58 protein-coding genes, 2 tRNA genes and 5 pseudogenes (1 of these 65 running past the window's edge) are annotated in these 57671 nt (G+C 38.7%); 35 read left to right on the top strand and 30 right to left on the bottom strand.

Annotation, left to right across the window (positions count from 1 at the left end; all coding sequences use genetic code 11):
- On the top strand, positions 1-524 hold the 3' portion of the coding sequence (locus A9J31_RS10300) for a LysE/ArgO family amino acid transporter (RefSeq protein ID WP_067765205.1). It extends 88 nt beyond the left edge of the window; 524 of the gene's 612 nt are visible here — the last part of the coding sequence; its start codon lies off the left edge, out of view; the stop codon is at positions 522-524.
- A 99-nt stretch (positions 525-623) separates the two neighbouring features.
- Here the strand turns inward: A9J31_RS10300 and A9J31_RS10295 are convergent, their stop codons facing one another.
- Positions 624-1070 carry a peroxiredoxin gene (locus tag A9J31_RS10295; RefSeq protein WP_067765202.1) on the bottom strand — a complete coding sequence of 149 codons (447 nt, stop codon included), beginning with the start codon at positions 1068-1070 and terminating at the stop codon, positions 624-626.
- A gap of 87 nt (positions 1071-1157) precedes the next feature.
- On the opposite strand from A9J31_RS10295, the gene A9J31_RS10290 reads away from it, so the two are divergent.
- Positions 1158-1607 carry a hypothetical protein gene (locus tag A9J31_RS10290; RefSeq protein WP_067765199.1) on the top strand — a complete coding sequence of 150 codons (450 nt, stop codon included), beginning with the start codon at positions 1158-1160 and terminating at the stop codon, positions 1605-1607.
- Between the two features lie 65 nt (positions 1608-1672).
- Here A9J31_RS10290 and A9J31_RS10285 read toward each other — a convergent pair whose 3' ends face one another.
- The 4 genes from A9J31_RS10285 to dapD all read right to left on the bottom strand — a co-directional run bounded on the left by A9J31_RS10285 (position 1673) and on the right by dapD (position 4416).
- The gene (locus A9J31_RS10285) at positions 1673-2059 is read right to left on the bottom strand and encodes a hypothetical protein (protein ID WP_067765197.1); all 387 of its coding nucleotides are present in this window, start codon (positions 2057-2059) and stop codon (positions 1673-1675) included.
- 13 nt (positions 2060-2072) lie between these two features.
- The gene (queC, locus tag A9J31_RS10280) at positions 2073-2744 is read right to left on the bottom strand and encodes a 7-cyano-7-deazaguanine synthase QueC (RefSeq protein ID WP_067765194.1); all 672 of its coding nucleotides are present in this window, start codon (positions 2742-2744) and stop codon (positions 2073-2075) included.
- Between the two features lie 26 nt (positions 2745-2770).
- Entirely contained in the window at positions 2771-3481 is a 711-nt protein-coding gene (queE, locus tag A9J31_RS10275) for a 7-carboxy-7-deazaguanine synthase QueE (protein ID WP_067765191.1), read from the bottom strand.
- Positions 3482-3594: 113 nt separating this feature from the next.
- Entirely contained in the window at positions 3595-4416 is an 822-nt protein-coding gene (dapD, locus tag A9J31_RS10270; protein ID WP_067765188.1) for a 2,3,4,5-tetrahydropyridine-2,6-dicarboxylate N-succinyltransferase, read from the bottom strand.
- Between the two features lie 373 nt (positions 4417-4789).
- On the opposite strand from dapD, the gene carO reads away from it, so the two are divergent.
- Positions 4790-5497 (top strand): ornithine uptake porin CarO, encoded by a 708-nt coding sequence (gene carO / locus A9J31_RS10265; RefSeq protein WP_067765186.1) that lies wholly within the window; start codon positions 4790-4792, stop codon positions 5495-5497.
- A 75-nt stretch (positions 5498-5572) separates the two neighbouring features.
- On the opposite strand, the gene A9J31_RS10260 is transcribed toward carO, so the two are convergent.
- The 8 genes from A9J31_RS10260 to A9J31_RS10225 all read right to left on the bottom strand — a co-directional run bounded on the left by A9J31_RS10260 (position 5573) and on the right by A9J31_RS10225 (position 13636).
- Complete coding sequence (locus A9J31_RS10260; RefSeq protein WP_067765184.1) at positions 5573-6796, bottom strand: hypothetical protein; 1224 nt, start codon at positions 6794-6796, stop codon at positions 5573-5575.
- A gap of 148 nt (positions 6797-6944) precedes the next feature.
- Positions 6945-7868 (bottom strand): CysB family HTH-type transcriptional regulator, encoded by a 924-nt coding sequence (locus A9J31_RS10255; protein WP_067765182.1) that lies wholly within the window; start codon positions 7866-7868, stop codon positions 6945-6947.
- Positions 7869-7922: 54 nt separating this feature from the next.
- The gene (locus A9J31_RS10250; RefSeq protein WP_067765180.1) at positions 7923-8984 is read right to left on the bottom strand and encodes a sulfate/molybdate ABC transporter ATP-binding protein; all 1062 of its coding nucleotides are present in this window, start codon (positions 8982-8984) and stop codon (positions 7923-7925) included.
- Between the two features lie 11 nt (positions 8985-8995).
- Positions 8996-9883 carry a sulfate ABC transporter permease subunit CysW gene (gene cysW, locus A9J31_RS10245; protein WP_067765178.1) on the bottom strand — a complete coding sequence of 296 codons (888 nt, stop codon included), beginning with the start codon at positions 9881-9883 and terminating at the stop codon, positions 8996-8998.
- Entirely contained in the window at positions 9880-10713 is an 834-nt protein-coding gene (gene cysT / locus A9J31_RS10240) for a sulfate ABC transporter permease subunit CysT (RefSeq protein ID WP_067765176.1), read from the bottom strand. The genes cysW and cysT overlap by 4 nt, the downstream gene beginning before the upstream one ends.
- An 86-nt stretch (positions 10714-10799) precedes the next feature.
- The gene (locus A9J31_RS10235) at positions 10800-11405 is read right to left on the bottom strand and encodes an RBBP9/YdeN family alpha/beta hydrolase (RefSeq protein WP_067765174.1); all 606 of its coding nucleotides are present in this window, start codon (positions 11403-11405) and stop codon (positions 10800-10802) included.
- A gap of 33 nt (positions 11406-11438) precedes the next feature.
- Complete coding sequence (locus tag A9J31_RS10230) at positions 11439-12452, bottom strand: sulfate ABC transporter substrate-binding protein (RefSeq protein ID WP_067765169.1); 1014 nt, start codon at positions 12450-12452, stop codon at positions 11439-11441.
- Between the two features lie 176 nt (positions 12453-12628).
- Entirely contained in the window at positions 12629-13636 is a 1008-nt protein-coding gene (locus A9J31_RS10225) for a sulfate ABC transporter substrate-binding protein (RefSeq protein ID WP_067765167.1), read from the bottom strand.
- A 160-nt stretch (positions 13637-13796) separates the two neighbouring features.
- On the opposite strand from A9J31_RS10225, the gene pabC reads away from it, so the two are divergent.
- The 6 genes from pabC (at position 13797) to A9J31_RS10195 (ending at position 18801) form a co-directional block, all read left to right on the top strand.
- Positions 13797-14606: an aminodeoxychorismate lyase gene (gene pabC / locus A9J31_RS10220; RefSeq protein WP_067765165.1), complete on the top strand. Its 810-nt coding sequence runs from the start codon at positions 13797-13799 to the stop codon at positions 14604-14606.
- 91 nt (positions 14607-14697) lie between these two features.
- Positions 14698-15660, top strand: a complete 963-nt coding sequence (gene mltG / locus A9J31_RS10215) for an endolytic transglycosylase MltG (RefSeq protein WP_245668227.1) — start codon at positions 14698-14700, stop codon at positions 15658-15660.
- A gap of 9 nt (positions 15661-15669) precedes the next feature.
- Positions 15670-16275, top strand: coding sequence for a dTMP kinase (gene tmk / locus A9J31_RS10210; RefSeq protein WP_067765161.1), 606 nt, complete (start codon positions 15670-15672; stop codon positions 16273-16275).
- A 67-nt stretch (positions 16276-16342) separates the two neighbouring features.
- Positions 16343-16762, top strand: coding sequence for a PaaI family thioesterase (locus tag A9J31_RS10205; RefSeq protein WP_067765746.1), 420 nt, complete (start codon positions 16343-16345; stop codon positions 16760-16762).
- Positions 16763-16957: 195 nt separating this feature from the next.
- A complete protein-coding gene (locus A9J31_RS10200; protein ID WP_067765158.1) occupies positions 16958-17923 on the top strand; it encodes a hypothetical protein in 966 nt (321 codons plus the stop codon).
- A gap of 11 nt (positions 17924-17934) precedes the next feature.
- Positions 17935-18801 (top strand): arginase family protein, encoded by an 867-nt coding sequence (locus A9J31_RS10195; protein ID WP_067765156.1) that lies wholly within the window; start codon positions 17935-17937, stop codon positions 18799-18801.
- Positions 18802-18854: 53 nt separating this feature from the next.
- Here the strand turns inward: A9J31_RS10195 and nadB are convergent, their stop codons facing one another.
- Positions 18855-20501 (bottom strand): L-aspartate oxidase, encoded by a 1647-nt coding sequence (gene nadB, locus A9J31_RS10190; protein WP_067765154.1) that lies wholly within the window; start codon positions 20499-20501, stop codon positions 18855-18857.
- A 227-nt stretch (positions 20502-20728) separates the two neighbouring features.
- Here nadB and A9J31_RS10185 point away from each other — a divergent pair, with 227 nt between their 5' ends.
- The 12 genes from A9J31_RS10185 (at position 20729) to A9J31_RS10130 (ending at position 30965) form a co-directional block, all read left to right on the top strand.
- Positions 20729-22111: a Do family serine endopeptidase gene (locus tag A9J31_RS10185; RefSeq protein WP_067765743.1), complete on the top strand. Its 1383-nt coding sequence runs from the start codon at positions 20729-20731 to the stop codon at positions 22109-22111.
- 120 nt (positions 22112-22231) lie between these two features.
- Positions 22232-22699, top strand: coding sequence for an acyl-CoA thioesterase (locus A9J31_RS10180; RefSeq protein WP_067765152.1), 468 nt, complete (start codon positions 22232-22234; stop codon positions 22697-22699).
- Positions 22700-22877: 178 nt separating this feature from the next.
- On the top strand, positions 22878-24695 hold the full coding sequence (lepA, locus tag A9J31_RS10175) for a translation elongation factor 4 (RefSeq protein WP_067765150.1): 1818 nt from the start codon (positions 22878-22880) through the stop codon (positions 24693-24695).
- A 21-nt stretch (positions 24696-24716) separates the two neighbouring features.
- Positions 24717-25544, top strand: coding sequence for a signal peptidase I (lepB, locus tag A9J31_RS10170; RefSeq protein ID WP_067765148.1), 828 nt, complete (start codon positions 24717-24719; stop codon positions 25542-25544).
- A 20-nt stretch (positions 25545-25564) separates the two neighbouring features.
- Entirely contained in the window at positions 25565-25936 is a 372-nt protein-coding gene (locus tag A9J31_RS10165; RefSeq protein ID WP_067765145.1) for a DUF4845 domain-containing protein, read from the top strand.
- Positions 25908-26606: a ribonuclease III gene (gene rnc / locus A9J31_RS10160; RefSeq protein WP_067765142.1), complete on the top strand. Its 699-nt coding sequence runs from the start codon at positions 25908-25910 to the stop codon at positions 26604-26606. Before A9J31_RS10165 ends, rnc begins: the two co-directional genes overlap by 29 nt.
- The gene (era, locus tag A9J31_RS10155) at positions 26606-27634 is read left to right on the top strand and encodes a GTPase Era (RefSeq protein ID WP_067765139.1); all 1029 of its coding nucleotides are present in this window, start codon (positions 26606-26608) and stop codon (positions 27632-27634) included. The genes rnc and era overlap by 1 nt, the downstream gene beginning before the upstream one ends.
- Before the next feature lie 32 nt (positions 27635-27666).
- Positions 27667-27867, top strand: a complete 201-nt coding sequence (locus A9J31_RS10150) for an NF038104 family lipoprotein (protein WP_067765136.1) — start codon at positions 27667-27669, stop codon at positions 27865-27867.
- A gap of 8 nt (positions 27868-27875) precedes the next feature.
- Positions 27876-28592 carry a DNA repair protein RecO gene (gene recO, locus A9J31_RS10145; RefSeq protein ID WP_171256693.1) on the top strand — a complete coding sequence of 239 codons (717 nt, stop codon included), beginning with the start codon at positions 27876-27878 and terminating at the stop codon, positions 28590-28592.
- 9 nt (positions 28593-28601) lie between these two features.
- Positions 28602-29327, top strand: coding sequence for a pyridoxine 5'-phosphate synthase (gene pdxJ, locus A9J31_RS10140; protein WP_067765130.1), 726 nt, complete (start codon positions 28602-28604; stop codon positions 29325-29327).
- 14 nt (positions 29328-29341) lie between these two features.
- On the top strand, positions 29342-29995 hold the full coding sequence (locus A9J31_RS10135; protein ID WP_067765127.1) for a MiaE family protein: 654 nt from the start codon (positions 29342-29344) through the stop codon (positions 29993-29995).
- 145 nt (positions 29996-30140) lie between these two features.
- Complete coding sequence (locus tag A9J31_RS10130) at positions 30141-30965, top strand: DUF4198 domain-containing protein (RefSeq protein WP_067765124.1); 825 nt, start codon at positions 30141-30143, stop codon at positions 30963-30965.
- Positions 30966-31009: 44 nt separating this feature from the next.
- Here A9J31_RS10130 and A9J31_RS10125 read toward each other — a convergent pair whose 3' ends face one another.
- Positions 31010-32083, bottom strand: coding sequence for a hypothetical protein (locus tag A9J31_RS10125; RefSeq protein ID WP_067765120.1), 1074 nt, complete (start codon positions 32081-32083; stop codon positions 31010-31012).
- 107 nt (positions 32084-32190) lie between these two features.
- Positions 32191-32266, bottom strand: a tRNA-Asn gene (locus A9J31_RS10120).
- Positions 32267-32517: 251 nt separating this feature from the next.
- On the opposite strand from A9J31_RS10120, the gene A9J31_RS10115 reads away from it, so the two are divergent.
- Positions 32518-32976: a hypothetical protein gene (locus A9J31_RS10115; RefSeq protein WP_067765117.1), complete on the top strand. Its 459-nt coding sequence runs from the start codon at positions 32518-32520 to the stop codon at positions 32974-32976.
- Between the two features lie 60 nt (positions 32977-33036).
- Here the strand turns inward: A9J31_RS10115 and A9J31_RS10110 are convergent, their stop codons facing one another.
- From A9J31_RS10110 to map, 3 genes are all read right to left on the bottom strand, one after another.
- Complete coding sequence (locus A9J31_RS10110) at positions 33037-33471, bottom strand: PaaI family thioesterase (RefSeq protein WP_067765114.1); 435 nt, start codon at positions 33469-33471, stop codon at positions 33037-33039.
- A 326-nt stretch (positions 33472-33797) separates the two neighbouring features.
- Positions 33798-35024, bottom strand: coding sequence for a pyridoxal phosphate-dependent aminotransferase (locus A9J31_RS10105; protein WP_067765111.1), 1227 nt, complete (start codon positions 35022-35024; stop codon positions 33798-33800).
- Between the two features lie 272 nt (positions 35025-35296).
- Positions 35297-36124, bottom strand: a complete 828-nt coding sequence (map, locus tag A9J31_RS10100) for a type I methionyl aminopeptidase (RefSeq protein ID WP_067765108.1) — start codon at positions 36122-36124, stop codon at positions 35297-35299.
- 207 nt (positions 36125-36331) lie between these two features.
- Here map and rpsB point away from each other — a divergent pair, with 207 nt between their 5' ends.
- The 6 genes and pseudogenes from rpsB (at position 36332) to A9J31_RS10070 (ending at position 40967) form a co-directional block, all read left to right on the top strand.
- The gene (gene rpsB, locus A9J31_RS10095) at positions 36332-37081 is read left to right on the top strand and encodes a 30S ribosomal protein S2 (protein ID WP_067765106.1); all 750 of its coding nucleotides are present in this window, start codon (positions 36332-36334) and stop codon (positions 37079-37081) included.
- A 141-nt stretch (positions 37082-37222) separates the two neighbouring features.
- Complete coding sequence (gene tsf / locus A9J31_RS10090; protein WP_067765103.1) at positions 37223-38098, top strand: translation elongation factor Ts; 876 nt, start codon at positions 37223-37225, stop codon at positions 38096-38098.
- Positions 38099-38275: 177 nt separating this feature from the next.
- The gene (locus A9J31_RS10085) at positions 38276-38782 is read left to right on the top strand and encodes a DUF3465 domain-containing protein (protein WP_067765099.1); all 507 of its coding nucleotides are present in this window, start codon (positions 38276-38278) and stop codon (positions 38780-38782) included.
- 161 nt (positions 38783-38943) lie between these two features.
- Positions 38944-39774: pseudogene (locus A9J31_RS10080) on the top strand (AraC family transcriptional regulator).
- Between the two features lie 237 nt (positions 39775-40011).
- Positions 40012-40653: an AzlC family ABC transporter permease gene (locus A9J31_RS10075; RefSeq protein WP_245668225.1), complete on the top strand. Its 642-nt coding sequence runs from the start codon at positions 40012-40014 to the stop codon at positions 40651-40653.
- Positions 40650-40967, top strand: a complete 318-nt coding sequence (locus tag A9J31_RS10070; RefSeq protein WP_067765093.1) for an AzlD domain-containing protein — start codon at positions 40650-40652, stop codon at positions 40965-40967. The genes A9J31_RS10075 and A9J31_RS10070 overlap by 4 nt, the downstream gene beginning before the upstream one ends.
- A gap of 92 nt (positions 40968-41059) precedes the next feature.
- Here the strand turns inward: A9J31_RS10070 and A9J31_RS10065 are convergent, their stop codons facing one another.
- From A9J31_RS10065 to A9J31_RS10030, 8 genes are all read right to left on the bottom strand, one after another.
- Positions 41060-41515 (bottom strand): Mpo1 family 2-hydroxy fatty acid dioxygenase, encoded by a 456-nt coding sequence (locus A9J31_RS10065; protein WP_067765090.1) that lies wholly within the window; start codon positions 41513-41515, stop codon positions 41060-41062.
- A gap of 168 nt (positions 41516-41683) precedes the next feature.
- Positions 41684-42298: a septal ring lytic transglycosylase RlpA family protein gene (locus tag A9J31_RS10060; RefSeq protein ID WP_067765087.1), complete on the bottom strand. Its 615-nt coding sequence runs from the start codon at positions 42296-42298 to the stop codon at positions 41684-41686.
- Positions 42299-42585: 287 nt separating this feature from the next.
- Complete coding sequence (gene mltB / locus A9J31_RS10055; protein WP_067765084.1) at positions 42586-43587, bottom strand: lytic murein transglycosylase B; 1002 nt, start codon at positions 43585-43587, stop codon at positions 42586-42588.
- A gap of 22 nt (positions 43588-43609) precedes the next feature.
- Entirely contained in the window at positions 43610-44752 is a 1143-nt protein-coding gene (rodA, locus tag A9J31_RS10050) for a rod shape-determining protein RodA (protein ID WP_067765081.1), read from the bottom strand.
- A gap of 124 nt (positions 44753-44876) precedes the next feature.
- Positions 44877-45527 carry a hypothetical protein gene (locus A9J31_RS10045; protein ID WP_067765078.1) on the bottom strand — a complete coding sequence of 217 codons (651 nt, stop codon included), beginning with the start codon at positions 45525-45527 and terminating at the stop codon, positions 44877-44879.
- Between the two features lie 17 nt (positions 45528-45544).
- A complete protein-coding gene (gene queF, locus A9J31_RS10040) occupies positions 45545-46360 on the bottom strand; it encodes an NADPH-dependent 7-cyano-7-deazaguanine reductase QueF (protein ID WP_067765075.1) in 816 nt (271 codons plus the stop codon).
- Complete coding sequence (locus tag A9J31_RS10035) at positions 46360-47133, bottom strand: ABC transporter permease (RefSeq protein ID WP_067765072.1); 774 nt, start codon at positions 47131-47133, stop codon at positions 46360-46362. The genes queF and A9J31_RS10035 overlap by 1 nt, the downstream gene beginning before the upstream one ends.
- Complete coding sequence (locus A9J31_RS10030) at positions 47130-48065, bottom strand: ABC transporter ATP-binding protein (protein WP_067765069.1); 936 nt, start codon at positions 48063-48065, stop codon at positions 47130-47132. The genes A9J31_RS10035 and A9J31_RS10030 overlap by 4 nt, the downstream gene beginning before the upstream one ends.
- A 187-nt stretch (positions 48066-48252) precedes the next feature.
- Between A9J31_RS10030 and A9J31_RS10025 the strand changes: the two genes are divergently transcribed.
- The 4 genes and pseudogenes from A9J31_RS10025 (at position 48253) to A9J31_RS10010 (ending at position 52144) form a co-directional block, all read left to right on the top strand.
- Positions 48253-48328, top strand: a tRNA-Arg gene (locus tag A9J31_RS10025).
- A gap of 165 nt (positions 48329-48493) precedes the next feature.
- Positions 48494-49726 carry a tyrosine-type recombinase/integrase gene (locus A9J31_RS10020; RefSeq protein ID WP_067765741.1) on the top strand — a complete coding sequence of 411 codons (1233 nt, stop codon included), beginning with the start codon at positions 48494-48496 and terminating at the stop codon, positions 49724-49726.
- 218 nt (positions 49727-49944) lie between these two features.
- A pseudogene (locus A9J31_RS10015) lies at positions 49945-50877 on the top strand (IS5 family transposase).
- A 301-nt stretch (positions 50878-51178) separates the two neighbouring features.
- Complete coding sequence (locus A9J31_RS10010) at positions 51179-52144, top strand: SphA family protein (RefSeq protein WP_067765066.1); 966 nt, start codon at positions 51179-51181, stop codon at positions 52142-52144.
- A gap of 99 nt (positions 52145-52243) precedes the next feature.
- Here the strand turns inward: A9J31_RS10010 and A9J31_RS10005 are convergent, their stop codons facing one another.
- Positions 52244-52870 carry a TetR/AcrR family transcriptional regulator gene (locus tag A9J31_RS10005; protein ID WP_067765063.1) on the bottom strand — a complete coding sequence of 209 codons (627 nt, stop codon included), beginning with the start codon at positions 52868-52870 and terminating at the stop codon, positions 52244-52246.
- A 464-nt stretch (positions 52871-53334) separates the two neighbouring features.
- On the opposite strand from A9J31_RS10005, the gene A9J31_RS10000 reads away from it, so the two are divergent.
- On the top strand, positions 53335-54411 hold the full coding sequence (locus A9J31_RS10000) for a hypothetical protein (protein ID WP_067765060.1): 1077 nt from the start codon (positions 53335-53337) through the stop codon (positions 54409-54411).
- 96 nt (positions 54412-54507) lie between these two features.
- Positions 54508-55962, top strand: a complete 1455-nt coding sequence (locus tag A9J31_RS09995) for a benzaldehyde dehydrogenase (protein WP_067765056.1) — start codon at positions 54508-54510, stop codon at positions 55960-55962.
- A gap of 59 nt (positions 55963-56021) precedes the next feature.
- Here A9J31_RS09995 and A9J31_RS09990 read toward each other — a convergent pair.
- Both A9J31_RS09990 and A9J31_RS09985 read right to left on the bottom strand, forming a co-directional pair.
- A pseudogene (locus tag A9J31_RS09990) lies at positions 56022-56510 on the bottom strand (integrase core domain-containing protein); the annotation flags it as partial.
- A 37-nt stretch (positions 56511-56547) separates the two neighbouring features.
- Positions 56548-57480, bottom strand: a pseudogene (locus A9J31_RS09985) (tyrosine-type recombinase/integrase); the annotation flags it as partial.
- Between the two features lie 57 nt (positions 57481-57537).
- Here A9J31_RS09985 and A9J31_RS15610 point away from each other — a divergent pair.
- A pseudogene (locus A9J31_RS15610) lies at positions 57538-57671 on the top strand (IS5/IS1182 family transposase); the annotation flags it as partial.

Here is a 57671-nt window from a genome sequence, read left to right as displayed (position 1 = left end):
GATTAAAATGCCAACATATTTTGTGGATATGCCTGATTTGTACATTGTCAGATGCCATATTAATTGCTTTAGGTGTGCTGGGCTTTTCGGGTTTGATTCGATCTTATCCTGATTTACTTACATGGGCGAAATATGCAGGCGCAGCATTTTTAATGTTTTATGGTTGGCAGCATTTTCAACATATGCGACAAGGTGGTCAGGCCTTAAATCCAGAAGGGCAGTCTGAAGCGCATCTAGGACAGATTGTACTCATTTGTTTGGCTTTTACTTGGCTCAATCCACATGTATATCTGGATACAATCGTGTTAATTGGTTCGGTTTCGACTCAATATCAAACACATTCTATGGCCTTTGCTTTTGGTGCAATGAATGCATCATTCGTGTTCTTTTTTGCTTTGGGGTATGGGGCACGATATTTATTGCCAATATTTCAACATCCACGTTCATGGCAAATATTGGATGGTATCATTGCCTTAATGATGTGGGGAATTGCAATTTCTTTGTTGTGTAGTGCGAGTTTTTAATAATTTAGTGTGCTGTATTTAGCTTTTCAACAAGTAATAAAAAGCCCGATAAATTCGGGCCTTTTTTAAAATCTATTTCAGGAAGTGACACCTTAGATCTTAAGCTTGTATGCTTTTTAAATCTTCAAGTACTTGTTCTGCATGGCCAGCCGCTTTAACTTTACGATATTCTTTTATCAATTGACCTTGATGGAAAATAAAAGTTGAGCGTTCAATACCCATGACTTTTTTGCCATACATATTTTTTTCTTTAATCACATCAAACAACTGACACAATACTTCTTCTTTATCGCTAATCAGGTTAATGCCTAAAGATTGCTTTTCGGTAAAGTTTTGATGCGCTTTGACCGAGTCGCGCGAAATACCAATGATGGTAGTGTTGAGTGCATCAAATTGTGGTTTTAGCGCAGTAAAGTCGACAGCTTGTGTGGTGCAGCCTGGGGTAGAATCTTTCGGATAAAAATACACCACTAACCAATCTGTACCAAGCTCGGTTAAATTTATTTCGCCTGTGGTTGCAGGAAAAGCTTGATTTGGAAGTAACATGTCTATCGTATTCTCTGGAATTTTAATCAAATACCTAGATATAATGTATCCGTTTAAACGAAAACATACAAATTATAGAGGGATTGTATGATAAAGAAGCTAAATTATATAGGGGTATTAGCACTTACGTCTTGTGCATCAATTCCTCTCTCTCAAGAAGGTCACCAAAGTTTTGCTAGAGATTATGCATTAGTTAATATTTGCGCTAAAAAGGGGTATATGAATAGTTCCTTAGCGGCACATGGTCTTAATATTTTAAAAAATAATATAAGTAGGTATTCTAATGTTAATAATGTATTAATTACTGATCAATTAAATTTTTTCTATGGAAAGGAAAATGAAGTCACTACAGAACATTGTAATCAATTAGCTGTAAATATTCAGTCTTCATTAATTCAAAGACAGCAACAACAAGAGAGTTCAGACCGACTTAATCAGGCTTTAAAAGATATGAACGAGAGTATTAATAATAACAGACCTAGACAAACTAACTGTTATTCCTATGGATATGGAATGACAAATTGCACAACCTATTAACTAATTAGAATAATAAAAAAGTTAATAAGCCATTCTAGAATGGCTTATTAACTTAATTTAAAATTTTATGGCTTCTTAGAGGCCAGAGTTTTTAACTTATTAGTTAATTGAGGACCGAAGCATGCTTGTAAATCTTTATTTTGTTTTTGAACAAAAGCAAGTGTTGCAGGGCTTTTCTTCTGGTTGATTGTGCTTTGGATTTCCCACTCTTGCTCTTTAGTTGTTGTGCCTTGAATTTTAATACTACAAGTACAATATTTACTAATGTCTGCTGTTGACAGACCTGTCCCTTTTCCAAACTCTTCTTTACAAACATTGGTAATAGCTGCTTTTACATTGGTGCTTTTGTATGCTTGTTGCAACTTGTCATTATTTGCGTGCGTCGTTGTAGCGAATAATGCAGCAACAGACATAATCGCAGAAACCATAATGTTTGATTTTAAATTTTTCATAAACCCTACCTTGTTATTTCGGTATGTAACGTGTCGGATCTTCAACACCTGCATCCGCAAAACCTTGTTTACGCAGACGGCAGCTATCGCATTTACCGCAAGCACGACCTTGGTCATCTGCTTGATAGCAAGACACCGTTTGACTGTAGTCTACGCCATGTTCTATGCCTAAGCGAATGATATTTGCTTTGGATAAATGTAACAGAGGTGTTTCAAATTTAAGTGGTTTTCCTTCAACACCGACCTTTGTTGCAAGACGAGCCATGTTGGCAAATGCGTCAATAAATTCAGGGCGACAGTCTGGATAGCCTGAGTAATCAACCGCATTAATGCCGATAACAATCGCTTCTGCACCAAAAACCTCGGCAGCAGCAAGTGCATACGAAAGGAAAATGGTGTTACGTGCTGGTACATAAGTTACAGGAATACCGGTTTGTTCATGATCTGGTACTTCAATGCTATGGTCTGTTAACGCAGAACCACCCAAGTTACCCAAATCAATATTAATGACACGATGTTCTACACCAGCTTGCTGAGTTAATACATGAGCAGCATCAAGTTCAGTCGTTGAACGTTGACCATACATAAAGCTCAATGCGATACACTCATAGCGTGCTTGAGCCCAAGCTAAACATGTAGTTGAGTCTAAACCGCCAGACAATAAAACTATGGCACGAGGGCGCATATGCATTACTCCAAATTTTTTAAAACTTAACGACCAGTTTCATCGTTCCAAAGCAATTTATGTAACTGCAATTGAAAGCGAACAGGGAGATGGTCTTCTAAAATCCATTGTGCTAAATCACGTGCAAGTTGAGGTAAACGAACCGCACCTTTTTCTACTGCGAATGCAGGGGAGAACCAAATGGTGCTCACTTTTTCGTTGAGTTTATATTGTTCAACTTGCTGTTTTGACCATTCATAGTCTTCACGGTTACAAATCACAAATTTGATTTGGTCGTGTTGAGTTAGATGATCGAAGTTGCTAAGCAAATTTCGTGCAACTTCACCCGAAGTTGGGGTTTTTAAATCCATAACTTTAGAAACACGCGGATCAACTTTAGAGACATCTAAAGCACCGCTGGTTTCTAATGAGACTTCGCAGCCTAAATCGGCAAGACGCGTCATTAATGGTAATGCGTTCGGTTGAGCAAGCGGCTCACCACCCGTCACGCAAATATAAGGCGTTTTAAAATCTAACGTAGTTTGAATAATTTCTTCTAATGATTGGCGTTCACCGCCTTCAAACGAATAGGTGGTATCGCAATAGGTGCAACGTAATGGGCAACCGGTTAAACGGATAAAGACTGTTGGTAAGCCCGCAGTATTGGCTTCACCTTGCAATGAATAGAAAATCTCCGTGATACGTAAACCCGCAGACGGATCAGAAACAGGAATAGTGGAAGATCGAAGGGTACTCATAGCAAAATTAACCAGATATAAAAAAACAAAAAATCTCTACGATCATTTCTAATCGTAGAGACGAGGAGCGTTTAAAGCTCCGAGGAACATAAATGCTCCGGATAAATTAAGACTTAGTCTTCGCGTAACAAATCGTTCAAGCTTGTTTTCGCACGAGTTTTCGCGTCAACTTTTTTCACGATTACTGCTGCATATAAGCTGTATTTACCGCATTTAGATGGAAGGCTACCAGAAACAACCACAGAACCAGCAGGTACGCGACCGTAATGAATTTCGCCAGTTTCACGGTCATAAATCTTAGTAGATTGACCAATGAACACGCCCATAGAAATTACTGAGCCTTCTTCTACGATTACGCCTTCAACGATTTCAGAACGTGCGCCGATGAAGCAGTTGTCTTCAATAATTGTTGGGTTTGCTTGAAGTGGTTCAAGAACACCACCAATACCAACACCACCAGACAAGTGAACATTTTTACCAATTTGTGCACATGAACCAACAGTTGCCCATGTATCAACCATAGTACCTTCGTCAACATACGCACCGATGTTTACATAAGAAGGCATCAATACAACGTTTTTCGCTTGGAATGAACCTTTACGCGCAACAGCAGGTGGAACTACACGTACACCAGCAGCTTTAAATTGTTCTTCAGTCCAGTCAGAAAACTTAGTATCAACTTTGTCATAGAAGCGTAGATCACAAGCTTCCATTGGTTTGTTGTCATTTAATTTGAATGATAACAATACGGCTTTCTTAATCCATTGGTGAACAACCCATTCACCATCAATTTTTTCAGCAACACGTAATGAACCATTATCAAGGCCGGCAATAACTTCTTCAACGGCTTGACGGATTTCAGCTGAGCAGTCCGCTGCTGTGAAATTCGCACGGTCTTCAAACGCTTGTTCAATGATTGTCGAAAGCTGAGACATGTTCTTCCATCCAGAAAAAAATTTTCCAAGATTTTACACTAAAACGTGTCAAAAATAGATGAAAAAACAGCTAAAGATCGGAATTAATAATTAAACACAGACGAAATACTAAAAAACAAAGGTGATGTACTTATCAATGTAAATTGAATTGTAGAAAAAATACACAAAATATACAGCCAAAATTTCGAAGTCTCTTAAAATTATGGCATGTAGAAAAAAAAACTATTATTAATCAACATTAAATTCAAATTGTATCAAAAGTTAACAAAAAGTCAGTAATTCTGCATAAAAGTTGAGCGACCATTCATTTAAGATGTGCCATATAACAAGATTGAACGAAATCTGAAAAACAGTTTATTTTGAGGAGAAACACATGAAATCATTAGGTTTATTGACTATTGCAGCAGTACTTGCAGCTTCTGCTGGTTCAGTAATGGCTGACACATCAGTTGTTCACGATGGCTATGCATTTGACCAAAATCAATTAATTCCGACAGGCGCACGTTTAGAAGTAGGTACGACTGGCTATGGTGGTGCATTACTTTGGACTGCTAATCCATATGTAGGTCTTGCATTAGGTTATAACGGTGGTGACATTTCTTGGTCTGATGATTTGTCTGTTGATGGCGTGAAATACGACATGGATATGGACAATAAACTCGCTTACTTAAATGCTGAAATTCGTCCTTGGGGTGCGAGTGCAAATCCATGGGCACAAGGTTTATATGTAGCTGCGGGTGTAGGTTATGTAGATACTGAGTATACACTTGACAAACGTCGTAGAGGTGATACACCAATTGAAATTGGTGGTCAAGATACGAACTTTACACGTGTAAATGGTACAGTTTCTTACGATAACGATATTGCACCGTACGTTGGTTTAGGTTTTGCTCCAAAGCTGAATAAAAACTGGGGCGTTTTTGGTGAAGTAGGTGCATATTATACAGGTAACCCAACAGCCAACTTAACAGGTGTTGGTGATGATCCATTAATCCTTGCTGATCATGAACGTAAAGTTGAACAAGATGATAAATACGAATGGCTTCCAGTGGGTAAAGTTGGTGTAAGCTATCACTGGTAAGTTTTCATAAAACACATCTAACAAAAAAAACGAGCTTCGGCTCGTTTTTTTTGTTACATTTTCTATTTTTCAACATCAAAAATGATGGCCAATTTTCAAGCCGTAAACAAACGCATCATTATCATCTACACTTGATAAACCAGAGATGTGAGAAGAACTTGGACTAGTGGGTATCGATGGTTTAGAAAATTTCAAATAATAAAGTCCACTTGCAATGAATGTATCAGCATTAAACCTCAACATATTGCCCAAACCTATACCACGGTAACCATCACTTGGATTTAATGTTGATGCTGGGTTTCCTGTGCCATTATCCCAAACGAACTCTAATCCAGTAAGTAAAGAAGGGTTCCATTGATGAGCAAACCCAATTTTTCCCGACCACTGATCTTTTTTATAGTCAATCAATTTAAGCTTTGCTAATTCAGCATAACGCGGATCAAGCGAGGCATAATGAAGTACAGCTGTGAGTTGCGGTGGCTGAATAACAAAATCCTGCCAATTAACCCAACGTACACTGCCATAGGCAATGTTTTTGGAACTTAGTCCCGTTTGTAGTTCTAAATTCACCGATTGCGGTGTTTCAAATGTTGTGTGAAATTCAGGGCTCAGTGTAATAGGACCATTGGAATACAATGTGGATTCACTGGTTCTATTCTTGTGTGTAATTTTAGAGCGGTAGGTTAAGCTGGTTTTAATTGCATATTCAGGATATTGATAACTGAGCCCAGCGAGCCATCCCAAACCATTGTCATTCTTAAAGTGAACATCATAGCCATTCAGGGCGTCGTATTGTTGTCCTGAGACTTTTAAATTTCCTTTAAATGATTGAGCACTTAAACCAGTATAAAAGTTCCAATTTTTAGTGGGTTGGTAGCCTAAGAGACCAGTAAAGTTGTGAGTGCTAAAATTGATATCAGCAGCTTCGATTTCAATTCTGGAACCATCGGCTAAGCTTGGGCTATAGACGTAACTAACATCAGTTTTAAATGGTTGTTCGTAAATTAAGCCCGTCGAAATTTTAGCGTGTGGTTGAAATTTTAATGCGAATTTTGTTGTGTATTCACGCTGTACGAGGTTGCCGGTAGAAAATTCTTGAATGCCTAATTCAGCGATATATTCTTTATATTGTACCTCGCCATCAACTTTGGCATCAAAGATCGCAAGGTTGATTTCTGCATAATTATTAGGCTCGAGGAAGGCTGAAATGTTTTGATCCATTTGTTCAAGCGCAGCTGCCTGAACAAATTGAAAAGGTACACCCAACGTCACCGCAAAATAAAATATTTTATTTTTCATAAAGCCCAGGCTGTCACAAAAGTTTTAAATTTATTATTTTCAGTTTATATTTTAATCAAATATTTAAAAAAAGCCATGTAAATGTCATGGGTATTCAAAAAAATTCATAAAAAAGAGGGCAGTACGCCCTCACTATTGTTTTAAAGTCTTAATCTTCAGGATATGCGACTCTTTTTAGTGCTTTGATATCTGCATCGGGTGAACACAGAGAAATAAACTCATAACCATAGCCACGCAGTAAATGACCTTTGCGTACGGCAATCCAAGTTGTATTTACACCAAAGATGTCGGTTGGAATTTGTTTAAGTCGATAATCACGTTCGGTGTCATAAGCGACATCATTGACAATACCAACACCCATGTTGAGCTCGACATAAGTTTTAATGACATCGGCATCAAGCGCTGACATGACGATATCAACATCAAAGCCTGACTCTTCAAAAGCTTTATCAATTTTTGAACGACCCGTAAAACCACCGTGATAGGTGATGATTGGGTAATTAGATAAATCTTCAATTGTAATATTTGATTTTTGCGTAAGTGGATGATTTTGTGGTGTAATGATACTGTGCTGCCAATTATAATAAGGCACACTTGCAAGGTTGTCTTCGGTGGTTAAAGACTCTGTTGCAATACCAATATCGGCTTCACCTTGAAGCAACATTTCAGTGATTTCAACAGGACTTGCTTGTTGTAAAATCAAATGAACTTTGGGAAATTCTTTTTTAAATTGATTCACGATAGGTGGTAAGACATATCGCGCTTGCGTATGCGTTGTCGCAATGGTCAGTGTACCTTCATCGACTTTGTTAAAGTCATCTGCTAGACGTTTGATATTGTCTGCATCGACCAACATGCGTTCAACGATACCGAGTAAGGATTGGCCTGGTTCAGTTAAACCAAGTAGGCGTTTACCTTTACGAATAAATAATTGTACGCCTAGTTCATCTTCTAGGTCTTTAATGTGTTTACTTACACCAGACTGCGAGGTGTAAAGTGCAGCAGATGCTTCAGTTAAATTAAAATTCTGACGTACAGTTTCTCGAATAATTCTTAATTGTTGGAAATTCATAATCTTTTATACCTTAAAAGAGGATGGGGCGGTAATTGCCCCATCTTTTCGTCTTTATGCGACTTGATTTTCAAATAAGTGCAATGCAGTTGCACTTAACCATACCGTTTGATTTGGACGGAACTGATGTGCTTTTGCTTCATCAGGTGTCAATGAAATTTCAATCAAATTCCCTTGGCGGTCATTCAGCTCAGCAATCACTTTACCTGCGATCCATAATTCACGGATAAAGGTCGCTTGGATGGCATTTTCCTGCGGTTGCGCATGTATACGTAACTCATCAGGACGAGCAAACGCAATAACATTACCTTGTAGCGCGTTTTCAGGTTGTGGTAAACGCACTCGGTCTTCACCAATTTGAATCACGCCATTTGAACTTTGACCTTCAAAACGGTTTGCTTGACCTAAGAAATCAAATACAAACGGTGTTGCAGGCTTTTCATAAACTTCACGCGGGGAACCAATCTGTTCTACATTTCCTTTATTCATCACAATGATTTGGTCTGCAACTTCAAGCGCTTCTTCTTGGTCATGTGTAACGAAAATTGAAGTAATGTGTAGTTCGTCGTGCAAGGTACGTAACCAACGACGTAATTCTTTACGAACTTTGGCATCAAGCGCGCCAAATGGTTCATCGAGTAGTAATACGCGAGGTTCAACCGCTAATGCACGAGCAAGTGCAATACGTTGACGCTGACCGCCTGAAAGCTGAGCAGGATAACGATCTGCCAAGAAACCAAGTTGAACAAGATCGAGTAAGCGAGTTACACGCTTTTTAATGTCAGCTTCAGTTGGACGTGTTGCACGTGGGCGAACACGAAGACCGAATGCGATGTTGTCAAACACAGTCATGTGGCGGAACAAGGCATAGTGCTGAAATACAAAGCCAACTTCACGTTCACGGACATGAACTTGCGTTGCATCTTCACCTTCCAAAATGACCTGGCCGCCGTCAGCAGATTCTAGACCAGCAATAATACGAAGCAGTGTGGTTTTACCGCAGCCTGATGGACCAAGTAGGGCAACCAATTGACCATCTGGGAAGTCTAAAGAGATATTTTTAAGTGCATGGAATGCACCAAAGTGTTTTTCAATATTTTTTACTTGAATACTCATGAGGTCATTCCTTAAGAAACTTGTGAATCTTCTTTACGCTTGTCTTGTTTTTCCTGACGAATCTCAACCCATGTTTTTAAAATCAGGGTCACAATTGCAAGGAGTGCCAATAGAGATGACACAGCAAAGGCAGCGCTAAAAGTGTATTCGTTGTAAAGGATTTCTACGTGTAGCGGTAAAGTGTTGGTTTCGCCGCGGATATGGCCTGAAACCACAGATACAGCACCAAACTCGCCCATTGCTCGTGCATTACACAGAATCACGCCGTAGATTAAGCCCCATTTGATATTCGGTAAGGTCACTTTCCAGAAAGTTTGCCAACCAGACGCACCAAGTACAATGGCCGCTTCTTCTTCTTCTGTACCCTGTGCTTCCATCAACGGAATGAGCTCTCGTGCAACAAAAGGCACAGTAATAAACACAGTTGCTAGAACAATTGCTGGAACCGCATACAAAATTTTGATGTCGTTATCCATTAACCAGCCACCAAGCCAGCCTTGCGTACCGAATATCAATACCAACATTAAACCTGCAATAACAGGTGAAACAGAGAATGGCATATCAATAATGGTGGTTAAAATCGATTTACCACGGAAATTAAATTTCGCCACAGTCCATGCGGCAGCTACACCAAAAACTACGTTAAGTGGTACGGCAATGACTGCAGTAAGTAAGGTGAGTTTAACCGCTGACAAGGTATCAGGATGTACCAAAGCTTGTAGGTAAACGCCAACACCTTGTTTAAATGCTTCAACAAAAACCAAAATTAATGGCAAGATGAGGCAGCTTAGAAAGAAAATCAGCGCAATGATAATTAAGGTATAGCGCACCCACGTAGGTTCACGGGTCGCATCGCGTGACTGTAATTTTTCCGCAAGTGCATTACTGTTGACATTCATCGTGCAGTTCTCCCTGTGCGGCGACTTGCCCAAGCTTGTACTAAGTTAATCAAGAACAAAATCGCAAATGAAATTACTAGCATGACAACAGCGATGGTGGTTGCACCTGCATAGTCATATTCTTCTAGGCGAGAAATAATCATCAATGGCGCAATTTCAGTCTTAAATGGCTGATTACCAGCAATAAAGATTACAGAACCATATTCACCCACGCCACGAGCAAATGCTAAGGCAAAACCGGTTAATAGAGCAGGGAATAAAATTGGCAAAATCACCTTGGTCACAATCTGAAAACGGTTTGCACCGAGTGCAGATGCAGCCTCTTCAAGTTCAGTTTCCAAGTCACTTAGAACGGGTTGAACGGTACGAACGACAAATGGGATACCAATGAAGATGAGTGCCAATGTGATACCAATAGGGGTATAGGCAACTTTAATACCAATCGGTTCAAGATATTGACCGATCCAACCTGTAGGTGCATACAGTGAAGTTAATGCAATACCTGCAACAGCTGTGGGTAAAGCAAAAGGTAAGTCTACTAATGCATCGACAATACGTTTACCTGGAAAGTTGTAACGTACTAAACACCAAGCCAGTAATAAGCCAAATACCACATTGACTAGTGCAGCAATAATTGCGGCACTAAAACTTAACTGCAAAGACTTCAAAATTCGCTCTGAGCTCAAAATGTCCCAAAGTCCATCCCAACCAATACCGAGCGATTTAATAAATACCGCTGAAAGTGGGATGAGAACGATTAATGACAAATACGCTAGGGTAAAGCCTAGAGAAAGACCAAATCCTGGCAGCACTCGGGATCGCTGCGACATGATTACTCCTCAAAAAGAGAAAGGCTGACAGTAGAGGTCAGCAAAAATTTAAAAAATGAATTCGCGACAAGCATAGTTAGCAGTGCTTAAAAAGCAAATTTAAATAAATACTTGTGATCATCAGTTATATTGATATGTTGCATAGAATTTTCTGAAATTAAGTAATTGTAAATTTCAGGGAATGGGCCAAAACCCGATGCAACATTAATATGTCCAACAGCACCCATATTGACCGGATATAACTTCCAAGCGTCAGCAAGTTGCTTGGCATCGTCAAATGCTAGCCAAGGATCATTTTCACTGATCAACATGGTTGCGGGTACACGAATACTTAACTGATGAAAGAACGCTTTGTAGTCTGTCGCACTATTACGTGCGAAACCATTTTCACCAAAGCGAGCCGGGTTTGCTGGTGCAACCAAAACTAAATTTTTAATTTTTTGATTTAGTTCAGGGTGCAGCGCAAGTGCAGCTACTGTGGTTAAGCAGCCAAAACTATGAGCCACAATTTGAATATCACCTTGGAGTGGACGAACAGTTTTTAAAAATTGTTTGATCCAGTCTTTAAGTACAGGGTGATTCCAGTCTTTTTGTTGAACACGAGAGCATGACATCAGTTGACGCTGTAACCATGACTGCCAATGTGCATGTTCGCTTCCGCCTACACCAGGGACAATTACTGTATGTGTCATGTCAATGCTCCTTATTCAGTCAATGCGGTGGGTTTATTTACCGTTGTTGGCTTTTACGATTTGGTCAAATACACCGTCATTTTCGAAATGTGCTTTTTGTACATTATTCCAACCACCAAACTCTTTATCTATCGTAACGAGTTTTAAAGGCTGAAAAACTTTACTGTACTGTGCCAATGTTTTTGCATCACGTGGGCGATAGAAGTTTTGAGCTGCAATTTGTTGGCCACGAGGTGAATAAAGGAAGTTTAAATAACCTTTGGCTAAATTTAAGTTGCCTTTTTTCTCGGCATTTTTTTCAACAATCGCAACAGGCGGTTCAGCTAAAATTGAAAGTGATGGAGTCACAATTTCAAATTTACCTGGTTGTTCACGAATAGCTAGATGCGCTTCATTTTCCCAAGCCAATAAAACATCACCGATACCGCGTTCAGCAAATGTTGTCGTTGAACCACGTGCACCTGAATCAAGGACTTTGGTATTTTTATAAATTTTACGAACAAATTCTTGCGCTGTTGCATCGCTACCGCCAGCTTGGTGTTTAGCCCACGCCCAAGCAGCTAAATAGTTCCAACGTGCACCGCCTGAAGTTTTTGGGTTTGGGGTAATAATGCCCACACCCGGTTTCACAAGATCGCCCCAGTCCTTAATCGCTTTTGGGTTGCCTTTACGGACAAGGAAAACAATCGTTGATGTATAAGGAGTTGAGTTGTGTGGTAGTTTCTTTTGCCAATCTGTTGGGAGAAGTTGGGTTTTTTCAGTTAAAACATCAATGTCAGCAGCTAAGGCAAGCGTCACAACATCGGCATCCAAACCATCTAACACAGCACGTGCTTGTTTACCTGAACCACCGTGTGATTGTTTGAAATTAATTTTTTGACCTGTACGGCTTTCCCAATATTTACTGAAGTCTTTATTCACACTCTCGTACAATTCACGCGTCGGGTCATAAGATACGTTTAAAAAATCTTTTGCTGCTGCGCCAAAAGAAACCGTCGAAATGACTGCAGCAAGAACACCCAATTTTAACTTTGCGGAAATACTCATGTGAACCTCAATAATTTTTACTTTATCTGTAACATGGTTGAAGAATAGCGCCAATCTTTATGCACAAAAAATAATTAAAAACGAATTTTATATGAATAAAAAAGATAAAAGGCATGTCTATGAAAAAAAAGCATCGACCTTATGCGAAAGGAAGATGCTTTGCAGTATTTAAAGCATTATTTTGAATTATTGATCTTCACGATTTGATCAAAGACACCACCATTTTCAAAATGTTTTTTCTGCACTTTGCTCCAACCACCAAACTCTTTATCAATCGTGACGAGTTTTAAAGGTTTAAATACATTTTTATATTTCGCTAAAACTGCTGCATTACGTGGACGATAGTAATTTTGTGCGGCAATGGTTTGACCTGCAGGTGAATATAGATAGTTCAAATATGCCTTGGCTAAGTTTTCATTACCGTTTTTTTTCACATTCTTTTCAACAATTGCCACTGGTGGCTCAGCTAAAATCGATAAAGATGGTGTAATGATTTCAAATTTACCGGGTTGTTCGCGCACAGCCAAATGTGCTTCATTTTCCCAAGCCAGTAATACATCGCCAATGCCACGTTCAGCAAATGTTGTCGTTGCACCGCGAGCACCTGAATCAAGTACTTTGGTTTGTTTATAAATCTGACGAACGAATTCCTGAGCTTTACTATCGTTACCCGCAGGTTGGTGTTTAGCCCAAGCCCATGCAGCTAAATAGTTCCAACGTGCACCTCCAGAGGTTTTCGGATTTGGTGTAATAATGTCAACACTTGGCTTGATCAGGTCGCCCCAATCTTTAATAGCCTTTGGATTGCCTTTACGCACAAGGAAGACAATAGTTGAGGTATAAGGTGTCGAGTTCTGTGGGAATTTTTTCTGCCAGTCTTTAGCCACTAAGCCACGTGCTGCAATTTCATCAATATCGGCAGCAAGTGCAAGTGTGACTACATCGGCATCTAAGCCATCAATGACAGCACGTGCTTGTTTGCCTGAGCCGCCATGTGATTGTTTATAGTTAATGTCTTGTCCTGTGGTCTTTTTCCAATATGCACCAAAGTCTTTATTAAAGTTATCGTACAACTCACGTGTAGGGTCATAAGAGACATTTAAGAAATCTTTGGCCGATACGCTGAATGCTGTTGTCGAAATTAACGCAGCCAATACCCCAATTTTTAGTTTTGCAATGTTCATGTGTGCCTCTTTTTTGTACATGTTTTATTTAATGAAGCAAGAATATCTGTAGTTTTTATGCAGAAAAAATAATAAAAAAAGAATTTAATATGACCAAAAAAGAAATACATTTGTCTTCGTAATTTTTTAAACTAGGCAGATTGAATTGGGATAACGCGCTATGCAGTGTTTTAAAAATACCCAGCAAATTGAACATATTGATTTGCTTGATCGAGCATTTCATTATGGTGACGGCTGCTTTACTACAGCACGTATTCGTCAAGGTCAGATTGAACTGTGGCCATTACATTTAGTACGTTTAAAGCTGAGTAATGAACGTTTAAAGCTAAATGCCAATTTGGAATTGATTGAACAAACACTAAAATTGCTACGCAAAAGTGATACGGTCAATGGCACAATTAAAGTCGTGCTGAGTCGTGGTGAGGGGCAGCGTGGTTATAGCTTGCCAGATCATCCTGCTGATGTATGGGTGTTTTATTATCCTAAAAAGCTAGATGATTTTGATTATGATATTTTTGACAGTGGCATACTTCAACAGGCGATCGGTTTAACAATGCCTAATTTGGTCGGGTTAAAGTCTTTAAACCGTTTAGAACAAGTCATGCTCAAAGCCGAACTAGATGAAAAGGGCTGGTTAGAAGCATTGGTTACCGATGTACAGGGTTCAGTTGTTGAAGGTGTGAGCAGCAATTGTTTTATTCATACAAATGAAGGATGGATCACGCCTGAACTTGGTTATAATGGTGTGCATGGAGTCATGCGGGCAGAAATTCTGAAACGTATGCAACAACATGGTATAAATTGCACACAGCGCTATATTTATATGGATGAAATTGCTGATTTTAAAAGCGTATTCTTCTGTAATGCACTGAGTCCAATGAAAATTGCATCAACTCTGAATGGGGTTGAATTAGATGTTCAAACTTGTATTGAACTTTTCCAGACGCTTCAATTAAATCAGATACATTAATATGTCCGCTGCCTCGAAAAAATCCAATAAGAAAAAGCCTGTGAAGACAGGTTTTCCTTTGAAAGCTATCTCTGTTGTTTTGGCTGGCATTATGCTTTTGCTTGCCATGCTACTGTGGTCAAGTCTGTTTAAAGCATATCCTGTTGAAGGTAAAAAACAGATGTTAGCCATTGGAGCAGGTGACACTTATTCTGGATTTATCGACCGTCTAGCAAAGGACAAACAGGTAAGCTTCCCGATCATTTTAAAGCTGTATCAAAAAATCATGATTAATGACACCTTAAAAGCAGGTGTGTATGAAATTCATGAAGGCATGAGTGTGCGTGATGTGATGGAGTTGATTTCGAACTCTGAAAATGCACAAATGAATCGTATTTTAGTGATTGAAGGGACGACCTTTAAGCAACTGATTGATGCATTGAAAAGTGATCCATTGGTAACGCATGACATTAGCAATCTGCCTTATTCAAAGATTTTGCAGGAACTGGGTATTCCATATTCACACCCAGAGGGTTTATTTGCTCCGAATACTTATTTCTTTGCCAAAGGTGAGTCTGATCGTAAAATTTTAAAAGATTTGTACCAACGTCAAATGAAATCGCTTGATCAAGCCTGGGCAAATCGTGCTAATGATTTACCGTATAAAGATAAATATGAAGCCTTGATCATGGCGTCGATTATTGAAAAAGAAACCAGTATTGATAGTGAGCTTGAACAAGTGTCTGGTGTATTTGTGCGTCGTCTCAAACAAGGGATGCGTTTGCAAACAGATCCAACTGTGATTTACGGTATGGGCAATAAGTACAATGGTAATATTACGCGTCAGGACTTACGTACACCAACAGCCTATAACACTTACACGATTAATGGTTTACCACCAACACCGATTGCTTTGCCGAGTCAAAAAGCCATTGAAGCTGCAATGCATCCTGATTCATCTAACAATGTATATTTTGTTGCAACAGGAAATGGCGGCCATAAATTTAGCAGTAATTTGCAAGACCATAATCGCGCGGTACAAGAATATTTATCTGTAATTCGTGCGAAAAACTAAGGAGTGAGCATGTTTATTAGCTTTGAAGGCACGGAAGGTGTGGGTAAAACTACACTCATTCGTAAATTACATGATCATTTCCAAAATTTGGGTAAAAATGTCGTACTTACACGTGAGCCGGGTGGTACACCTATGGCTGAACAAATTCGTGCATTACTTTTGGCCGTCAATCATGATGAAGCAATGAGTGATGATACCGAATTGTTGCTTATGTATGCTGCACGTGCGCAGCATTTGGCGCGCGTGATTTTACCGGCATTGGCAGAAAGTAAAATCGTTTTATGTGATCGTTTTGCCGATTCGAGTTTTGCTTATCAATGTGCAGGACGTGGCTTAGATCGTGACAAACTCAACGTCTTAAATGCAAGTTTTGTTGCGCGTATACCCGATATTACTTTTTGGCTTGATGCACCGATAGAAACAGGAATGTTAAGAGCAAGAGAGCGTGGTGCTTTAGACCGTTTTGAGCAAGAGAAAGCAGCTTTCTTTGAGAAAGTAAGATCAGGTTTTGCTGAGATTCATCAAACGCACCCTGAACGAATGAAACGCCTTGACGCAACCCAAACACCTGAGCATGTTTTCCAACAGGCATTATCGCATCTACAGCAGATCTAAAATGCCATAGTATTTGTTAGGCATTTGATTTAAAAATCATTCATAGCAAAAGTTATGGATGATTTTTATGCATGCTACAAAACAGGAGATTATTAATTTCCTTGAAACTGAATTTGCACCAAGTTTAAAGCATTGCACTATCGTAGAAGTTGGTGAAAAGGCTGCCACTTTAATTTGGCATGTGACTGAAAAAGATTTGCGGCCTGGCAATACTGTTTCAGGCCCGACTATGATGACTTTGGCGGACTTTGCATTGTATGTGGCAATACTTGCAGAGATTGGAATTGTCGGACTTGCAGTCACCACAAGTATGAATATTAACTTCTTAAGAAAGCCTGAGGCGAATAAAGACTTGCGGGGAGAATGTCGATTACTTAAGGTCGGTAAAAGTATCATTTATGGTGAGGTATTGGTTTATTCAGAGGGTGTTGAAGAGCCTGTGGCTCATATTACCGGTAGCTATTCGATTCCTCCGCAGCGATATTGAACTGAAAATATGCAGTTGATCCATTAGATTGGATTAAAATGCAGCAGTCTGTCTAAATAAATTGTGCATTGGTTGGTGAATTTTCTGCGTAGTGTATTTTTATTTGCATAATTTCAAAAGCTTAGTAGAAATCAATCAACTCATAAGTGCTGTTTTAAATCTATAATTGAATCACAGATTTGATTGGTTAAATACATGACTGCTACTGCACATGAAGTTGTTCGGCTCTTTCAGGATCATGCATATCCTTTGTCAGAAAAATTGACAGAAATGTTGAATGAGCATTACTCACATCAAACTGAACGACGTGGCTGTGGCTATACCCAAGCCACACGTGTGTTAGCTGAATATATTAATGTGCCGCGCGTATCACATGAATTTCAAGATCTTAAACTTTTTGATCAATATGACACGCACGGTTTACGCAAAATTTTAGATCAAAGTCGTGCATATCATGTAGATTTGTCAAGTTGGCGTAATCTGGATTTGAATCAAAATATTCAGCAATTGAATCAATCTGAACAAGCTACAGAATTTTGCGATGTTTTAGAGAAAGAATTACGTCTCCAAAAAAGTTTGCGTCAAATCCAGCAACATGCAAATTTAGAAGAAAGTCAGCTTATTTGTTCCTTGATTGAAGATGTGATTTTGCCAAAATCCCCGATTGAAAACCAAATTGTTGAAGTGCAAGCACTGGTTGATAAGCCAAAAGTTGGCTCATGTCCAATGGCTGAAAATTTCTTTTTAAAAATCGCACATCGACGTGTATTACGTAACGGTGAAATTAATATTTTTGTAGATGTACACGGTCAGCCCATATTTATGGAAAAATTAAATATGGGGGATAACCATTCTTGTATCAGTTTGAAACCTGTACTCATGAATGGTGTTCGTATTCCAGCAGGTTCACTTTTTTCCGTGAGTTATGATGCTGAACAATTAGTTGAAAAACGACAAAATCGGGAGTTTAAAGGTTTTGTGATTCCTTATCAGGCCATTTCTGGTTGGTGGTTTTTACGCTTAACGACTTTGGCCGTGTCGCCACAAAATCGAAAACGTGCATTCAGCACGCATTTTCAGCAGCAAGTGGATAATGGTCTGTATAGTCCAGGTACGACTGAGCTCCAGCAATTAATAGATGTGGCAATAGCGCAACTTTGAGTGTTTCCATCATGTTAGATGTATGCTTTTCGCCAAAATATTTTGCTCATACCCATACCAATAGTATGGAAAAATTATTAGCAGTTGGAACAGCTTTAGAACAATGTCAGAACATCCGAATATATGAACCTGAGTGTATTGACGCTGAAATTTTAAGCCAAGTGCATGATCCTGTTTATGTGGACGCATTTATGACAGGGAAGCCCACTAAGCTTGCGACCTTTTCAGGCTTTAAGCCTTGGAATACCCAGCTTAGAGATGCAGTGCTGAGAATCAATGCAGGGCAGTTGATGGCAGCAGAAATGGCTTTGCAAAAAGGCATTGCTGCAAATGTTGCACAGGGTTTTCATCATGCAGTGTATGAATACGGTGGATCATTTTGCACATTCAATGGTTTGGCTTTGGTGGCACAGCAGAATCCGAATAAAAAAATCTTTGTACTCGATTGCGATCAACATGGGGGGAATGGCACAGCTGAGTTTACTAGACGGTTAGAGAACCTTTTTAATTTTAGTATTTATGGGCTACATTTTGGTTGTCCTACTTATGAACGTTCTTTAACACGGCATGTGCATAAAGATCGTGGAAATTTCGCACAATATACTTTGGCTATACATGAAGGAATACAGCAAGCTAAAGCATGGGGTGCAGATTTAATTATTTATCAAGCAGGGATGGATTGTCATCAAGCTGACCCTTTTGGTTCATCATGGTTTAGCACCGCTTTGATACAAAAACGCGAAGAAATGGTCTTTAACTTGGCTAAACGTGCAGATATACCGTTGATGTTTGTATTGGCTGGGGGCTATCAGAAGATGGATGATTTGGTAAATCTGCACTTAGAAACTTTCAAAGCTGCGCTACATATTTATGGATAGTAAAATCAAAAAAAGCCGACATAATGTGCGGCTTCTTTTTTGATTTAAAAGTTTTAAGAGACTAACTCAGTATTGACTACAGGGCAATCAACCGTGAAATCAGGTGGTGTTAACACTGTTTTACGCAGTTCATCTGCTTGTTCTGGATAATCCAAAGTAAAATGTAAGCCACGTGATTCTTTACGTTCCATGGCACAGCGAACAATCATTTCTGATACCAAGACTAAATTGCGTAATTCAATTAAGTTTTTGCTGACTTGATAATCTTGATAGTACTCGGTGATTTCACGCTTAAGCATTTCAATGCGGTGTAGGGCACGTTGGAGGCGCTTTGTAGTACGAACAATACCGACGTAATTCCACATGGTTTGGCGTAATTCATCCCAGTTTTGCAAAATCACCACATCTTCATCTGGATTGGTTACTTGTGAATCATCCCATGCCGGTATTGTAGATATTGGTTGATCTGCTTTAAAATTTTCCTGAATATGTTTTGCTGCGCTCATGCCATAAACAAAGCATTCAAGTAAAGAGTTACTGGCCATTCGATTGGCACCATGAAGTCCGGTATAGGACGTTTCGCCAATCGCATACAAACCTGAAATGTCAGTTTGACTGTTCTCGTCGACAACGACACCGCCACAAGTGTAATGTGCTGCAGGAACTACAGGAATCATCTCTTTGGTAATATCGATACCTAATTCGAGTAAGCGTGCATACAGTGTTGGAAAGTGTTCTGTAATAAATTCCGCGGGTTGATGGGTAATGTCTAGCCATACATGGCGAATACCAAGACGTTTAATTTCATAGTCAATCGCACGCGCCACAATATCCCGTGGGGCAAGTTCAGCACGTTCATCAAAACGTAGCATAAAGCGCTCACCATCTGGTAGACGTAAATATGCACCTTCACCGCGCATGGCTTCGGTAATTAAGAAAGAGCGTGCTTGCGGGTGATATAAACAGGTTGGATGGAACTGGTTGAACTCCATATTGGCAACACGGCAACCTGCTCGATAGGCCATGGCAATACCGTCACCAGTCGCAATATCGGGGTTGGATGTATATAAATATGCTTTCATGGCTCCACCACAAGCAAGTGCTGTAAATGGTGCTAGGAAGGTATGTACTTTTTCATTACTTTCATCCAGTGCATACAGGCCAAGGGCACGATTTTCAGCGTGTGGGTTCAGCTTTTGACTGGTGATTAAATCGATCGCAATAAAATTTTCAAAAATATGGATATTGGCTTTTTCTTGTGCACGTTCAACCAATGTTGTGGAAATAGCACGACCTGTGGCATCTGCTGCATGAATAATGCGTCGCTGAGAGTGACCGCCTTCACGAGTAAGGTGTAATTGTGCTTGTTCATCTAAGGTAAATTGCACACCTTGATTAAGTAAAAAATCTACTGAAGGTTTTCCACCTTTGACCGTTTGTTTAACTGCATCGAATTCACATAGATGCGCACCTGCAATCATCGTGTCATCAATATGTTGTTCAATCGAATCAGTTTTATCGAGTACTGCCGCTACGCCGCCTTGGGCAAAATAGGTACTGGCATCGGTCAGGGTCGATTTTGCGAGTACTGCAATATTGAAATGATCTGGCAGTGAAAGTGCCAAACTCAGGCCTGCACCACCGCTTCCCACAATAATCACATCAAAATGATGTGTAGTGTTTAAATTAGACATGTCCATCAGCTAATTTTAAAAATATCCGATCATCACAACGTTTTTTGATCAAAAAGGCAAGGGCATGAATGTTTAAGAATAATGAAAAATATTCATAGATGTGTAATATTTAAGGAATAATTAAGATAATATTCTTAAGAATTGATCCAACATTTTATTACGAAGCAAAGACTTGCTTTGTGATAAAAACAAACATATTTCAAATGATAAGCACAATTGGGTGAATGCTAAAAATGAACAAATCGTACTTACAAAAAGGATTGTATGCAGCAGTATTTACGGTTGCAACAGCACAGACACAAGCTGCTGGCCCTGTGGATTTTTCGAATTTAGTCGAGCAGGTAAGCCCTGCGGTTGTGAGTGTAAATGTTGTTAAAAAGTTAAGCCAAGAAGAACTATTACAACAGCAGGTTCCTGAAATTTTACGCCGCTTCTTTGGTAATCAGGTCATTATTCCACAACAAAAAGCACCACAAGAAAAAACAGGTTACGGTAGTGCATTCTTTATCAGTAAAGATGGTTATTTATTGACAAATCATCATGTGGTTGAGGATGCGTCTAAAGTTACGATTGTGTTGAATGACCGTCGTGAAATTGATGCAACGGTCGTTGGGAGCGATGAGCGCACTGATGTTGCCTTATTAAAAGTGAATGGTAGTAATTTCCCTGAACTTCGCACAGGCAATGTTGATCGCTTGCGTGTGGGTGAGCCTGTACTTGCGATTGGTTCTCCGTTTGGTTTTGATTATTCGGCATCGGCGGGTATTGTTAGTGCAAAAATGCGTAACATGATGGGGGAAACTTCAGTTCCGTTTATTCAGACCGATGTGGCTTTAAACCCAGGTAACTCAGGTGGTCCGCTTTTTAATCAGTCGGGTGAGGTAGTTGGTGTGAACTCTCGTATTTTTAGTGGTACGGGGGGGTATATGGGCTTGTCATTCTCTATTCCGATTGATGTTGCGATGGATGTAGCAGATCAGTTGAAGAAAAACGGTAAAGTGACGCGTGCATATTTAGGTGTGATGTTGCAAGATGTCGATCGCAATTTGGCGGAATCTTATAATTTGTCAAAACCAGAAGGTTCATTGATTACGCAAGTGGCGCCAAATTCACCTGCTGCCAAAGCCGGTTTTAAAGCGGGTGATGTAATTTTAAAATTCAATGGCACCCCAATTTCACGTACCGGTGAATTACTCAATTACCTAAACCGCGTAGGGCCGAACCAAAAAATTCAATTAGAAGTGTTACGTGATGATAAGCGTCAGAATATTTCTGCAACTTTAATTACAGCACCGGATGATACACTAGCCAAAGCTGAAGTGACTCCTGTACGTAAAGGACCTGTGATAGGGGTGTCAATTCGCAATCTGACAGCAGATGAAACATCTCGCTTAAAATTAAAAGGTGGGGTGCTCATTCAGGATGTTCGTGCAGGTGGTATTGCAGCACAAGCGCGTATCCAGCCGGGTGATGTCGTCACTCAAATTAATAACAAAGTCGTGAATAACTCTGAAGACTTTGTTAAAGCAGTTTCTGATTTGAAAAATGGCAGTATTGCACGTGTTTCGTTAATCCGTGAAGGGCAAAGCGCCATTGTTGGTATGCGCATTCAGTAATGAGTTACTAAATTAAAACCACTCCAAGCGAGTGGTTTTTTTAACTTTAGTGTTTTTGCAATTTACCCTTAGATAAAAATGAGTAGACTGTGGGACATAGTTTAAAATTTGCAGGACGCTATGAGCGATATCTTTGATTTAAAAATTACAGTTCAAGCTGAACATATCGATACATTAAATCATGTAAATAACGTGGTGTATGTCAGTTGGATGCAAGATGTCGCAACAGCACATATTGAAGCTTTGGGTTTAGGCTTAAAAGAATATATTGAATTGAAGCATGCCATGGTGGCTGTTGAACATCATGTGCAATACCGTAAAGCAGCATTTGAAGGTGAAGAAATCATTTTGCGGACATGGTTGAATGATATCAATTCATTGTATTCTTTCCGTCAATATGTATTTTATCGCCCTAAAGACAAAGCGATTTTATTTACAGCCAACACCCAGTGGGCATGCATTGAAATTGCTACAGGCCGTCCAAAGCGTATGTCCCCGACGTTTACTCAAGCTTATCAACCTTTAGCATCTACAGAAAATCCTATGGATTTTAGTCAGTATGATGATGGTGGAAATAAAGCTGAATAACCTAAACAATACGTATTTTGCCGCATCATTTTTGCAGAATGATGCTCTCTCTAAAAGCTTTGAATTATTTTCGATACTTTGAAAAATCCATCTGCTATAATCCTTCGCAATTTCTATTCGGCTTTTGCTATGCATTAAATATTGATTGTATAGCGCTTTATTTTTTTCAAGGTAGCCCATGGCGCAAGCTAAAAAATCTGTTGATATTAAAAACATTCGTAATTTCTCGATCATTGCGCATATTGATCATGGTAAATCGACGCTAGCGGACCGATTTATTCAAACTTGTGGAGGTCTACAAGATCGTGAAATGCAAGCACAGGTTCTTGATTCTATGGAGCTTGAGCGTGAACGTGGTATTACGATTAAAGCTGCGTCTGTTACCTTGTATTACACGCATCCAAACGGTGAAGAGTATCAACTCAACTTTATTGATACACCAGGACACGTTGACTTCTCTTATGAAGTATCTCGTTCATTGGCTGCGTGTGAAGGTGCGCTATTGGTTGTTGACGCTGCGCAAGGTGTAGAAGCTCAATCAGTAGCAAATTGCTATACCGCGATCGAACAGGGCTTGGAAGTTCTTCCAGTATTAAATAAGATTGATTTACCGCAAGCAGAGCCTGAGCGTGTGATTCAAGAAATTGAAGACATTATCGGGATTGAAGCAACTGAAGCACCAACTTGTTCGGCAAAAACAGGTTTGGGGATTGAAGGTGTGCTTGAAACACTAGTCAATGTCATTCCTGCACCGCAAGGTGACCGTGAAGCGCCGTTACAAGCTTTGATTATCGACTCTTGGTTTGATAACTACTTAGGTGTGGTTTCTTTAGTACGTGTGAAAGAAGGTCGTGTGCGTAAAGGCGACAAAATGTTGATGAAATCAACAGGCCAAACGCACATTATTACATCTGTAGGTATCTTCAATCCAAAACATACTGAAACAGGCGTGCTTGAAGCGGGTGAAGTAGGCTTCGTTATTGCTGGTATTAAAGATATTTTTGGTGCACCAGTCGGTGATACCATCACACTTGCAACAACACCAGAAGTTGAAAGCTTACCAGGTTTCAAAAAAGTGAAGCCGCAGGTTTATGCAGGTTTGTTCCCAATTGATGCAAGCGATTTCGAACCATTCCGTGAAGCATTACATAAATTACAAATTAATGACTCGGCTTTATTCTTTGAACCTGAAAGTTCGGATGCTTTAGGTTTTGGTTTCCGCTGCGGCTTCTTAGGTATGCTGCACATGGAAATCGTACAAGAGCGTCTGGAACGTGAATACGATTTAGATCTTATTTCATCTGCACCAACCGTAATTTACGAAGCAGTTATGAAAAATGGTCAAACCATTTATATCGACAGCCCATCTAAAATGCCTGATGGTTCAACGGTTGAAGACTTACGTGAACCGATTGCAGAGTGTCATATCTTAGTGCCTCAAGAATACTTAGGTAATGTCATGACTTTGTGTGTTGAGCGCCGTGGTGTTCAAAAAGATATGAAGTTTATGGCGAACCAAGTATCAATTACCTTTGAAATTCCAATGGCTGAAGTGGTCATGGATTTCTTTGATAAATTGAAATCTTGCTCACGTGGCTTTGCATCATTGGATTATAACTTTGTGCGTTTTGAGTCTTCATCTTTGGTTAAGGTAGATGTGTTAATTAATGGTGATAAGGTTGATGCCTTGGCCATGATTTGCCATCGTCAAGATGCGCGCCATCGCGGTATTGCACTTGTGGAAAAAATGAAAGACTTAATTCCACGTCAAATGTTCGATGTGGCGATTCAGGCTGCGATTGGTGCACAAATCATTGCTCGTTCGACTGTCAAAGCAATGCGTAAAAACGTATTGGCGAAATGTTATGGTGGCGACGTATCGCGTAAGAAGAAACTCTTAGCGAAACAAAAAGAAGGTAAGAAACGTATGAAGCAAGTGGGTAGTGTTGAAATCCCGCAAGAAGCGTTCCTTGCTGTATTGAAAGTAGACAGATAATAAAAAGAGGTAAATGAGCTCATGGATTTTGATTTTAATTTGATCCTTGTACCTGTCACAGTCATCTTTTTCTTGGTGTGGCTGTTGGATAAATTGGTCTGGAAACAACGACAGACAAAAGGTAAAGGCAATGAAAATGTCATTATCACATGGGCTTATGATTTCTGGCCTGTATTGGCCGTGGTGTTAATTTTACGTTCTTTCTTATATGAACCTTTTAATATTCCATCTGACTCTATGGTTCCAACCCTAGAAACCGGTGATTTTATTGTGGTGAATAAATTTGACTACGGTGTTCGTTTGCCAATTATCAATAAAAAAATTATTGATGTGGGTGAGCCTGAACGTGGTGATGTCATCGTATTTCGCTACCCGCCACAACCAACCATTAGTTACATTAAACGTGTTGTAGGTTTGCCAGGCGATCATATTGTTTATGATCATGGGCAGCTCAGTATTAATGGTCAAAAAGTGGCAAAAGTTCCAGTTGAACTTAGCCGTGAAAAAGATACTTTAGATACGCCTACTGCGATTTATCACAAAGAAACGATGGGTACGCATACATTTACCATGCGTGAACTTGAAGGGGTGAATGTTGCCCGTCAAGCACCATTTATCAACTATGTTGAAAATGGTAAATATTCGACTGAAAATGGTTTATATTGGGAAGTTAAGGTTCCTGAAGGTCACTATTTTGCGATGGGGGATAATCGTGATCAAAGTGCTGACAGTCGTTTCTGGGGTTTTGTACCTGAAGAAAATTTAACTGGACGTGCTTTTTATAAGTGGATGCATAAGGAACCTGGTTTAAAACTACCTTCATTTAGTCGTAATGGTAGTATTGATTAGTCTTACATCAGGAAAATAAAATGAGACATCAACGGGGAACGTCTTATATCGCAATTTTAATTGCGGTGATTGGTTTTGCTTTTTTAGCAAAGGCTTTAATTGCGGTTTGGGGACCGTATGTTGATGACCGCTTGGTTAACAGCGAAATTGAAGCGTTAATGAAGAGTAGTCCTAAAAATATTGCGCCATCTAAATTTGAATCTCAGATGTCTCAGCGTCTAGATATGAATGGTGTGCGTGATTTAAACTTTAAGGATATTGCTCAAGTCACAAATGTAGATGGTCTACAAGTGAAAAAAGATTATGAGATAAGAAAACCTTTCTTATTGAATATTGATATTGTGTTGAAGTTCGAGAAAAGTTTTGATCAAAGCTCAGTCCAAGCTAAATGAAGCTCGTTTAGCAAGTCGTATCGGTTATCAGTTTAAACAACCTGCATTGTTACAACTGGCCTTGACCCACCGATCGGTGAGCCATAAAACCAATTATGAACGTCTAGAATATCTAGGCGACTCATTGTTGGGAATGATAATTGCCAATTATTTGTATCATGCTTATCCGCATGAGAACGAGGGGCGTCTAACGCGTATGCGTGCGACGCTTGTTCGTCAGGAAGCCCTAGGTAAAATCGCCAATGATTTAAAACTGAGCCAAGAATTAATTCTAAGCACAGGTGAATTGAAATCTGGCGGTCATCATCGTGAGTCTATACTGGCGGATACAGTAGAATCGATCATTGGAGCTATCTATGTCGATTGTCAGGATCTCAAAATTTTAGAACCTATTGTTTTGAAATGGTACGTTCCATATTTAGATCATATTGAACCTACTGATCAACTGAAAGACCCTAAATCACGTTTACAAGAGTATTTACAAGCATGTAAAAAACCTCTCCCGGTTTACGAGGTTGTAGATATTCAGGGTGACGCACCAAATCAACATTTCAAAGTGGAATGTACCGTGGTGGGTCTGCCTGTTAAATACGGTGAAGGATCAAGCCGTCGCTTTGCTGAGCAAGCAGTAGCGGCAGAAATCTTAGAAATTTTGGAGAAAAAGTCTTAATGACTACTCATTCCGATCACGTTGATGCTGATCACGAGTCGCAAGGCGACAGTAACGATTTAATTAGCCAGTTCTTTAGTGCACAAGGCACGGAAATTCCGGCAGATTTTAAGAGTGGTTTTGTAGCGATCGTCGGTCGTCCAAACGTAGGTAAGTCGACCTTAATGAACCATATTTTGGGTCAAAAACTTTCGATTACCTCGCGTAAGCCACAAACCACACGTCATAAAATTGTGGGTATTGATTCACGTGAAAAATCTCAGGCAGTATTTGTAGATACTCCAGGGATGCACAAAAAAGAAGTACGTGCCATCAATAAAATGATGAATCGTGCAGCGCACTCAGCACTTCGCGACGTGAATTTAGTTCTGTTTGTAATTGATGCAGACAAATGGACACAGAATGATGATTTGGTCCTTGAAAAGCTAAAAAATGCTGATATGCCTGTGATTCTAGTGATCAATAAAATTGATACGCTAGAAAACAAAAACCATGCATTACCTTTAATACAAGAACGCGCAAAATTGATGAATTTTGCAGAAATTGTTCCAGTTTCAGCACTTCGTGGTGCGAATTTGGATCATTTGCGTAGCACGATTGAAAAATATTTGCCGTTCCAACCGCCGTTGTATTCACTTGAGCAATTAACGGATCGTTCAGAGCGCTTCCTTGCTTCTGAAATTATTCGCGAAAAAATCATGCGTCAATTGGGTGAGGAACTTCCTTATGATTTAACCGTTCAAATTGAATCATTTAAGACGGAAGAAGCAACAGTTAACCCGAAAACGGGTCGTCCTAAAGCTGCATGTACCTATATCGATGCGACTATTTTTGTTGATCGCTCTGGTCAAAAGGCAATTGTGATTGGTGAAAAGGGCGCCAAGCTGAAGAAAATTGGCATGGATGCGCGTGTTGATATGGAAAAAATGTTCGAACAAAAGATCATGCTGACACTTTGGGTAAAAGTTAAAGGTGGTTGGTCTGATGATGAACGTGCATTGAAAAGCTTGGGCTATAGTGATATCTAATCACTAAGCATAGAAACTTTGAGGGAAGAGTAATGATGAAAGTCTTGGCTGTTGTAGCATGTGTTTTGTTTCTACAAGGGTGTATTCATAAGATCGTTACTGTTCCTGTCAAAGTGGCTTATAAGACGACAAAGGGTGTTGTCAAAGGTACAGCAGCAGTTGTAGGTGCGGTCATTCCCGATGGGGATGATGAAAATGAAGAAGAATCTGATAAGAAAAAAAATAAGGATTAACTATTTAAATCATGCGTAATGAAGTACTGCATGGTTATTTAATTCACCATCGTAAATACCGCGAAAAAAGTCACATTGTGCATTTGTTCACACAGGAGCATGGCCGTGTGGATGGCATTTTGCGACAAACTCCGCCACCCCAATACCAACCAATTTGTGTGCAGGCATCGGGTAAGTCTGAACTGAAAAACTTCAGTAAACTAGAAATCGTAAATAAGCCTATATTTTTTTATGGCGATGCGTTTTTTTCTGGTTTTTATTTAAATGAAGTTTTACTTCGACTTTGTCCACTTGAAGTTGAAATGCCGCAAACATTTTTACAATATGCGAAAACGCTTGCGCAATTACAAACGATGTCTGAACAGGCTCAGCCGGATGTATTTTTAAGACAGATTTTAAGGCAGTTTGAGCATGAATTGCTTGAAGAACTCGGTTTTCCTTTAGATTATTCTATGGATGCAAATCAACAGGAAATACAGCCAAATGAACACTATCACTTTCAATTAAATGATGGCTTCCAGCCAATTATAAAACCATCTCGTGCCTCATTGTTGGGGCAACATATTTTAAGTATGTGTAATTATGAAAAGGGTGGGGAATTTAGCCCTGAACAGTTACAATTACTCTCTAAGCTCTATCGACAAATGATCACGTCTCTGTTGGGAGATCGGCCGTTAAAAAGCCGTCAGTTGTGGATTCAAAATTCTCAAATTCAACGTCATTAGGAAATTATTATGGCTGCTTTACTTGGTGTGAATATTGACCATGTGGCTACTTTACGTCAGGCGCGTGGAACGACTTATCCAGATCCTGTGAATGCAGCACTGATTTGTGAGCAAGCTGGTGCAGAAGGCATTACATTGCATTTACGTGAAGATCGTCGTCATATTCAAGATGATGATGTACGTCGTATGCGTCCAGTGCTTAAGACTCATATGAATCTTGAGATGGCTGTGACACCTGAAATGGTGGAATTCGCTAAGGAAATTAAACCGCATTATGTTTGTTTTGTTCCTGAAAAACGTCAGGAAGTGACGACCGAAGGTGGTTTAGATGTTGTGGGGCATTTCGAAGATGTCAAACAAGCAACGCAGGCGCTAGCTGCAATTGGCTGTGAAGTGTCGTTATTTATTGATGCTGATATTGCGCAGATTGATGCCGCAATTGCTTGTGGTGCACCTACTATCGAATTGCATACAGGTGCTTATGCGGATGCTGAAACGGCTGAAGCACAGCAACATGAACTCGAGCGCATTATCGCTGGTGCGGAATATGCTGCTTCTAAAGGCTTAATTGTCAATGCAGGCCATGGTTTAAATTTGGAAAATGTCACTGCGATTGCCAAAATTCCACAAATTCATGAATTGAATATTGGTCATTCTATTATTGCGGATGCAGTGTTTATTGGTTTGGCGCAAGCTGTACAGCAAATGAAAGCTGCAATTAAAGCTGCACGTTAATTTAAGTAAAGTCTATGTCGAATATTGATTACGATGCTCTGATGAAGCCAGTCATTGGCTTCTTGGGCTGTGAAACACCTAAAGCGTGGTTAGATGAAGCGCTGAACAACTTGGATATCCTCATGCAGGATCACGCCAATTGTGAAAAGAAAGCAGCAAGTACAGCAATGAACTTGATGTTTCGCTATAGCTTTTTTTCGGATTTGCAAATAAAGCTTGCGCAACTGGTGCGTGAAGAAATGTTGCATTATGAGCAAGTTTTAGAATTGATGGCGAAGCGTGGTCAAGAGTGGACTGCAATTAGTGCAGGCCGCTATGCAGGTGGTTTGCGTAAAGAAGTTCGCACTTATGAGCCTGAAGCACTGATAGATATATTGGTGATCGGCGCTTTTGTTGAAGCACGCTCTTGCGAGCGTTTTTATGCGCTTGCACCACATGTCGATGAAGAGTTAGGGCGTTACTATCGCTACTTACTGAAATCTGAATCACGTCATTATGAGGATTATCTTGCGCTGGCGATGGATGTTGCAACGACCAATAAGTTGAAAAATCCAAAAGAAGATATTCAAATGCGTATCGAACATATTCGTGAAGTAGAAAAAAACTTGATTAGTTCGCCTGACGAATTATTCCGTTTTCATAGTGGTGTGCCGGCTCAAGCTGCTTAAAGTGTGCTTTTTAGCTTTGTTGGTGAATTAAAAAATCCTCCTTAATGGAGGATTTTTTATACACTTAAAGTAATTAAAAATAAGAATCATTTACAATTACTGGTAGGGAATTTAGAATCAGTAAATTTTTTAATTTTTAGTCATTATGAAACTACAAATCTCTTTACTTGCTTTGGCATTATTTTCTATGGGGCAAGTAAATGCACATTATCCTTATGTTGCACCTTTAAGCTATCAGACGTTTAATAATCATAGTGCAATCGTGTCAGGTTTTTATGACAATCCGTTTGTTTCAGAAATTGCGATTAAAAATTTTAACTTTCATATACATACGCCTTCAGGCGAAAAAATACATTTAAATGATACGGATTGGGCGAAGACTCAGACTTTAAGTAGCTACAGCTTAGAGAACAAGCAAGATGGTACTTATCGCATTCGTGGTATAAAGCAGGGTAGTACGGCACGTTTTGCATTAGATCAAAAGCAGTGGAAAAACTTGATTAATGGCACACGTGATGTGAACAAAGCTGCGAATGCAAATGTTGTTTATAGCGCAGATTTAACCAAGAAAGCACAAATTAAGACGGTTCAAACTGAAGAAATTATTGAAACTTTTGTGTCGCGTCGAGCAACTACAAATGCAGTCGTTCATCATTTACATGATGGGTTTGATGTGCAATTTATCACTCATCCGAATGTTATACAGCAGCATCAGGCTGTACAATTTAAAGTTTTAGATCAAAAGAAATCAATAGCAGACTTGGCTGTTGAAATTTTGGTTCAAACAACTGATTTTAGTCGCGAAGCCAAAGTTTATAAAACATTGAAGACTGACAAAGATGGAATGTTAAATTTTAATATTGCCGATAAAGGTCAATATTTATTAAAAATAGACTATCAACAGCCTTTTGAAAACAAAGGAAATGATTTGAAACGCTATAAATATACGTTGAGTTTTAATGTGATTTAAACAAAAAAAGCCCTTCATGTTGAAGGGCTTTTTTGCATAGAGAATTATGCTTCATTGCTTTCTAAAAAATACATGGATAGGCCGATAATTAGAATTAAGCCAGTTTGGGTAAAAAAGGCTTTATTAAAACCATCATAATATTGCTGAGCATAGCCTGCAATAATTAAATAGCCACTGAGATAAAGTAAGCGATAGTAGCGATTTTCAAAACAATAACAGACACTGGCAAAGCATAGAATTAAGCAGCCAATCACCATATATTGGATATCCCAAATGATTGTGTTTATGGCGAAGAGCAACGCTGCGAGGCCGCCTATTGTTAAATTTCGAAGGCTTTCAAAACCTTGATAAACATGTATGAGAGCAAAGATAAATAGCGGTAAAAGTGCAAGTAGATATTTGAACTTCACACTGCCTTGTTCATTAAGCATAAAACTTTGTTGTTGCTCAACAATAGGGTTTGTGCTGAATGTTAATCTTAACCACTGTATGCTTAAGTGCTCAGGAATATTGCCTTTTACAATGAATTTGAGTGTGGCATTCGGCGGAATAATATAATTTTCTTGAAAGTGATGGCCGTAGAAAATCCAAGACTTATTGGTATTTAAGGTGTGATACTCAGTTTTTTCTTTGGTAGAAATATGGAAAATTTGACCTTCTGCATGCAGTCCGGCTTTCATACAAGGGCTTTCGTTGTTGTCTAAAATACAAATGGGTAAGACAGCAATTTCAAGGTCTTTTCGTGTTTGTTGTTGACCAGCGAAGTCGATGTAAACATAAAGTTGATCAGTTTGGTTTTGCAGGGAAATAGCTGGGCTAGACCAAAACGCACCAGCAGTCATCTGTTCTAATGCAGGATTAGACTCATCGAAACTAAAATTATCATCACTAATTTGTACAGCTGGAATTTGCCATTGCTGATTGCTATTAATCAGTGAGTTGGTCTCGCTCTCGTATAAGCTTGGCGGTGTAGCAAGGTGTTGTTCAATTTCACTTTTAGGTGTGCAACTCACCAAATATATTGCGAAAGGGCAAAATAGAATAATCAGAAAAATGAATGCAGTGAGATATTGTTTAAGCGCTCGCTTATTTGATTCGGCATCAACGTGTATGAACATTTTTATTCTAATGACTATGATTTGCAGAGTATAAATTAGTCTGCAAATAAATCTATCACTAAATTTAAGGCATTAAAAAAGCCCATTTAAAAATGGGCTTTAGAATTTGGCTCTCCAACCTGGGCTCGAACCAGGGACCTGCGGATTAACAGTCCGTCGCTCTACCGACTGAGCTATTGGAGAATCTGAATGCGATTATAAGCAGATTTACAGGGGGGTCAAGTTAAAAATATTCATAAAGACAGAATTGGTGATTGAGTGTTTCTTATTTGAACAAAAAAACTAAATTTTAAGAAAAATGGCTTTTGATGCTTGCAAAGAAAAAAATCAGTTGTTAGTCTGAATCTAACAACAGAGCGTTTAAGCCTAAGCTTAAACAGTGTGGATTTAAACCCAACTTGCCAGCACTAAAATGGCTAAACAGGAGAAAGCGAATGAATACGCTTACTATTTCTCAAATTTTCTCAAACTTTTCTTTCTATCAAGAAAACTATCTTTCAATTATTGCTGATCACAATCAATATCAAACACCCGTGGAAGGTTCGTATGTGAACGTCTGGCCATTAGGCTTACGTGAGTTGGTTTTGGGCGATCTACTGCAATTGTGGTTTAGTGAAAAATGGTTAGTGAATTCACCATGTCATTTACGCTTTGAGCACAAAGACGATGGTCGACGTATTCCTCTACAACGTGATCATGACTTGTATTTGTTTCAACTTGCGGGTAGTGCGCTTTCTGGGTCTAATCGATCTAAAGTGTGGTCGATTTCAGAGCAAAAAGTGCTTACGGTTGAGCTTGATAGCGCATTGAAATATTACTGCTTCCAAAAGGGTAGTAATCGAATTGATTTAACTAAAACTCAACTGTTACGTGCTTTACATTCAGCAATTTAATGCGCATATAGGTGTTTATATTTAAATATTGCTCGCATAAATATGCGAGCAAATGAAACTTTAAGCACGGATAATCATGCATGTCGCTGTTGCATGAGCATATATCTTTCCATTGCTATCCATAATTCTGCCTTCTGAAATTGCTAAATTTTTGCTGATATTAATTAAATGGCCTATTGCGGTTAAATCTTGATTTTTAGGGATAGGTCTACACATTTTTATATTGAGATCAATGGTGCCATAGCCTATACCAGCTTCTAATGCTGAGTGTACGACACACCCTGTAACTGTATCTAAGACTGTTGCTGCAAAGCCACCATGCACACCACCAAGTGGATTTAAATGGCGCTGATCGGCTTTTACAACAAACTCTACATTACCTTGTTCAATCTTTTTGGGTTGCATTGGAATAATTTCACTAATGCTTGCAGGTGGAATTTGGCCTTGCATCATTGCCTTTAAAATTTCGAGTCCAGTCATTTCTTTGATGTTCATTGGTATATCTCTGGATAGGTTAGTTTTGTGGTTGTTTTGGGTTCTAAAATGGAACTTATTTAATTAACATAGCTGAAAACGTAAAAAGAATGCAAACCAAAGATTTGAATATGAAGGTTAGTTTTAGGTTTTATCGTTTGGCTTTTAATATTTAAGTCGATTTGAAGGAAGTCAAATGGGCTGGATGAGCTTTGTTATTTAGTTTGAACCGCGAAAAAAATTGATCAAAAGCGTGTTGAAGTGAAGCGTATTAATTTATTCTTTTGATGAGTATAAAAAACCCGCGATATTCGCGGGTTTTTTAAATCTAGCTTTTTAAAAGCAGATTATTTTTCAGCAGCAATGGAAGCAATCGCAGCGTCAACGCCTTCGATTGAATCAGCAGCTTTTTTGATACGAGCAAGCGCATCAACAAGCACTTCGTCAGCAGTTGCATATGAAATACGCATGTAGCCACCAAGACCGAACGCATCACCAGGAACAACTGCAACACCAGTTTCTTCCAATAACCATGCAGAGAATTCTGTGCAAGATTTTAAACCTTTCGCACGAATCAATGGGCGAATGTTTGCATATGCATAGAATGCACCATCAGCTGGAAGGCAAGTAATACCGTTGATGTCGTTCAAACCTTTTACAACTAAGTCGTGACGACGTTTGAATGCTTCAATCATTGGCTCAAGAACGTCTTGAGGGCCATTTAATGCAGCTTCTGCAGCAACTTGTGAAATAGAAGTTGGGTTTGAAGTTGATTGAGATTGGATTTTTTTCATCGCACCGATCAGTTTTGCAGGACCCGCTGCATAGCCAATACGCCAGCCAGTCATTGCATAAGCTTTAGATACACCGTTAAGAACGATCACACGGTCGTAAAGGTCTGGTGCAACAGTTGCGATGTTGTAGAATTCGTCGTCCCAACGGATTGGTTCGTACATATCATCAGAAGCAACAAGAACTTCAGGGTATTTACGAAGTACGTCAGCTAAAGCTTCTAATTCAGCTTTAGTGTAGATCATACCTGTTGGATTTGAAGGGCTGTTTAATACTACTAAACGAGTTTTGTCAGTAATTGCAGCTTCTAATTGAGCAGGAGTGATTTTGAAACGTTGTTCTTCACCACATTTTACAATTACAGGCACGCCTTCAGCGATAATCACCATGTCAGGGTAGCTTACCCAGTAAGGTGCAGGAATAATTACTTCATCACCTTTGTTTAACAAAGCAAGTGCCAAGTTAAAGAAAGATTGTTTACCACCACAAGAAACCAAGATTTGGTTCGCAGCGTATTCAAGATTATTGTCACGTTTTAATTTAGCAATAATTGCTTTTTTAAGACCTGGAGTACCGTCAACAGCTGTATATTTGGTGAAGCCATTGTTGATAGCAGCAATTGCAGCATCTTTGATGTGTTGTGGGGTATCGAAATCCGGTTCACCTGCGCCTAAACCAATTACGTTTTTACCAGCAGCTTTAAGTTCAGCAGCTTTGTTAGTAACAGCAAGTGTAGGGGACGGTTTGATGCTATTTACACGATCAGACAGACGTACGTCCACGGCAGTATTCCTTCTTATAGGGATTAAAAAATAAAAAAGCACACTATCTTAGCTTAATTGCACCGTAATGGGGAGCGAAAAAAGCACCAATATGCAAAAAATTAGCGGATTCATTAAAAAGATTTACAAAGTTTAATTTAGATACGCAGGTGATTTATTTTATTCAAATTATTGCAATATTTATTTAAAAAGAAAGTAATCGTTCGGATATAACAAAAAAGGCCATCAAAGTAGATGGCCTTCATTTTATCTATTTAAAAATAATGCTTTGATTATTGAACGAAGCGAGATAGGTCTTCATCAGGGCGAGCAGTAAGCACTTCTACACCATTTTTTGTTACAAGTAGTGTGTGTTCATACTGTGCTGACAAGCTATGATCTTTAGTGACCACAGTCCATTTATCGCCAAGAAGTTTAGTTTTCCAGTCACCACCATTGACCATTGGTTCAATCGTGAATGTCATACCTTCTTCTAAGATCATGCCAGTATTTGGTTGACCGTAATGAAGCACTTGAGGTTCATCATGGAAGACTGTGCCAATACCATGACCACAGTATTCACGGACAACACCAAAACGCTCAGATTCAACATATTGTTGAATGGCATTACCAATATCACCCATGGTTGCACCAGGTTTCACTACAGCCATACCGCGGTACATTGCTTCCTGCGCAACTTTACATAAACGGTTGGCTAAAATAGATGTTTCACCGCCTACGATGTACATCATGTTCGTGTCACCGTGGTAGCCATCTTTAATTACGGTTACATCAATATTGAGGATGTCGCCTTTTTTTAATTTTTTAGCGTCAGATGGAATACCATGACACACCACATGGTTCACTGATGTACAGATTACATGTTGGAATGCAGGACGACCAGGTGCTGCACCATAGCCTAAGCAAGCTGGAATAGCTTCTTGTTTATTAACGATATAGTCATGACAAATCGTATCAAGTTCAAGGGTAGTCACACCTGGAACAATATGCGGTTTGATCATATCCAAAACTTCAGCTGCCAACCGACCTGCCACACGCATTTTTTCTATTTCGTCTGGAGTTTTAATTAAACGGCGTGGAGCTTCGTAAGTACTGTTCATGATCTCTAAAAACTTTTGGAAATTTGTATGTGACTATGGTATAAATAGCCGCCCATTTTATCAAATGCTTTTTCGTGAATAAATTTCGCGGGCTTTGTGCGATGGGGCAATAAAATCCGCACATATATCGACACATTTCTCTGGGTGCCTTTTTAGGTGGAGAATGCGGGTATATGGAGGCCTAACCCAAACTTTAAGGTAAAGAAAATGGCAGATTACAACGTAAGCATGCGCGACCTTCTTCAAGCAGGCGCTCACTTCGGTCACCAAACACGTTTTTGGAATCCAAAAATGCGCGAGTACATCTTCGGTGCGCGCAACAAAATTCACATCATCAACCTTGAGCACACTGTTCCTGCGTTAAATGATGCTTTGAACTTTGCTAACAACTTGGCTAGCAAAAAGAACAAAGTTTTGTTCGTTGGTACTAAACGTGCAGCTTCTGCAATCATCCGTGAACAAGCTCAACGCGCTGGCCAACCATATGTTGATCACCGTTGGTTAGGTGGTATGTTGACTAACTGGAAAACTCTTCGTCAGTCAATCAACCGTCTAAAAGACCTTCAAACTCAATCTCAAGATGGCACTTTTGCTAAGCTTACTAAACGTGAAGCTTTAGAACGTACTCGTGAGATGGAAAAACTTGAACGCGGTCTTGGCGGCGTTAAAAACATGGGTGGTTTACCTGACGCATTATTCGTAATCGACGTTGATCACGAAGCAATTGCAATTAAAGAAGCTAAAAACCTTGGTATTCCTGTAATCGGTATCGTTGATACAAACTCTAACCCAGACAACGTAGACTACGTTATCCCTGGTAACGACGATGCGATCCGTGCAGTTACTTTGTATGCTTCTGCTATGGCTGATGCGATTCTTGCTGGTAAAGAATATGCTCAATCACAAGCAAATGCACAAGCTAAAGTTGAAGAAGCTAAAGAAGCTCCTGAGGCTTAATGCGTTTGACGCAAGCTTGTCATTTTTGCGACATGTGATGGTGGCAAAGTAAGCGTCATGTATGCAGACGGCCCAAGAGATAGCTCTGGGCCGTTTCTGTTCTAAAAAGAATTCATTTTCTACCCTATTTAGGAGATTAACATGACTGCAGTTACAGCAAGCATGGTTAAAGAATTGCGTGATCGTACTGGTCTTGCAATGATGGAATGTAAAAAAGCATTGACAGAAGCGGGCGGTGACATCGAATTAGCGATTGATAACCTTCGTAAATCTGGTCAAGCTAAAGCTGCTAAAAAAGCGGGTAACATTGCTGCTGATGGCGCGATCACTATCGCTCAAGAAGGTAACAAAGCAATCCTTTTAGAAGTAAACTGCCAAACTGACTTCGTTGCTAAAGACGAAAACTTTGCTGGTTTCTCTGCTAAAGTTGCTGCTGCTGCTCTTGCTGCTGGCGTAACTGATGCTGCTCAAATCGCTGAATTAAAACTTGAAGATGGCGCTACAGTTGAAGAAACTCGTATTGCTCTTGTTCAAAAAATCGGTGAAAACATCCAAGTACGTCGCGCTAAAATCGTTGAAGGCGACAACCTTGCTGTTTACAAACACGGTCTTAAAATCGGTGTTGTTGTTTCTTACGCAGGTGATGCTGCAACTGGTAAAGGCTTGGCAATGCACATTGCTGCGTTCAACCCAGTAGCTGTAAACGAAGCGGGTGTTTCTGCTGACCTTATCGCTAAAGAAAAAGAAATTGCTGAAGCTAAAGCTTTAGAATCTGGCAAACCTGCTAACATCGTTGAAAAAATGGTGACTGGTTCTGTTCAGAAATACTTGAACGAAGTTGTTCTTGAGAACCAAATGTACGTTATCGATAACGATAAGAAAGTTGCAGACGTTCTTAAATCAACTGGTACAACTGTAGCTCAATTCGTTCGTTTCGAAGTGGGTGAAGGTATTGAGAAAAAAGCTGAACTTTCTTTCGCTGAAGAAGTTGCTGCTGCTCAAGCTGCTGCAAAATAATTCCGATTATTTGCAAAAAAAGTCCTCATTTGAGGACTTTTTTTTATTTCAATTTTTTCGGAAACTCATCTAACCAGTTTAATTGCCAAAGTAAAACTATAAAGAATTGTAGATAAACTGGTGATTGATTAATTTTCAAAGATATACTTAGCGACAAATATTGAATTAATTGATGTTATGGCGAATAAAACAAATCTAACCATTGGCGGCGTTATTGTTGCATTAGTTGCTGCTTATTATGGCATTGATCTGCAACAACAAAAAACTGAGAATGTGCAGGCGACAGTACATGACACGCCAAAAGCTTCAACTGACGTAACAACGCAGCAGATTGAAGAAAAAGTTACTCACGGCACTGAACTAATAGCGCAAGCATATAGCAAGAAACTGAGCAATGTTCAGGTTGAGGGTTCAGGCAAAGTCATTGCGGTACTGCGTGATGATAATGAGGGTAGTCGACATCAGAAATTTCTTTTGGAATTATCAAATAGGCAGACCTTATTGGTCGCACATAATATTGATTTAGCACCACGCATTGACTCTTTAAACAAAGGCGATACAGTACAATTTTATGGTGAGTATGAATATTCTGATAAAGGTGGTGTGATGCATTGGACGCATCATGATCCTAACGGTCGCCATGCAGATGGTTGGTTAAAGCATAACGGGAAAACATATCAATAATAACGACTAATCATTTTCACAATAGTTCTGATATTGGTTGCAGTGTTTAATCGTCATTTTTTGAAAGTGGTTATAAAATAAAAACTAACAAGAGAGCAATTTTGTTCTATGCAGCTCGAATTTAGACGTTAAAGTAAAATGTTGATGATCTGGAATCGGTTATGCAAGAGAAAGAAGCACATGAATTTGTCGATTATTGGCATATTCAAGAATTAGGCGGGCTTGAGCTCCTGAAAGCATCTTATCAGGAAACCGAATTTTCCAAACATACCCATGAAGGTTATTGTATCGGTTTAATTGATGAAGGGGCGCAATCGTTCTTGCGAACTGGTAATTAGCATATTGCACCCAAAGGTGACATTATTTTGGTGAATGCAGATGAGGTACATACTGGTTCATCTGCAGTTGATTCAGGCTGGTGCTACCGTGCAATTTACCCAACCCCTGAAATGATGGCTGAGATCAGTACGGATTTTTTTAAAAGGACGTGGAGTGCTCCGTGGTTCCCGCAAGCAGTTGTGCATGATGAAGGTCTGGCAATCCAATTAAATTTGTTATTTGACTTATTGATTCAACCACAAAATACATTATTTAAAGAAAGCTTATTTTTATCGACCTTGGCTTATTTACTCAGTCGTCATGCAAAGACAAAACCAACATTACAAAATCTGCCAGAAGCACAAAGAAAGATACAGCTTATTCAAGATATCTTAGCAAATGAGCCAGAAAAAGATCACCAATTATTTGATCTTGCAGCTATTGTAGGATTGAGTCCTTGGCATTTATTGCGACAATTCAAAAAATATACGGGCTTGCCACCGCATGCATGGTTGGTGCAATGCCGCTTACATAAATCTTTAAAATTATTAAAAACTGGTCAAGATATCGCGCTTACAGCACAATTATGTGGCTTTTCAGATCAAAGTCATTTTAATCGACATTTTAAAAAAGCCCTTGGTGGTACCCCTGCACAATACATGCTGAATCATTAAGAAGGTTTATCTTAGATTTTTTATAAAATGTTAGGTTTAAAAACAATTACAAGAAATACTCGTCTTAGAAAAAATACTTAAAAGCTTTAACTCAGCAATTTTGTTCAAGTCTTAATACTAAAGCTCATTTTAAAGTATTTGCACACGTATAGAGATGCAATATTTAAAATGAAATACGACACAAATCAGCTCACACCAAATAGAGCCCCTTTGGGCTTTTGGAAAGGGGCGCTGGATATGTTGCCCTTATCATTTGCCGTTATTCCTTGGGGGATATTGGCAGGATCGGTCGCAATCAATACGGGTTTAAGTGTTATGCAGGCACTTGGCATGTCAGTTTTGGTGTTTGCGGGTGCAGCCCAATTGGTGAGTTTGAGTATGCTGTCAGCAGGTGCATCTATCTTAAGTATTGTGCTGACAATATTTTTCTTAACCAGTCAGCATTTTATTTATGCGTTGCAACTTAGGCATCACGCTCTAAAGCTGCCATTCTTTAAGCGAGTACTGTTGGGTTTTTTCCTGACGGATGAATTGTATGCAACAGCAGTGCTGCGTGAACCAGATTATTCTTACCGTTATTTGATTGGTGCGGGTTTTAGCTTTTATATAAGTTGGGTGGCTTTTAGTGCTGTTGGGATTTACTTAGCCAGAATCGTTCCGGACTTATCCGTGTTGCATTTGGAATTCTCCATTGTGGTTATTTTTATTGTTATGGCTATTTTGGTGATGAGAGATCATTTAGCAATCATAGGAATGACAATTTCTGCATTACTCGCAGTATTTTTTAGTTGGCTTAATTTTGATGCCGCAATCTTAGCAGCGGGTATGATTGGCATGGCAATTACAGCAATGTTGGATATTATGCGGAGCAAGTCATGAGTTGGTACTTATTGTTTGTGTTGACCGCTGTCACTTTTTTTAATCGCTATGTATTTCTTGAACCTAAAACCACGATTCGCATGCCAAACTTTGCCTTGTATATGTTGAAATATGCTGCACCTTGCTTAATGATTTCAATTGTTAGTCCTGTGATTTTTTTTGAACAGGGTGAGTGGAAAGGGGTATGGGCCAATAGCTATTTTTATGGCGCACTATTGACCATTCTTATCACGTGTATAACTCGAAAATTACTTTTAAGTATTAGTTTAAGTTTGGTGCTTTTCTATTTTTATATTTACGTGGTTTTATTCTAAATAGTATTGAAAAAGCCATATAAAAAATAAGGGAAAAGCACCTAGCAAGCTATTAAAAAGCTCTTTTCTTCAAATTAAAATTTAAGTGTGCTCTAAATGCTCGTCATTTGCGTTTTTTGGCGAGTTTTCCAGTTTGGTAGCACTTTGTTTAGGTAAGCATCCATACACCAAATTGGGCCAATGAGGAGGAATTGAAGATCTTTGAAGAAAGATGGCTTCTTGCCTTCTACTTTATGCCCGTAAAACTGCCCAATCCAGGCCAAAATGAATAAGCCAATATAAAATCCGTAGCCTACAGGTAAGACCCAAATTAGCCACACTAAAACCGATGTTAATACAGCCATAGCGACGGCAAGCACGATGTCTAAGCGCGCGTAAAAAATAAAGGCAAGTACTAAAAGAAGCGTTGTAAGTAAAACACTAAAATGTGCCAAGATGCCTACGATTGAAAAATAGATGGTTGGAACGCAAACCCAATGGATTAATTTATTAGTTTGGTTCTGATGGCTTTCACTATATTCATCAAACCATTCACTGATTGTTTTCATGACGATCCTTGATCATGGAAATATTGTTTAAAATATAAACCAGAACTCAGAATGCGTCAAAAATAGAGGAAACCGAAAATGGATATTCAAAATGTGAGGGGGATGAAGTGCTGGAAATAAAAAACCACGCTAAGCGTGGTTTTGTTAAATGCAGTCACTCATTTGGGATTATGAGTTTGGTCCGTCTACACGCTCGATGCTGACATTTGCTGTACCTGCACTAGTAATACCTAATTGCTTTGCAGCACCATAAGATAAATCTAGAACTCGGTTGCCATGGAATGGGCCACGGTCATTGACTTTCACAACGACACTTTTACCGTTATTGCGGTTGGTTACACGAATAAAGCAGTTGAGTGGCAAGCTACGGTGAGCAGCGGTTAATGCATTCATATCGAATGTTTCACCACTAGCAGTTTTACGGCCATGGAATTGACGACCGTACCATGACGCTGTACCTGTTTGGCTGAATTTACGCACAGTGTTAGACGCAACAGTATTTAACTTTTCAATCACTGAAGGCTCATCTTCAGGGATTTCGATTTTAGCAGCGATTGTTTCACGACGAATTTTATCGCCAGAACGCTCAGTGATTGAAAGGCTACTTAAATTAGTAAAATTTGAATTAAAGCTTTGAGCTTCTTTGTTTAATACACGTGCAGCTAGACGAGAATTATCATTGTCATGATTGAATGACGATGATTGAACCATCTCTGCTTGTGACTGACTTAGGGCTACTGTCGTGGCAACCGCTAAGGCATATTTAATAATCGATGACTGCATTGTTTATCTCCCAATGGCATATTTGTCTGATCCAACTAAGTCGCTGATATCCGTACAAACACGTCTGATATTTCACTTTTGCAACTACATTTAACGAGATGGATAATATTCATGCGCTAACAGGGCTGTCTAGTGTTTAATTAAAATACTTTGAAATTGTCTAAAAAAATAACACTTATTGATCATAAAATGATCAATATTGTAACATTGTATGTAATAAGCGCGAAATTTAGCCATTTTAATTAAAAAAAAGATTGACTTTTATATCTATTGGTAAATCACCAGTCTTATCGACTGGTAATTTCAGTGCCTAAAAGCCACAGCGCTGTCGCATACATACGGCTTTTATTGTAGGTAGTAATGACCTGAAAGTTAGGGTAGGTAATGTAATAAATTGGCCCATAACTATCTTGCAATTGAATGACATTGACTAAATCGAGGTCATCAATTTTTACCAATGGATTCATAGGGGTTACGCCTTGTGCCTTTAAAACACCGTACGGCGTTGGTTGATTTAAATCTTTGGCAATAATTGAATCTGGATTGTTACCTGAGTAGCGTGCGGCAAAGGCAATAGGTTGATTACGCTGCCAACCATAATTTGCAAGGTAGTTTGCAATTGAGCCAATGGCATCTACAGCTGAATTTCGAAGGTCAACATGACCGTTGCCGTCGTAATCCACACCAAATTTTGGAATGTTGCTTGGCATAAATTGAGGATATCCAACTGCACCTGCATAAGAACCCACAACAGAATTGGTTGGAACACCATCTTTATATGACCAAGCGATCAGTGCTGCGAGTTCATCTTGGAAATATTGCGCACGGCGTTCATAGCCGAAACCTAAAGTTGCAAGTGCATCACGGGTAATAAAGTTACCTTTATTGCTGCCATATCCTGTTTCAACACCTAAAATACCGAGAATTACAGATTGTGGTACGCCAAACTGTTGTTCTGCACGATTTAATGTATCTGCATATTGGTTTTTAAAACGCACACCACGTTGAATCGTACTCTCTGCTAAAAAGTTGGTTTTGTATTGATACCAAGGCTTTGATTCACCAGGGCGATTCATAATGTTAATAATGTTGGGCAAGTTTTTACTACCTTGCATGGCCCAGTCAACTTGACTCTCACTTAAACCATAGGTTTGCATGGTATTTTGTTTAAAGGCTGCATAGGCTGGATGAGACTGAAAGTCGTTGGCTTGACAGAAACTAGTCAGAGAAAGAGAACCGACAACAATGCCAATATGTGTAAGTTTTTTATAAAAATTTCGATTTAACATAAATAAAAAAATTCCAATTTCATTAGCGATGAGTATGAATGGCCATCACCAGGCCAAAAGCAGCCATTAAAGTAATGATGGCTGTGCCGCCATAGCTCATAAAAGGTAGAGGAATACCTGTTACGGGTAAGATACCACTGACCATGCCAGCATTCACAAATACATATACAAAAAAAGACAAACCTAGGCCGCCGGCAAGCAATCGACGATAGTTATGGAAACTATTTAAGCCAATTTGCAGAGTACGAAAGATGATAGCGAAATACAGAACAACTAAAATACAGATACCAATAAAACCAAATTCTTCAGAATAGGCCGCAATGATGAAATCTGTATGACCTTCGGGTAAAAAATGCAGATGTGATTGGCTGCCTTGTAAAAAGCCTTTTCCCGACATACCACCTGAGCCAATGGCCGTTTTAGATTGAATAATGTTCCAACCCGCACCTAAGGCATCTGCTTCAGGGTCAAATAAAGTCATGACACGTTTTTTCTGATAATCCTGTAGTAAAAACTCCCAAGTGAGAGGAATGAGTACAGCAACGGCACCGAGTGCACTTCCAATCATCCACCATGGTAAGCCACTAAGAAACAATACAAATATACCGCTTGCAAGGACTAAGGCAGATGTACCTAAGTCGGGTTGTTCTGCAATTAATAAGAAAGGTACACCCACTAATATCAGCGCAATAAAGATCTGTTTAAACTTTGGTGGGAGAGCATACTTGGATAGATACCATGCCATCATCATGGGCATGCCAATTTTCATAAATTCACTGGGTTGAACACTTGCAACACCGGGTATGCTTAGCCAACGCTGCGCACCCATACGCACTTCACCAACCAACATGACTGCAATTAGACAAAGTAAACCGAATACATAGAAAAAAGGGCTGAAAGTCTGATAAACCTTAGGTGGAATCTGAGCCAAACTAAACATGACAACCAAGCCAATGGCGAAACTTATACTCTGTCGAATGACCATGCTGATATTTTGACCAGACGCACTATATAAAGTCACTAAACCGAGTGCCGCATTTAAAATGATAAATGTGGTTAACCACGGATCGATATGCAAACGATTCCATATAGAAGGTTGCATCGCGGTACTTAAGCCATCTCGTGGTGCTTGACGCAAAAACTTATATTGTGAATCTAATGTCATAATAATAAGTATGTGGGGATTTTTTATAGGCGCATGCTAGCACAGTCTTGCACTAAAATAAGTCATATCAATATTTTGCAATAAAAAACCTAGCCGAGGCTAGGTTTTGAATACTGAGAAAGATTTAGTGATTAAACATCGAGTCGTGTGCTTGCGCTAAAGCCCCGAGTTCTTCTTTGGTCAGATTAGGGAAAATTTTATCAATAGCAATATGGATGGCTTTAATCACAGCTGAAGAACCAATATCTGCTGCTTTACGTTTAATCATGCCAAGATCTAAGGTCTTATTAAAGTCATTCATAAAATGGCGGACTGCTGCTTCGGCAAACTGTTTATAAAGTTCTGCGAAGGCAGCTTTATTTACATCAGTGCCTGCTTTGATTTCAGCATAGCTATTTTTGAGGTTAGTGATTAGCCCTGCATCGAGAGTAAGGCCAACGCGATGTGTGCCTGAACTATCTTTAAACAAACTTTTCTCAGAAAAATCGATGGATTGTTTTACCACATCGTTAGGTGACTTACCTAGGAGTTGTTTAAGTAAAACAGCAACTGTAGATTTCACATAGCCTGCAAGTTTTTCCGCTGTATCGCGTTTGTCGCTTGCAGGGAAAAGATGTACAGGTGCTAAAATCGTTGCACCAATGATTTCATCATTGATCAGCAATGCAGTTTTATCACGCAAAGGATAAAGGGGTTCACTTGAATTTTTTTTCTCGTGACCAGTCTGAATACTGCTTAAAAGTTCATCTGAAGGAATAAAACCAAAAAATGGCATCGCTAACCTCAATTTTTTTATTGTCGCGCCAATCGAATTGGGCGAGGCATCCATGTTAAATCCGATACACGACAAGGGTTGATGTCCAATCCACCACGGCGTGTATAGGTTGCATAAACCATCAGCTTACTTGGTTTAAGATTTTGCCAAATATCGGCAAACATTTGTTCCACACATTGTTCATGGAAACCATTATGCTGACGGTAAGAAATAATATAAGCCAAAATACTACGATAACAAGGCTTGCTTCCTTTATACCTTATAAATACCGTACCCCAATCAGGTTGACCCGTGACTGGACAGTTACTTCTTAATAAATGTGAATAAAACTGAACTTCAACTTCTTCATTGTTATTTTCATCTAATGCCAATAAGTTGGCGTTTGGATGATTTTCCAGTTTTGTTGGCTCTAAGTCATCAATACAGATACCTTCAGGCTTAGAAATTTCCACATCATCGACATGAAAAAGATCAATAGTCACGGGTGCATTGGCAGCAACAGATAAATCTTTTTCAACTGTTGCTTTGAAAGCATCACGTGATTCAAATTGAGTAAAGTTCATACTATTAAAGTAGAGCTTTAGTGATTTGGATTCGATTAAATTGTCTGAACTGGCTGGTAGTGTTAAACGACCAATTGCTACTTGTGGTACACCAGAAGCATTTAGCCATGAAATTTCAAAAACATGCCACCAGTCTTTACCTTGGCAAATGCCTTCCACATGGGCATATTGTTCACGTGCCGTAGCACGTGCGATAGGGAACAGAATATCGGGCTGATATGCTGTTGGGTAATTGGTGTCTTTACCTAAAAGGGATTGTTCTACACTCATTATTCACGCATTCCTGAACCACGAGAAAGTAAATGATATGCCACGCCATAGAGTACAGCGCAGCATGCAGTAATAACTGCCAGTGAAATGCCTACATTGACATCGCTATGGCCTAAAATACCGTAGCGGAATGCATTCACCATATACACGACAGGGTTGATTAAAGAGAGATTTTGCCAAAATGGACTCAATGACGAGATGGCATAGAAAACACCGCCTAAATAGGTTAGCGGTGTCAGGACGAAAGTCGGGATAATCGAAATATCGTCAAAAGATTTTGCATAGACAGCATTAATAAAGCCGCCCAGCGAAAATAATAAAGAAGTAATAAGAACTGTATATATAGTCACGAAAATATTGGTGATATGTAATTCAGTAAAAAATAGACTCATGGCAGTCACAATAATGCCGACCAATACACCACGACAAACGCCACCAATCACATAACCCCAAAGTACCATGTGTAGTGGTACGGGACTCATAATCAGTTCTTCAATGCTTTTTTGGAATTTTGCACTAAAGAAACTAGATGATACGTTGGCATAACTGTTAGTAATGACCGCCATCATAATCAGACCGGGAACAATAAATTGCATATAGGTGAAACCACCCATTTGACCAATACGTGAACCGACTAAATTACCAAAAATCACAAAGTACAAACTCATGGTGATGGCAGGCGGTAATAGCGTTTGTGGCCAGATTCGCATAAAGCGACGGATTTCTTTATAAACCAGTGTATAGAGGGCAATACAAAGTTGATTAAAATTCATTGTGCTGCACCTTCAAGATTTTTTTCCACCATACGAACAAATAATTCTTCAAGACGGTTCGATTTATTACGCATACTGCGTACTTGAATACCTTGAGATTCCATGAGTTGGAACAAATCATTCATGGTGTGGGCTTTATCCATGGTCACTTCTAAGGTCACAGGGTCAACCAAGTTAAAACGTACACCAATAATGTCAATATTGAGCGGTTGAATAGGCTCGGCCAAATCGAAGATAAAGGTTTCTTCATTTAATTGGCTTAAGAACCCTTTCATGGTGGTATCTTCTTTAATGACACCACGGTCAATAATCGCAATTCGACGACACAGCATTTCTGCTTCTTCTAAATAATGTGTCGTTAAAATAATAGATGTACCTTTGTCATTCATTTCAGTGAGGAAGTCCCACATAGAACGACGCAGTTCAATATCAACACCCGCTGTTGGCTCGTCCAAAATTAGAAGTTTCGGCTCATGCATCATGGCGCGCGCAATCATCAAACGGCGTTTCATCCCACCAGATAGCATGCGTGCTTGTGTACTGCGTTTGTCCCACAACCCTAGCTTTTCTAAATATTCTTCAGCACGCTTTTCTGCTAATTTTTTGGGAATGCCGTAATAACCAGCTTGAGTAACCAAAATATCAAAGGTCTTTTCAAACTGACCGAAGTTAAATTCTTGTGGTACGACACCTAAACATTGTTTGGCATGTGATGGATGAGTATCCAAATTGTGCCCAAAAATTTCGACAGTACCTGAAGTTTTACGCGTAAGAGAACTGATAATACTAATCGTGGTCGATTTACCTGCGCCATTTGGGCCTAAAAGTGCATAAAACTCACCTTCAGGTACAGTTAAATCAATACCTTTGAGTGCCTGAAACCCATTTTTATAGGTTTTTGACAACTGCGTTAACGTCAGTGCATCAGTCATAAATATCTCACGCTGTGAATAGTCTGAGTATTGTGCGATATCGGGCTGAATAAACCAAGTAAATCGTATGGAATTCTGCATTGCATAAACAGGATGCTGTACAAAGCTTAGGCAGAAAAATGACTGACTTATATATAGTTGCTTTACCTTGTAGTTTTTTTTGTTATGATGTGCCCACTCCAATGAAGCGCTCATAGCTCAACTGGATAGAGTACAGGTCTCCGAAGCCTGTGGCGTGGGTTCGAGTCCCGCTGAGCGCACCATTTTCCTTTCCTGTAAAGTCCCAATTCATCCTAAAAATATTGATAATAAAGAGTTTTGGCTTTAGTATTGTTCTATGATATCCAATGGTATCCTAGATCTACCGTAATTTTTAACGGTACTTTTTGCGGTACATGTTAATTCACTCTAAAAATATACCGTTAAAAATGGCTAAAACTGTTCTACCGCTTACTGATACGAAGATAAAATCAGCAATATCGCAACAAAAAAAGGTATTGGAAAAAAATATTAAACTTTCTGATGGAGATGGTCTTTATCTTTTATTGGATAAAAAAGGTGGTACATATTGGAGATTGGATTATGTAAGACCAATTTCTAAAAAAAGATCAACGCTAGCCTTGGGAGTCTATCCTGAAGTCACTCTTGCAGATGCCAGAGTGAAGCGAGCAGAGCTTAGAAAATTAATTGCTCAGAATATTGATCCTGGTGAAATAAAAATTAAAGAAAAGGAACGAGCCTTATTTGTTGCAGACAATACCTTTAAATTTATTGCAGAAGAGTTCAGAAAAACTGAAGAGCTCGAACCAAGCACGCAAAAACGAAATGCATTTGTTTGGGAGAAACTTTATTTATCGATTGGAGATTATCCAATCAGTGAAATTACTGCAGCCCAAATTTTAGATGCTTGTAGACTCTATGAAAAACAAGGTAAAACTGACTCTGCTCGACGTATGCGTAGCAAAGCTTCACAGGTCTATCGCTATGCAATTGCTCTAGGGTTATGTCAATTCAATATAGCTGATCAAATTAGCGGTATCTTAAAAACTGGCACGAAAACACATAGAGCGGCAATAACAGATTCAGAAAAGCTTGGTCAGCTTCTAACAAATATTGATGAGAATTTTGGGCGTGGAGAAATCACAGTAGATTATGCAGTTAAAATTTTACCTCATGTCTTTGTTAGACCTGGAGAGCTTAGATCAGCCAAGTGGGCAGATATAGATTTTGAAAAAAGATTATGGTCGTACACTCCTCCTAAAACCAAGAACCAAACAGCACTTCAGCATATTGTTCCTTTATCTAATCAAGTTTATGGCTTACTTAAGGAGTTATATCGAATCACTGGAAATAGTGAATACTGTTTCGTATCGATGAGGAATTCTAACCAAGTAATCAGTGATTCAACTATTAATAAGCGTCTTAAGCAATATGGATTTGAGAATGGTGAAACTACTGGTCATGGCTTTCGAGCGACGGCGCGAACGCTGTTAGATGAAGTACTGAAATTTCCAATTGAGAGGATTGAACAGCAGCTTGCACATCAGGTTCGTGATATGCATGGTAGAGCCTATAACCGAACAAAATATTTAGAAGAGCGCATAGTGATGATGCAAGTTTGGTCGGATTATTTGGATAAATTGAAGATCAGAGTCTGTTAATAATTAGGGTTCTTGAAGTACTGCCAAATGTCTTTGACAATCAATACACTATGCTGGACTCAATCATTGTGTGTGCTCATCAACACAGTGCCGGAAAAAATCAGACGATCAGTCGCAGTCAAGGTGGCTTAAGCACCAAAATTTATGCCATGTGTTGTTGGATCGGCTTTGTTGCACAAACCTATTCATGACGGCTTATTCAGCAATATAATGCTCAAATGAATAAGCCCACACTTAGAACCTATCGTACAAGCAATTGGTCCACTTACAATAAAGCCTTGATCAGTCGAGGAAACATATCAATTTGGTTTGATTCAGCCACCCAATGGTATGCTCCGTCCTTCGGTAAACACGGGCGAAATCAAACCTATTCAGATACAGCGATTCAATGCTGTTTAATGATCAAATCACTTTTTCATCTTTCTTTACGAATGGTCACAGGCTTTGTTCAAAGTCTGATTAAACTCTCTGATTTAAATTGGACGGCACCAGATTATTCGACCATATGCAGAAGACAAAAGCATATTGATATTGCGATTAGCTATCAAAAAAGTTGTGATGGACTATATCTACTCGTTGACTCTACTGGCTTGAAGTTTTTAGGTGAAGGTGAATGGAAACATAAGAAGCATCAGCCTGAATATCGACGACAATGGCGTAAACTCCACATAGGTATAGATGGTGAAACACTGCAAATACGTGCAGTTCAGCTCACAATAAATAATGTCAGTGACTCATAGGTTCTTGGTGATTTACTTGATCAAATTCCACAAGATGAGCGGATTGACTCCGTTTATACTGATGGCGCTTATGACACTAAGCAATGCCGTCAGGTCATTGCAGATCGGCAAGCACATGCTGTCATTCCGCCAAGAAAAAATGCAAAACCTTAGAAAGATCAAAAAACAGGATCTTTAGAAAGAAATGAATTATTAAAAACATTCAAACGTCTAGGTAGAGCCGTTTGGAAAAAGTGGTCTGGTTATCATCGCCGAAGTTTGGTCGAAACCAAGATACATTGCATAAAATTATTAGGGGATAAACTCAGTTCGAGAAACTTTCAAAGCCAAGTCAATGAGATTCACGCTCGCGTAGCCGTATTAAATAAATTTACAGAATCAGGCCGACCGCATACTCAAGTTTTCACTTAAATTTGTCTGGATTGGGAGAGGTATAGCCTCCGTATCTTTGTGCAAAAAAGCCATTCTTTATAAGAAAAATTTATTGTTTTAATTTTTTCTTGACACTCTGTTGGGATTGTATAAAAATCACACTTAACTAAACGGTGTCGTTTAGTTAAGTGTGATAAATGAATTAACTTAATACTAATAATTTTTAAATGGATATTTCATTATTTTGGATGGTTTATACCACACATAAATAGTTTTATTTTTTAAAGTGATTAGTATCACTGTTATTAAACAATCTCAGTATAGAAATAAGGATTTTTCTATGAAGTCATCTTTTAAAGTTTTGTATCTATTAAACATTATAACTTGCACAAGTATGTCTTATGCTGCAATCCCGAGTGTAACGTTACCTAATGGCATTAATTTAGGAGCAACCAGTTTTTATGATGGGTTTGGAGGTAAACCTAATGATTCTATTTGGCAAACCTATATTGGCTATTCAAATGCAGGCAACTTGAAAGATAGTCACGGGAATAATGCTTTACCAGGAAAATCTTCTTTAAAAACAACAGTAATAAACAATCAATATGTTTATATGTTTGATACTCAAAAGACAATACTTGGAGGTCATCCAGGTTTAGATTTAATTGTTCCATTTATACATTTAGATGCAGATATGAATGGTCCTGTTCAACTTAAAGATAAGCCTTTTGGTATGGGAGACCCAACGATTGGGATAGATATTCAACATGATCCAATTTATTTTAAAAACAATCCAATATTTTCTGATCGTCTAGGTGTTGGTATTACAATTCCTGTTGGTGAATATGACAAAAATAAAGATATAAACCCAGGCGCAAATTTTTCATCTATATTTTTATATGCTGCAATGACATTTAATTTTAACGAAAATATTTCCCTTAGCTTAAGGCCATATTATTACTATAATTTTAAAAATACTTCACCATCAAGTAGCATACCACTTGATGATAATATTAGAAATACGCAATCAGGTCAATTTTTAACTACTAATTATAATCTAGGATATAAGATGGGGGAGCATCTTACCTTAGGTATAAATGGATATTATCTTCATCAATTAACAAAGGATAAAATTAATAACGAAACTATAGATAATTCAAAAGAAAATGTTTTTGCAATTGGGCCAGCTTTTATGCTTGATTATGGTAATAATAAATTTTATGTAACATCCCATAAAGAATCTAAAGTTGAGAATAGATTTGAAAATTCTGAAAATGTTATATTTAGATGGTTATATTTGTTTTAATGTTAAATTTGCCTGATGATTTTATCAGGCAAATTTAATTTATATTGAATGATTGTGATGCAAAGCTATGATTTATTAATTTTTAAAGTGAAATTCAGCTTAATTATTATTAACTTTAATGATATGGCTCAAGGAAAATGCTGCTAAAAAAAATTTAACAGCATTTTCTACAGAATTTTTACACTTATTTGATGTAGGTGCATCATCTAACCCCCAAAGTTGACGTTCAACAAGTTCAGCATCACACATTGCTTTGAAGTATATGCCTGCCTGCTGTACATCTGCTATATCTATTATTTTTTTATTAATGAATATTTGCAATGTTTTACATATTGAAAGATGTATGTTGCGTGGCCCATTTTCATAAAAAATTCGAGTTAATTCAGGCTGCCGACCTGATTCACTAATAATTAATCGATTTACTGCAATGATATCTGGACGTGTCATTAATTCTAAATATGCCATTCCTAAGCGATGTAATGCTTCAACAAGATTTTCTGTTTTATTTGCAAATGCAAAAGATTCACGCGCACCAATGGCAGCTTCATTAACAACTGCTTCAAATAAAGACTCTTTGCTTGGGAAATAGCTATATAAAGTTGCTTTCGAAGCACCAGCCTCCGTTGCTATTGCTTCCATGGATGTGCTTCCAATTCCTTGTTTTATAAATAAATCTTTTGCAGTTTTCACAAACAAGAGTTCTTTATCCTTAGTTTTTTTTCGCATATCGTAATGATCCAATTAATTTTGATTTGGTAAATTAATTCAAAAAATAGACTACATTTATGTCCAAATTAAGCTTGACATTAATTAATAGGTGTATAAAAATCACCTTTAACTAAACGGTTTCGTTTAGTTAAAGGTGGCGCGTGTGATTGCATCATATATGTTGGTATCTCAAAAATGTTAAGCAATTCTCCCGTAATATTTAATATGGGTAGCATTTTATAGATGTTGCTCATTTGCCAAAGTAATTAAATGGAAGAATGAAAAAATGATTTTTTCATTCTAAATATGATTTTTATGATATCAAAATCTTACGAAATTTAGGCATGTAAATTATTGAGTCAATTTCTACTATGCATAATAAATAGTAACTAAGAAATTAAATATTAAAACACAAAAAATGAGTTTTCCTAAATTGTGTTTTTAATATTTTCTAGATATCAATAAATATAGGAAATACTTCTATGAATAGTTCGCCAAAAAAATGGATTAGGGCTGAAATTGAGACACTAGATCCAGAAAAAGATTATGTGAGAATCTGGCAACTTGCGACTTGTTATGATTCCAGTGAATTTATGTCTAATTTGATGTATGCCTTAACATTTCCTAATTTTGTTGTTACGGAATGGGGGGCAGAAGTTGTCTGGCGAGATAAAGGTGGGAAAGTTGTAGAACGGGCTAACTCTCGGGTAGAACAAACTCAAAGCACAAATGCTTTATGGTGGTGGTATGGCCCTCATGATGAACGCACAAAAAAATCTGTGGAAGGAATTAATAACTTGCATGCATTTTGGGCTAAGAAATATCCTGGAAACTTTTCATATCAAGAAGACTATATTTATGTTTGTGCTTTCTCAGCGATATTAGGTCATCGCTTTCGACTTCGCCTAGGATTACCTGGAGTCTCGGAAAATGAAAAAATAGCTTCTCATAAATTTTGGGGGGAAATGTGCAAGTTATTTCGAGCGGAAAATAATATACCAGTAGAGGGATACCCAGAAGATTTTGAAGGTTGCATTCGCTTTTGTGAAGACCTCGAAAATACGCCAAGACCTCAGCCTGAACAAGGGAATTTAATTGCATCAGCAATTTATGAACAATTTGTTCAACGTCATTTCCCTGAAGAATTACATTGGTTAGGTCATCAATTAATTCGTAGCCTTGCTTTACCGTCGACTTTGAAAACAATGCAAATTGATCCTCCTTTACCAATGGCGCAAGAAATCCTTCCTAAAATGCTTGCCTTTATCCTTTGGCATAAAGATACATTTGAGGATGATCCTCCGCGTAGTTTTATTGAAATGCGCGAAGAGATGAGTGACGAGCAACGAAATACTTTTAAACAGAAAATTCGTGATTTGGATAAAAAATTTCCTGCACAGTTTTCGGCTCTATACAAAGATGATCCAAAATTTACAGGCTGCCCATTTCATTCAGCTTTACCAAAATATGAAGGTGAAAATGAATTTAAACCTGATGACCAAATAGAGAAAATTGAATCAACTGTCGCTGGTAAGGTCGGATTGGAAAGTGCCAATTAAACTATTTGAAACTTTTAATTGATAATTAATGTTTCATTGTTATCTGATGGTGAGACAGAGTATTACTTTTATTTAACAGGATGTTAGGAAATTATTATGTCATTAATCACTCAATCGATTTGGAATGGAAAATTATTTAATGGTACTTGGTTTGATACAGAAAATCATTATAGCGTTGAAGAAGTTGCAACGGGTGAAACGCTTGGTAAAATTGGATATGCAGATAAATACAATGTTATTGAAGCAGGGAAGCAAGCCCAAAAAGCGCAAAAGGATTGGTGGGCTCTAAGCTATCAAGAACGGCAAACTGTATTTGAACGAGCTGTAGAAATTGTAGTTGAACATCAGGCTGAATTAGTAGAGTGGATTGTCAAAGAAAGCGGTTCTATTGGTTTGAAAGCTAATTTTGAAGTTAATATTGCCTTACAGGTTTTAAAAAATTGCGTTGCTTTGCCAAGCATGGATCAAGGAACCGTTCTCCCAACTTCGAATGGAAAGGTTAGTATTGCCAAACGTCTTCCATTAGGTGTGGTAGGCGTAATTTCTCCATTTAATTTTCCATTATATTTAGCTATACGTGCTGTTGCACCAGCCTTGGCTTTTGGTAATGCTGTCATCCTTAAACCGGATGAGCGCACTGCAGTATGCAGTGGTTATGCTATTGCAAGAATTTTTGAACTTGCTGGTTTGCCTAAGGGGTTACTGCATGTTTTACCTGGCAATGCTGAAACTGGAGAGGCTATAACCATTGATCCTAATATAAATAGTATTCAATTTACTGGTTCAACAGCAGTAGGCCGTACTATTGGTGCAAATGCAGGTAAAACTTTAAAAAAAGTATCACTTGAGTTAGGTGGTAAAAACTCACTTATAATTTTGGAAGATGCTAATATTGAATTAGCTGCTAAAAATATTGTTTGGGGTGCATTTCTTCATTCGGGACAAATTTGTATGACATCAGGAAAGATACTGATTCATCAGAATATCTATACAGAATTGAAAAATAAGGTTGTTGAGAAAGTTAAGGAATTTGTTGTAGGTAACCCAACCCAAGAAAATGTAACAATTGGGCCATTAATAAATGAAAAGCAAAGCCTGCGAGTTAAACAATTAGTTAATGATGCAATAGAGCATGGAGCAATACTAGAAATTGGTGGAAACTCTAAAGGCGCCTTTTTTGAGCCAAGCGTATTATCTGCAGTCAAACAAGATAATCCTATTTTTAGTGAAGAAATTTTTGGTCCAGTAGCTGTATTAATTCCATTTTCAACAGACCAAGAAGCTATAGATTTAGCAAATATGGGGGATTATGGGCTATCGGCAGGTATTATTACCTCTAATGTTGGTCGCGGTATGAAATTAGGGCAACAGCTAAAAGTTGGTCTATTGCATATAAATGATCAAACTGTGAGTGATGAAACTTTAAATCCATTTGGCGGGTATGGTTCATCTGGAAATAGTACACGCATTGGCGGTCCAGCGAATGCAGATGAATTTACTCAATGGCAGTGGATGACTATACAAGCAGAAGCTCCAAACTATCAATTTTAAATGCTGTACTAGCTCAAACCTGATCTGACAGTTACCGATATTTGCTTAAGACTGTCAGGTTAAATTTGAGCTAAATTCTTTTCAGCCCAAATACATTTTCCATCAAGTAATGTAGCAAATGGTGTTCTGCCATTGCACACCTTACCCTGATGGGTTCGTTCAGTATTATAGAATTTCAGCTAACCGTCTAGATCAAGCTGTAACTCTTCTAATGAGCTATAGAGTTTCTTTCTAAAAGTAATCTGATAAAACTCCTGCAAGATCGTCTTATGGAAGCGCTCGCAGATCCCATTTGTTTGTGGTGAGGCTGCTTTCGTTTTAGTGTGATCAATATCATTCAGAGCCAAATAAAGCTCATAATCGTGATGTTCAACTTTACCGCAATATTCGGTGCCTCTGTCGGTCAAAATGCGAAGCATTGGCAATTCTTGTGACTCATAGAATGGTAACACGCGGTCATTCAATAAATCTGCGGCTGTGATTGGCATCTTGGTTGTGTACAGCTTGCAGTGAACCACTTTGCTATAAGTATCAATAATAAGTTTTTGATTTAAATTACAAATATAATTTTACTTGTCCAATCCATCATTGGACGACACTTTGATAGCAATAATCGGCCCAATCAGTCATTAAACTTTTACGTTTCTCTAAATACGCACCACGTAAGTATGCAGCTTCAACTTCATCAGGTAGCTTGTGTGCAAGAACATGCTCACAAACTTCACGAGGGTAAATCGTTTTATCGGCCGACCAATCACGGAAAGTTGATCTAAAACCATGTGTTGTAACCACGCGATTTTGTTTTGGATCAATATAGCCTAAGCGATCTTCTTTTAGCTTCTGTTCATGCATCCGTTTGATTAGTGTAGTCAAAGACATATCAGAAAGCATTTGTCCATTGCGCGGAGCAGGGAAAATGAAGTCTTGTAGCTGAGTATATGGTTGAATTGATTCTAATAAAGCGATTGCTTCTTGAGATAAAGGCACACGATGTTCCTTTTCTGCTTTCATCCGCTCTTTAGGAATAATCCAGACCTTATTCTTAAAATCGATTTCCTGCCATTTAGCTCCAAAAACCTCACCAGACCGACAGGCAGTTAAAATTGCAAATTCCAGAGCTTTAGGTGAAATTCCTTTTTTCTGTCTCAGGTGCTGAATAAACTCAGCTACCTGTTCATAAGGTAATGATGGGTGAGGGCGTGATTCCTGCTTTAAGTTACCCAAGATTGGTTCAAGATTGCCTTTCCATTCAGCAGGATTATCACCAACAAAATATCCCATGGCCTTAGCATAATCAAAAATGGTTTCTATACGACCACGAATACGTTTAGCTGTTTCGTTCTTCTCAGTCCAGATAGGTCTAAGAACTTCGGCAATATCGACTTTAGTAATTGTACCAATACTGATATCACCTAGAGTTGGGTAGATACAGATTTCTAATGTAGATGTCCATTGTCCAATATGCTTTTCATTTTTCAGTTCACGGGTTTTATTGGTAATAACGACTTTTGCACACTCAGGGGCTTTGTTGCACAAACCTATCTGTAAAGGCTTTTTCAGCGATATAATTTTCAAATGAAGAAGCCTGCACACAAAATCTACCGCACAACCAATTGGCCCGCATATAACCGAGCACTTATGAGTCGCGGAAATATTGCCATTTGGTTTGATCCTGCTACGCAATGGTATGCGCCATCAAAAGGCAAACA

Origin of the sequence: Acinetobacter gandensis, assembly GCF_001678755.1 — a bacterium.
GTDB classification, from domain to species: Bacteria; Pseudomonadota; Gammaproteobacteria; order Pseudomonadales; family Moraxellaceae; genus Acinetobacter; species Acinetobacter gandensis.
Note: the sequence above shows the minus strand (reverse complement) of the source record. Positions and strands in the feature narration are given on the sequence as shown.

Coding starts and splice junctions, on each gene's coding strand:
- A9J31_RS10290 (WP_067765199.1), top strand. CDS start 1,158: ATGATAAAGAAGCTAAATTATATAGGGGTATTAGCACTTACGTCTTGT.
- A9J31_RS10085 (WP_067765099.1), top strand. CDS start 38,276: ATGGCGAATAAAACAAATCTAACCATTGGCGGCGTTATTGTTGCATTA.
- lepA (WP_067765150.1), top strand. CDS start 22,878: ATGGCGCAAGCTAAAAAATCTGTTGATATTAAAAACATTCGTAATTTC.
- A9J31_RS10110 (WP_067765114.1), bottom strand. CDS start 33,471: ATGAACATCAAAGAAATGACTGGACTCGAAATTTTAAAGGCAATGATG.
- A9J31_RS09995 (WP_067765056.1), top strand. CDS start 54,508: ATGTCATTAATCACTCAATCGATTTGGAATGGAAAATTATTTAATGGT.
- A9J31_RS10225 (WP_067765167.1), bottom strand. CDS start 13,636: ATGAACATTGCAAAACTAAAAATTGGGGTATTGGCTGCGTTAATTTCG.
- A9J31_RS10060 (WP_067765087.1), bottom strand. CDS start 42,298: ATGCAGTCATCGATTATTAAATATGCCTTAGCGGTTGCCACGACAGTA.
- lepB (WP_067765148.1), top strand. CDS start 24,717: ATGGATTTTGATTTTAATTTGATCCTTGTACCTGTCACAGTCATCTTT.
- mltB (WP_067765084.1), bottom strand. CDS start 43,587: ATGTTAAATCGAAATTTTTATAAAAAACTTACACATATTGGCATTGTT.
- A9J31_RS10180 (WP_067765152.1), top strand. CDS start 22,232: ATGAGCGATATCTTTGATTTAAAAATTACAGTTCAAGCTGAACATATC.
- A9J31_RS10070 (WP_067765093.1), top strand. CDS start 40,650: ATGAGTTGGTACTTATTGTTTGTGTTGACCGCTGTCACTTTTTTTAAT.
- tmk (WP_067765161.1), top strand. CDS start 15,670: ATGTTTATTAGCTTTGAAGGCACGGAAGGTGTGGGTAAAACTACACTC.
- A9J31_RS10165 (WP_067765145.1), top strand. CDS start 25,565: ATGAGACATCAACGGGGAACGTCTTATATCGCAATTTTAATTGCGGTG.
- A9J31_RS10295 (WP_067765202.1), bottom strand. CDS start 1,070: ATGTTACTTCCAAATCAAGCTTTTCCTGCAACCACAGGCGAAATAAAT.
- queF (WP_067765075.1), bottom strand. CDS start 46,360: ATGAGTGTAGAACAATCCCTTTTAGGTAAAGACACCAATTACCCAACA.
- A9J31_RS10250 (WP_067765180.1), bottom strand. CDS start 8,984: ATGAGTATTCAAGTAAAAAATATTGAAAAACACTTTGGTGCATTCCAT.
- A9J31_RS10010 (WP_067765066.1), top strand. CDS start 51,179: ATGAAGTCATCTTTTAAAGTTTTGTATCTATTAAACATTATAACTTGC.
- A9J31_RS10075 (WP_245668225.1), top strand. CDS start 40,012: ATGTTGCCCTTATCATTTGCCGTTATTCCTTGGGGGATATTGGCAGGA.
- A9J31_RS10030 (WP_067765069.1), bottom strand. CDS start 48,065: ATGACTGATGCACTGACGTTAACGCAGTTGTCAAAAACCTATAAAAAT.
- carO (WP_067765186.1), top strand. CDS start 4,790: ATGAAATCATTAGGTTTATTGACTATTGCAGCAGTACTTGCAGCTTCT.
- A9J31_RS10185 (WP_067765743.1), top strand. CDS start 20,729: ATGAACAAATCGTACTTACAAAAAGGATTGTATGCAGCAGTATTTACG.
- A9J31_RS10260 (WP_067765184.1), bottom strand. CDS start 6,796: ATGAAAAATAAAATATTTTATTTTGCGGTGACGTTGGGTGTACCTTTT.
- A9J31_RS10115 (WP_067765117.1), top strand. CDS start 32,518: ATGAATACGCTTACTATTTCTCAAATTTTCTCAAACTTTTCTTTCTAT.
- cysT (WP_067765176.1), bottom strand. CDS start 10,713: ATGTCGCAGCGATCCCGAGTGCTGCCAGGATTTGGTCTTTCTCTAGGC.
- dapD (WP_067765188.1), bottom strand. CDS start 4,416: ATGTCTCAGCTTTCGACAATCATTGAACAAGCGTTTGAAGACCGTGCG.
- pabC (WP_067765165.1), top strand. CDS start 13,797: ATGCAGTGTTTTAAAAATACCCAGCAAATTGAACATATTGATTTGCTT.
- pdxJ (WP_067765130.1), top strand. CDS start 28,602: ATGGCTGCTTTACTTGGTGTGAATATTGACCATGTGGCTACTTTACGT.
- A9J31_RS10230 (WP_067765169.1), bottom strand. CDS start 12,452: ATGAGTATTTCCGCAAAGTTAAAATTGGGTGTTCTTGCTGCAGTCATT.
- A9J31_RS10200 (WP_067765158.1), top strand. CDS start 16,958: ATGACTGCTACTGCACATGAAGTTGTTCGGCTCTTTCAGGATCATGCA.
- tsf (WP_067765103.1), top strand. CDS start 37,223: ATGACTGCAGTTACAGCAAGCATGGTTAAAGAATTGCGTGATCGTACT.
- A9J31_RS10135 (WP_067765127.1), top strand. CDS start 29,342: ATGTCGAATATTGATTACGATGCTCTGATGAAGCCAGTCATTGGCTTC.
- A9J31_RS10020 (WP_067765741.1), top strand. CDS start 48,494: ATGGCTAAAACTGTTCTACCGCTTACTGATACGAAGATAAAATCAGCA.
- A9J31_RS10195 (WP_067765156.1), top strand. CDS start 17,935: ATGTTAGATGTATGCTTTTCGCCAAAATATTTTGCTCATACCCATACC.
- A9J31_RS10035 (WP_067765072.1), bottom strand. CDS start 47,133: ATGAATTTTAATCAACTTTGTATTGCCCTCTATACACTGGTTTATAAA.
- nadB (WP_067765154.1), bottom strand. CDS start 20,501: ATGGACATGTCTAATTTAAACACTACACATCATTTTGATGTGATTATT.
- A9J31_RS10130 (WP_067765124.1), top strand. CDS start 30,141: ATGAAACTACAAATCTCTTTACTTGCTTTGGCATTATTTTCTATGGGG.
- map (WP_067765108.1), bottom strand. CDS start 36,124: ATGAACAGTACTTACGAAGCTCCACGCCGTTTAATTAAAACTCCAGAC.
- A9J31_RS10285 (WP_067765197.1), bottom strand. CDS start 2,059: ATGAAAAATTTAAAATCAAACATTATGGTTTCTGCGATTATGTCTGTT.
- queE (WP_067765191.1), bottom strand. CDS start 3,481: ATGAGTACCCTTCGATCTTCCACTATTCCTGTTTCTGATCCGTCTGCG.
- A9J31_RS10125 (WP_067765120.1), bottom strand. CDS start 32,083: ATGTTCATACACGTTGATGCCGAATCAAATAAGCGAGCGCTTAAACAA.
- A9J31_RS10205 (WP_067765746.1), top strand. CDS start 16,343: ATGCATGCTACAAAACAGGAGATTATTAATTTCCTTGAAACTGAATTT.
- A9J31_RS10255 (WP_067765182.1), bottom strand. CDS start 7,868: ATGAATTTCCAACAATTAAGAATTATTCGAGAAACTGTACGTCAGAAT.
- mltG (WP_245668227.1), top strand. CDS start 14,698: ATGCTTTTGCTTGCCATGCTACTGTGGTCAAGTCTGTTTAAAGCATAT.
- rpsB (WP_067765106.1), top strand. CDS start 36,332: ATGGCAGATTACAACGTAAGCATGCGCGACCTTCTTCAAGCAGGCGCT.
- A9J31_RS10000 (WP_067765060.1), top strand. CDS start 53,335: ATGAATAGTTCGCCAAAAAAATGGATTAGGGCTGAAATTGAGACACTA.
- era (WP_067765139.1), top strand. CDS start 26,606: ATGACTACTCATTCCGATCACGTTGATGCTGATCACGAGTCGCAAGGC.
- queC (WP_067765194.1), bottom strand. CDS start 2,744: ATGCGCCCTCGTGCCATAGTTTTATTGTCTGGCGGTTTAGACTCAACT.
- A9J31_RS10045 (WP_067765078.1), bottom strand. CDS start 45,527: ATGCCATTTTTTGGTTTTATTCCTTCAGATGAACTTTTAAGCAGTATT.
- rodA (WP_067765081.1), bottom strand. CDS start 44,752: ATGACATTAGATTCACAATATAAGTTTTTGCGTCAAGCACCACGAGAT.
- A9J31_RS10065 (WP_067765090.1), bottom strand. CDS start 41,515: ATGAAAACAATCAGTGAATGGTTTGATGAATATAGTGAAAGCCATCAG.
- cysW (WP_067765178.1), bottom strand. CDS start 9,883: ATGAATGTCAACAGTAATGCACTTGCGGAAAAATTACAGTCACGCGAT.
- A9J31_RS10005 (WP_067765063.1), bottom strand. CDS start 52,870: ATGCGAAAAAAAACTAAGGATAAAGAACTCTTGTTTGTGAAAACTGCA.
- A9J31_RS10235 (WP_067765174.1), bottom strand. CDS start 11,405: ATGACACATACAGTAATTGTCCCTGGTGTAGGCGGAAGCGAACATGCA.
- A9J31_RS10150 (WP_067765136.1), top strand. CDS start 27,667: ATGATGAAAGTCTTGGCTGTTGTAGCATGTGTTTTGTTTCTACAAGGG.